The 57,671-nt window shown below is 71.0% G+C and carries 49 protein-coding genes and 1 pseudogene (2 of these 50 only partly in view); 32 read left to right on the top strand and 18 right to left on the bottom strand.

The window, feature by feature from the left end:
• A protein-coding gene (gene aceE, locus ABT352_RS18145; protein WP_350945986.1) for a pyruvate dehydrogenase (acetyl-transferring), homodimeric type crosses the window boundary here: on the top strand, nt 1–1,485 show its 3' portion. 1,263 nt of this gene lie to the left of the window's left edge; 1,485 of the gene's 2,748 nt are visible here — the last part of the coding sequence; the start codon falls outside the window, past its left edge; it ends in the stop codon at nt 1,483–1,485.
• A 93-nt stretch (nt 1,486–1,578) separates the two neighbouring features.
• On the top strand, nt 1,579–3,147 hold the full coding sequence (locus ABT352_RS18140; RefSeq protein ID WP_350945985.1) for an alpha/beta hydrolase: 1,569 nt from the start codon (nt 1,579–1,581) through the stop codon (nt 3,145–3,147).
• 221 nt (nt 3,148–3,368) lie between these two features.
• Here the strand turns inward: ABT352_RS18140 and ABT352_RS18135 are convergent, their stop codons facing one another.
• Nucleotides 3,369–5,249, bottom strand: a complete 1,881-nt coding sequence (locus ABT352_RS18135) for a serine/threonine-protein kinase (protein WP_350945984.1) — start codon at nt 5,247–5,249, stop codon at nt 3,369–3,371.
• Between the two features lie 161 nt (nt 5,250–5,410).
• Here ABT352_RS18135 and ABT352_RS18130 point away from each other — a divergent pair, with 161 nt between their 5' ends.
• The 9 genes from ABT352_RS18130 to ABT352_RS18090 all read left to right on the top strand — a co-directional run bounded on the left by ABT352_RS18130 (nt 5,411) and on the right by ABT352_RS18090 (nt 14,083).
• Nucleotides 5,411–5,839 (top strand): hypothetical protein, encoded by a 429-nt coding sequence (locus ABT352_RS18130; RefSeq protein WP_350945983.1) that lies wholly within the window; start codon nt 5,411–5,413, stop codon nt 5,837–5,839.
• Between the two features lie 55 nt (nt 5,840–5,894).
• The gene (locus tag ABT352_RS18125; protein ID WP_350945982.1) at nt 5,895–7,055 is read left to right on the top strand and encodes a glutathionylspermidine synthase family protein; all 1,161 of its coding nucleotides are present in this window, start codon (nt 5,895–5,897) and stop codon (nt 7,053–7,055) included.
• 22 nt (nt 7,056–7,077) lie between these two features.
• Nucleotides 7,078–7,560 (top strand): DUF350 domain-containing protein, encoded by a 483-nt coding sequence (locus ABT352_RS18120; protein WP_350945981.1) that lies wholly within the window; start codon nt 7,078–7,080, stop codon nt 7,558–7,560.
• Between the two features lie 355 nt (nt 7,561–7,915).
• Nucleotides 7,916–9,025 (top strand): PucR family transcriptional regulator, encoded by a 1,110-nt coding sequence (locus tag ABT352_RS18115; protein ID WP_350946112.1) that lies wholly within the window; start codon nt 7,916–7,918, stop codon nt 9,023–9,025.
• Between the two features lie 117 nt (nt 9,026–9,142).
• Complete coding sequence (locus ABT352_RS18110; protein WP_350945980.1) at nt 9,143–10,054, top strand: ACP S-malonyltransferase; 912 nt, start codon at nt 9,143–9,145, stop codon at nt 10,052–10,054.
• 7 nt (nt 10,055–10,061) lie between these two features.
• Nucleotides 10,062–11,018 carry a beta-ketoacyl-ACP synthase III gene (locus ABT352_RS18105; RefSeq protein ID WP_350945979.1) on the top strand — a complete coding sequence of 319 codons (957 nt, stop codon included), beginning with the start codon at nt 10,062–10,064 and terminating at the stop codon, nt 11,016–11,018.
• A 65-nt stretch (nt 11,019–11,083) separates the two neighbouring features.
• Nucleotides 11,084–11,323 (top strand): acyl carrier protein, encoded by a 240-nt coding sequence (locus ABT352_RS18100; RefSeq protein WP_350945978.1) that lies wholly within the window; start codon nt 11,084–11,086, stop codon nt 11,321–11,323.
• 57 nt (nt 11,324–11,380) lie between these two features.
• On the top strand, nt 11,381–12,613 hold the full coding sequence (gene fabF, locus ABT352_RS18095) for a beta-ketoacyl-ACP synthase II (RefSeq protein WP_350945977.1): 1,233 nt from the start codon (nt 11,381–11,383) through the stop codon (nt 12,611–12,613).
• A 12-nt stretch (nt 12,614–12,625) separates the two neighbouring features.
• The gene (locus ABT352_RS18090; RefSeq protein WP_350945976.1) at nt 12,626–14,083 is read left to right on the top strand and encodes an acyl-CoA carboxylase subunit beta; all 1,458 of its coding nucleotides are present in this window, start codon (nt 12,626–12,628) and stop codon (nt 14,081–14,083) included.
• A gap of 163 nt (nt 14,084–14,246) precedes the next feature.
• Here the strand turns inward: ABT352_RS18090 and ABT352_RS18085 are convergent, their stop codons facing one another.
• Nucleotides 14,247–14,741 (bottom strand): DUF3145 domain-containing protein, encoded by a 495-nt coding sequence (locus ABT352_RS18085; protein ID WP_344918407.1) that lies wholly within the window; start codon nt 14,739–14,741, stop codon nt 14,247–14,249.
• Nucleotides 14,742–14,947: 206 nt separating this feature from the next.
• Between ABT352_RS18085 and ABT352_RS18080 the strand changes: the two genes are divergently transcribed.
• The 5 genes from ABT352_RS18080 (at nt 14,948) to ABT352_RS18060 (ending at nt 20,139) form a co-directional block, all read left to right on the top strand.
• On the top strand, nt 14,948–16,015 hold the full coding sequence (locus ABT352_RS18080) for a S8 family peptidase (protein WP_350945975.1): 1,068 nt from the start codon (nt 14,948–14,950) through the stop codon (nt 16,013–16,015).
• Nucleotides 16,016–16,076: 61 nt separating this feature from the next.
• The gene (locus ABT352_RS18075) at nt 16,077–16,643 is read left to right on the top strand and encodes an RNA polymerase sigma factor (RefSeq protein ID WP_350945974.1); all 567 of its coding nucleotides are present in this window, start codon (nt 16,077–16,079) and stop codon (nt 16,641–16,643) included.
• The gene (locus ABT352_RS18070; protein WP_350945973.1) at nt 16,640–17,104 is read left to right on the top strand and encodes a hypothetical protein; all 465 of its coding nucleotides are present in this window, start codon (nt 16,640–16,642) and stop codon (nt 17,102–17,104) included. The genes ABT352_RS18075 and ABT352_RS18070 overlap by 4 nt, the downstream gene beginning before the upstream one ends.
• Nucleotides 17,105–19,663, top strand: a complete 2,559-nt coding sequence (locus ABT352_RS18065) for a CHAT domain-containing protein (RefSeq protein WP_350945972.1) — start codon at nt 17,105–17,107, stop codon at nt 19,661–19,663.
• 119 nt (nt 19,664–19,782) lie between these two features.
• Nucleotides 19,783–20,139 carry a helix-turn-helix domain-containing protein gene (locus ABT352_RS18060; RefSeq protein ID WP_350945971.1) on the top strand — a complete coding sequence of 119 codons (357 nt, stop codon included), beginning with the start codon at nt 19,783–19,785 and terminating at the stop codon, nt 20,137–20,139.
• Between the two features lie 14 nt (nt 20,140–20,153).
• Here the strand turns inward: ABT352_RS18060 and ABT352_RS18055 are convergent, their stop codons facing one another.
• Nucleotides 20,154–20,756, bottom strand: a complete 603-nt coding sequence (locus tag ABT352_RS18055; RefSeq protein WP_350945970.1) for a ClpP family protease — start codon at nt 20,754–20,756, stop codon at nt 20,154–20,156.
• The gene (locus ABT352_RS18050; protein ID WP_350945969.1) at nt 20,753–21,418 is read right to left on the bottom strand and encodes a ClpP family protease; all 666 of its coding nucleotides are present in this window, start codon (nt 21,416–21,418) and stop codon (nt 20,753–20,755) included. The genes ABT352_RS18055 and ABT352_RS18050 overlap by 4 nt, the downstream gene beginning before the upstream one ends.
• Before the next feature lie 208 nt (nt 21,419–21,626).
• On the opposite strand from ABT352_RS18050, the gene ABT352_RS18045 reads away from it, so the two are divergent.
• Nucleotides 21,627–22,244, top strand: a complete 618-nt coding sequence (locus ABT352_RS18045; protein WP_350945968.1) for a hypothetical protein — start codon at nt 21,627–21,629, stop codon at nt 22,242–22,244.
• Between the two features lie 232 nt (nt 22,245–22,476).
• On the opposite strand, the gene ABT352_RS18040 is transcribed toward ABT352_RS18045, so the two are convergent.
• Genes ABT352_RS18040 through ABT352_RS18030 form a run of 3 tightly spaced genes read right to left on the bottom strand, consistent with a single transcriptional unit; the run spans nt 22,477 to nt 25,074 of the window.
• Nucleotides 22,477–23,322 carry a sulfurtransferase gene (locus ABT352_RS18040; RefSeq protein WP_350945967.1) on the bottom strand — a complete coding sequence of 282 codons (846 nt, stop codon included), beginning with the start codon at nt 23,320–23,322 and terminating at the stop codon, nt 22,477–22,479.
• 49 nt (nt 23,323–23,371) lie between these two features.
• The gene (locus ABT352_RS18035) at nt 23,372–24,487 is read right to left on the bottom strand and encodes an alkaline phosphatase family protein (RefSeq protein WP_350945966.1); all 1,116 of its coding nucleotides are present in this window, start codon (nt 24,485–24,487) and stop codon (nt 23,372–23,374) included.
• Nucleotides 24,484–25,074, bottom strand: coding sequence for a DUF5998 family protein (locus ABT352_RS18030; protein ID WP_350945965.1), 591 nt, complete (start codon nt 25,072–25,074; stop codon nt 24,484–24,486). The genes ABT352_RS18035 and ABT352_RS18030 overlap by 4 nt, the downstream gene beginning before the upstream one ends.
• A gap of 511 nt (nt 25,075–25,585) precedes the next feature.
• Between ABT352_RS18030 and ABT352_RS18025 the strand changes: the two genes are divergently transcribed.
• Nucleotides 25,586–26,161, top strand: a complete 576-nt coding sequence (locus tag ABT352_RS18025; protein ID WP_350945964.1) for a hypothetical protein — start codon at nt 25,586–25,588, stop codon at nt 26,159–26,161.
• Between the two features lie 30 nt (nt 26,162–26,191).
• Here ABT352_RS18025 and ABT352_RS18020 read toward each other — a convergent pair whose 3' ends face one another.
• A complete protein-coding gene (locus ABT352_RS18020; RefSeq protein ID WP_350945963.1) occupies nt 26,192–28,810 on the bottom strand; it encodes a bifunctional acetate--CoA ligase family protein/GNAT family N-acetyltransferase in 2,619 nt (872 codons plus the stop codon).
• A gap of 211 nt (nt 28,811–29,021) precedes the next feature.
• On the opposite strand from ABT352_RS18020, the gene ABT352_RS18015 reads away from it, so the two are divergent.
• Together ABT352_RS18015 and ABT352_RS18010 are read left to right on the top strand one after the other, a co-directional pair.
• Nucleotides 29,022–29,915, top strand: coding sequence for a carbohydrate kinase family protein (locus ABT352_RS18015; protein WP_350945962.1), 894 nt, complete (start codon nt 29,022–29,024; stop codon nt 29,913–29,915).
• Between the two features lie 269 nt (nt 29,916–30,184).
• A complete protein-coding gene (locus tag ABT352_RS18010; protein WP_350945961.1) occupies nt 30,185–31,015 on the top strand; it encodes a formate/nitrite transporter family protein in 831 nt (276 codons plus the stop codon).
• Nucleotides 31,016–31,055: 40 nt separating this feature from the next.
• Here ABT352_RS18010 and ABT352_RS18005 read toward each other — a convergent pair whose 3' ends face one another.
• Nucleotides 31,056–33,125: a RecQ family ATP-dependent DNA helicase gene (locus ABT352_RS18005; RefSeq protein WP_350946111.1), complete on the bottom strand. Its 2,070-nt coding sequence runs from the start codon at nt 33,123–33,125 to the stop codon at nt 31,056–31,058.
• Between the two features lie 135 nt (nt 33,126–33,260).
• Here ABT352_RS18005 and ABT352_RS18000 point away from each other — a divergent pair, with 135 nt between their 5' ends.
• Entirely contained in the window at nt 33,261–33,908 is a 648-nt protein-coding gene (locus ABT352_RS18000) for a GNAT family N-acetyltransferase (RefSeq protein ID WP_350945960.1), read from the top strand.
• Between the two features lie 215 nt (nt 33,909–34,123).
• Complete coding sequence (locus tag ABT352_RS17995; RefSeq protein WP_350945959.1) at nt 34,124–36,616, top strand: DNA gyrase/topoisomerase IV subunit A; 2,493 nt, start codon at nt 34,124–34,126, stop codon at nt 36,614–36,616.
• Between the two features lie 190 nt (nt 36,617–36,806).
• Here ABT352_RS17995 and ABT352_RS17990 read toward each other — a convergent pair whose 3' ends face one another.
• Together ABT352_RS17990 and ABT352_RS17985 are read right to left on the bottom strand one after the other, a co-directional pair.
• Nucleotides 36,807–37,172: a VOC family protein gene (locus tag ABT352_RS17990; RefSeq protein WP_350945958.1), complete on the bottom strand. Its 366-nt coding sequence runs from the start codon at nt 37,170–37,172 to the stop codon at nt 36,807–36,809.
• Between the two features lie 164 nt (nt 37,173–37,336).
• A complete protein-coding gene (locus ABT352_RS17985; RefSeq protein ID WP_350945957.1) occupies nt 37,337–37,654 on the bottom strand; it encodes a hypothetical protein in 318 nt (105 codons plus the stop codon).
• 167 nt (nt 37,655–37,821) lie between these two features.
• Between ABT352_RS17985 and ABT352_RS17980 the strand changes: the two genes are divergently transcribed.
• Nucleotides 37,822–38,316 carry a beta-class carbonic anhydrase gene (locus tag ABT352_RS17980; RefSeq protein ID WP_350945956.1) on the top strand — a complete coding sequence of 165 codons (495 nt, stop codon included), beginning with the start codon at nt 37,822–37,824 and terminating at the stop codon, nt 38,314–38,316.
• Between the two features lie 268 nt (nt 38,317–38,584).
• Here ABT352_RS17980 and ABT352_RS17975 read toward each other — a convergent pair whose 3' ends face one another.
• On the bottom strand, nt 38,585–40,657 hold the full coding sequence (locus ABT352_RS17975) for a DNA gyrase/topoisomerase IV subunit B (RefSeq protein ID WP_350945955.1): 2,073 nt from the start codon (nt 40,655–40,657) through the stop codon (nt 38,585–38,587).
• Between the two features lie 240 nt (nt 40,658–40,897).
• Here ABT352_RS17975 and ABT352_RS17970 point away from each other — a divergent pair, with 240 nt between their 5' ends.
• Nucleotides 40,898–41,128 carry a DUF7455 domain-containing protein gene (locus ABT352_RS17970; protein WP_350945954.1) on the top strand — a complete coding sequence of 77 codons (231 nt, stop codon included), beginning with the start codon at nt 40,898–40,900 and terminating at the stop codon, nt 41,126–41,128.
• Nucleotides 41,129–41,145: 17 nt separating this feature from the next.
• On the opposite strand, the gene ABT352_RS17965 is transcribed toward ABT352_RS17970, so the two are convergent.
• Entirely contained in the window at nt 41,146–41,856 is a 711-nt protein-coding gene (locus ABT352_RS17965; protein ID WP_350945953.1) for a GNAT family N-acetyltransferase, read from the bottom strand.
• A 46-nt stretch (nt 41,857–41,902) separates the two neighbouring features.
• Here ABT352_RS17965 and ABT352_RS17960 point away from each other — a divergent pair, with 46 nt between their 5' ends.
• Entirely contained in the window at nt 41,903–42,643 is a 741-nt protein-coding gene (locus tag ABT352_RS17960; RefSeq protein ID WP_350945952.1) for a YaaA family protein, read from the top strand.
• Between the two features lie 136 nt (nt 42,644–42,779).
• On the opposite strand, the gene ABT352_RS17955 is transcribed toward ABT352_RS17960, so the two are convergent.
• The 3 genes and pseudogenes from ABT352_RS17955 to ABT352_RS17945 form a co-directional block, all read right to left on the bottom strand.
• Nucleotides 42,780–43,700, bottom strand: coding sequence for a hypothetical protein (locus ABT352_RS17955; protein ID WP_350945951.1), 921 nt, complete (start codon nt 43,698–43,700; stop codon nt 42,780–42,782).
• A gap of 155 nt (nt 43,701–43,855) precedes the next feature.
• A complete protein-coding gene (locus ABT352_RS17950) occupies nt 43,856–45,454 on the bottom strand; it encodes an RNA polymerase sigma factor (RefSeq protein ID WP_389983862.1) in 1,599 nt (532 codons plus the stop codon).
• A 310-nt stretch (nt 45,455–45,764) separates the two neighbouring features.
• Nucleotides 45,765–47,859, bottom strand: a pseudogene (locus ABT352_RS17945) (SpoIIE family protein phosphatase).
• Between the two features lie 545 nt (nt 47,860–48,404).
• On the opposite strand from ABT352_RS17945, the gene ABT352_RS17940 reads away from it, so the two are divergent.
• The 7 genes from ABT352_RS17940 to ABT352_RS17910 all read left to right on the top strand — a co-directional run bounded on the left by ABT352_RS17940 (nt 48,405) and on the right by ABT352_RS17910 (nt 54,720).
• A complete protein-coding gene (locus ABT352_RS17940; protein ID WP_350945949.1) occupies nt 48,405–48,698 on the top strand; it encodes a hypothetical protein in 294 nt (97 codons plus the stop codon).
• Between the two features lie 203 nt (nt 48,699–48,901).
• Nucleotides 48,902–50,413 carry a hypothetical protein gene (locus ABT352_RS17935; RefSeq protein WP_350946110.1) on the top strand — a complete coding sequence of 504 codons (1,512 nt, stop codon included), beginning with the start codon at nt 48,902–48,904 and terminating at the stop codon, nt 50,411–50,413.
• A gap of 7 nt (nt 50,414–50,420) precedes the next feature.
• Complete coding sequence (locus ABT352_RS17930; protein WP_350945948.1) at nt 50,421–51,176, top strand: LamB/YcsF family protein; 756 nt, start codon at nt 50,421–50,423, stop codon at nt 51,174–51,176.
• Nucleotides 51,173–51,799: a 5-oxoprolinase subunit B family protein gene (locus ABT352_RS17925; RefSeq protein ID WP_350945947.1), complete on the top strand. Its 627-nt coding sequence runs from the start codon at nt 51,173–51,175 to the stop codon at nt 51,797–51,799. Before ABT352_RS17930 ends, ABT352_RS17925 begins: the two co-directional genes overlap by 4 nt.
• Nucleotides 51,796–52,791 (top strand): 5-oxoprolinase subunit C family protein, encoded by a 996-nt coding sequence (locus ABT352_RS17920; protein ID WP_350945946.1) that lies wholly within the window; start codon nt 51,796–51,798, stop codon nt 52,789–52,791. Before ABT352_RS17925 ends, ABT352_RS17920 begins: the two co-directional genes overlap by 4 nt.
• Before the next feature lie 145 nt (nt 52,792–52,936).
• Nucleotides 52,937–53,611 (top strand): nicotinamide riboside transporter PnuC, encoded by a 675-nt coding sequence (gene pnuC, locus ABT352_RS17915; RefSeq protein ID WP_350945945.1) that lies wholly within the window; start codon nt 52,937–52,939, stop codon nt 53,609–53,611.
• The gene (locus tag ABT352_RS17910; RefSeq protein ID WP_350945944.1) at nt 53,608–54,720 is read left to right on the top strand and encodes an AAA family ATPase; all 1,113 of its coding nucleotides are present in this window, start codon (nt 53,608–53,610) and stop codon (nt 54,718–54,720) included. Before pnuC ends, ABT352_RS17910 begins: the two co-directional genes overlap by 4 nt.
• Nucleotides 54,721–54,789: 69 nt before the next feature.
• On the opposite strand, the gene ABT352_RS17905 is transcribed toward ABT352_RS17910, so the two are convergent.
• On the bottom strand, nt 54,790–55,878 hold the full coding sequence (locus ABT352_RS17905) for a winged helix DNA-binding domain-containing protein (protein ID WP_350945943.1): 1,089 nt from the start codon (nt 55,876–55,878) through the stop codon (nt 54,790–54,792).
• A gap of 167 nt (nt 55,879–56,045) precedes the next feature.
• On the bottom strand, nt 56,046–57,671 hold the 3' portion of the coding sequence (locus ABT352_RS17900; RefSeq protein ID WP_350945942.1) for an ABC transporter family substrate-binding protein. The gene runs 78 nt beyond the window's last position; only the last 1,626 of its 1,704 coding nucleotides appear in the window; its start codon lies beyond the right edge, outside the window — the gene reads right to left on this strand; the stop codon is at nt 56,046–56,048.

Raw genomic sequence — 57,671 nt, 5'->3', positions numbered from 1 at the left:
CAGATGAAGAAGATGTCCAAGAGCGACCTGAAGGAGTTCCGCGACCGGCTCTACCTGCCGATCCCCGACTCCGCTCTCGAGGGCGACCTCCCGCCCTACTTCCACCCGGGCGAGAACGACCCGGAGATCCAGTACATGAAGGAGCGCCGCGCGGCCCTGGGCGGTTTCCTGCCCAAGCGCGTGATGCGCGCCAAGCCGGTCACGCTTCCCGGCGACGCCGCGTACGCGCAGCTGAAGAAGGGCTCCGGCAAGCAGAACGTCGCCACCACCATGGCGTTCGTCCGCCTGCTCAAGGACCTGATGCGCGACAAGGAGATCGGCAACAGGTTCGTGCCGATCATCCCGGACGAGGCGCGCACCTTCGGTCTTGACGCGATCTTCCCGACGGCGAAGATCTACTCACCGCACGGCCAGACGTACGAGGCGGTCGACCGCGAGCTGCTGCTGTCGTACAAGGAGTCGACCGAGGGTCAGATCCTGCACGAGGGCATCAGCGAGTCGGGCTCGATGGCCTCCACGATCGCGGTCGGCTCGTCTTACGCCACGCACGGCGAGCACATGATCCCGATCTACATCTTCTACTCGATGTTCGGCTGGCAGCGCACCGCCGACCAGATGTGGCAGCTCGCCGACCAGATGGGCCGGGGCTTCCTGCTCGGCGCCACCGCCGGCCGCACCACGCTGAACGGCGAGGGCCTGCAGCACGAGGACGGCCACACCCCGCTGATCGCCTCGACGAACCCGGCCGCGGTCTCGTACGACCCCTCGTGGGGATTCGAGGTGGCCCACATCGTCAAGGACGGCCTGCGGAGGATGTACGGCGAGGAGCCGGAGAACGTCTTCTACTACCTCACCGTCTACAACGAGCCCTACCCCCAGCCCGCCGAGCCCTCGGACCTGGACGTGGCGGGCCTGCTCAAGGGTCTGTACAGGTTCGCCCCGGCTCCGGCCGTGTCCGGGCCGAAGGCCAACATCCTCGCGTCCGGCGTGGCCGGGCCGTGGGCGATGGAGGCCCAGCGGATGCTGGCCGAGGACTGGGGCGTGGCGGCCGAGGTCTGGTCGGCCACCTCCTGGGCGGAGCTGCGCCGCGACGCGCTCGCCGCCGAGGAGCACAACCTGCTCAACCCCGACTCCGACAAGCGCGTGCCGTACGTCACGCAGGCGCTGTCGTCGGCGCAGGGGCCGTTCGTGGGCGTGAGCGACTACATGCGGGCGGTCCAGGACCAGATCGCCCAGTGGGTTCCCGGCGACTGGAGCTCGCTCGGCACCGACGGCTTCGGCCTGTCGGACACCCGGTCGGCGCTGCGCCGCCACTTCCACGTGGACGCGGCCTCGATCACCCTGGCCGTGCTCACCCAGCTGGTCAACAGGGGTGAGCTCGACCAGGAGGTGCTGGGCGACGCCATCTCCATGTATCACCTGAAGAACGGCGTGACCGAGGCCGCGGGCGCCGAGAGCAACGACACCCAGTCCATGGGAGTTTGATCGTCCCCGGGCGGGTTCTCCTTTTCCATGGAGGGCCCGCCCGGTTAGTGTTGAACGCTCCCCCCGGCGAACGATTCCAGGGGAGAGCGTTTCATGGCAACAATCCTTAGGGCGGCCGCGACGGTCACGGCCCTGTCAACCGTGCTCTCCGCCTGCGGTGGCGGACCCGGCGGGGACGGTTCCCTCCCGGGCGGACTGGTCGGAGGCGAGGTCGTCTCGGGCACGACCGACCCGACCGCCACCTCCGCCCCCGCGGAGGCGATCACCTGGGGTCCGTGCACCGGGCTCAGGCGGCCCGGCGGTGAGACCCCCCAGCCCAACTCCGCGCAGCAGTGCGGGAAACTCAGGGTCCCGCTCGACTACGCCAACCCGGACGGCGACTCCATCGAGATGGCCGTCATCCGCGTCAAGGCCACCGACCCCGGCAGGCGGATCGGCTCGCTGGTCTTCAACTTCGGCGGCCCCGGCGCCTCGGGCGTCGAGACAATGGCCCAGGCCGCCAAGGCGTTCACCACCCTGAACAGCCGCTTCGACCTGGTCAGCTTCGACCCGCGCGGGGTCGGCCAAAGCTCGGGTGTCCGGTGCGGCGACAGCGCGGTGATGGACAGGTTCACCTCGATGGACACCCTGCCCGCCAACGAGGACGAGCGCGCCAGGAGCCGGGAGATCACCAAGGAGTTCGTGACGGCCTGTCAGCAGACCTCGGGCAGGCTGCTGCCCTACATCGGCACGGTGAACGCCGCCGCGGACATGGACCGCCTCCGCGCGGCCCTGGGCGAGAAGAAACTGGACTACTTCGGCATCTCGTACGGGACGCAGCTCGGCGCGGTCTACGCGACGAAATTCCCGCAGAACGTGGGACGGTTCGTACTGGACGCCCCGCTGGATCCGAGCGTCTCCATGGCGACGCGCACGATGGTCCAGACGAAGGGGTTCCAGCACGCCTATGACGCCTTCCTGAAGGACTGCGTGAAGCAGCCCCGCGAGTGTGAGATCGGCAGCGACGCGACCATAGCGAACAAGAACGTGACGAAGCTCATGGACGAGCTGAACGACAAACCGCTCAAGGTCGGCAAGCGTCTCCTGACCCAGGGGCTGGCGGGCGTCGGCATCGCCGCCGCGCTGTACTCGAAGCTGACCTGGCCGCTGCTGGACCAGGCGCTGGGCCAGGCGATGAAGGGTGACGGGCGGATCCTGCTGGCCCTGGCCGACAGCTACAACGGCCGTCAGCCCGACGGGAGCTACACGACGCTCATGAGCAGCTTCCCCGCGATCAGCTGCGTGGACACCGCAGAACGCCCCACCCCCGAGCAGCTGAACGCGCTGGAGGACGAGACGATGAAGGTCTCCCCGCTGTTCGGCGGCGCGGGGATGGGCCTGATCTGCTCGATGTGGCCGGTTCCCGGCAACGACGAGGCGAGGCGGATCAACGCCACGGGCTCGGCGCCGATCCTGGTGATCGGCGGCACCGGCGACCCCGCCACGCCGTACGAGTGGGCTCCGAAGCTGACGGGGGAGCTTCGGACGGGGGTGCTGGTGACCTACAGGGGCGAGGGGCACGGCGCCTACCTGTCCGGTGACACCTGCGTCAAGAAGCTGACCGACGCCTACCTCATCGACGGGAAGGTTCCTGCCAGGGGGACCGTCTGCGACGGTTCGTGACGCGGCGGGCCCGCGGGCGGGCCGCGCGGTCACGCCTTCCCGCGCGTCGCCCGCCCTCGCGGAGACGTCGCTCGCCCTCGCGGAGACGTCGCTCGCCCTCGCGGAGACGTCGCTCGCCCTCGCGGGAGACAGGGCGGCGGCGAGGAGCGCGGTCGGAGGCGAACGGGCTCGGCGGGGCTCGGGGAGAAGAGCCCGATCGAAGGCGGAAGACTCAACAGGGCTCAACAGGGCTCCGGGCGGGGCCGTTTGGTCTCGAAGCGGAAACCCACCCTGCCCAGGTGCTTTTCGAGCAGGCGCCTCATCGTCCCGTCCTCGTACATCGACGCGATCACTTCGTTGATCTTCCGGCAGGCCACCGGGTCCCCACGCCTGAGCGCGACGCCGTACCTCTCCGAGGTGAGCCTGATCCCGGCGATCTCGACCTTGACGTCGCGCAGGCGGGCACCGAAGCCGGCGATCAGCAGGTCGTCCCCGACCATGGCGTCGGCGCGGCCGTCGGCCAACTGGGACGCGCACTGCGCGGGGTCGTCCGCCCGCACCGCGACGAAGTCGACGCCCCTGTCGCGGATCATCGTGCCCGTGGTCTGGCCAGGTGACAGGCAGATCCTCCTGCCGCGCAGGTCCTTGAGACCGTCGATCCTCGCGCCGGTACGCACCAGCGCGTCGCGGTGGGCGAGATAGTACGGCCCCGCGAAGGCGACGCGGCGGCGGTCGGCGGTGTCGATCGAGAAGTTGGCGATCACGAGGTCGACCCTGCCCTTCTCCACCGCCTCCTCACGACCGTCGTACCCCACCACCGACACGAACTTGAGCCCGCCGTCGGGCACTTTCAGCTCTTTCGCGATGTGGGCGGCCACGTCGGCCTCGAATCCCCGGGGCGGTTTGCCCAGCGAGATCCCCGGCAGGCCCTCTCTGAACCCCACGCGGAGCCTCTCGGTCTCTCTGATCCGGTCGAGCAGGGGCGAGCCGGTGGAGACCTGCGGGGTCGCCGCCGCAGGGCTGGTCGTCGCAGGGCTGGGCACCGTCACCGGTGGGCGGGAGGGCTCGGCCTGCCCGCGCGGCGTGCTCCCGAACGGGAGGCCCAGCAGGGCGCCCACCACGCCGAGTACGGCGACCCCGACGGCGATCGCGCCGAGGACCGCCGGGCGGCGCCGCGTGGGCGCGGCGGGCTCTTCGGGCCGGGTCAGGTCCCCGGTGGCGGCCTGCGCGCCCTCGGCCAGCTCCTCCTCCGATGCCTCCGGGGTCTCCGCCTCGTCCACCGGGTGGCCGAGCAGACGCTTCAGCAGCACGTCCGAGGTGGGTCTGAGCCTTTGATCCTTGTTCAGGCAGGCCGCGACGACGTCGCGCAGCCCGTCGGGCAGGCCGTTCAGGTCGGCCTCGTGGTTGATCACCCGGTTGAGCGTCGCCACGATCGTGTCGCTCCCGAAGGGAGCCTTTCCGGTGGCGGTGAAGACGATGGTCGAGCCCCAGGCGAACACGTCGGCGGGAAAACCCACCCGCTCACCGGCGATCTGCTCGGGGGCCATGTAGGCGGGGGTGCCGACCGCGCGGGTGGTGATCGTCCCGCTCTCGTCGATGATCTTCGCGATGCCGAAGTCGACGACCCTGGGACCGTCGGTGGCGAGCATGACGTTGTCGGGCTTGAAGTCGCGGTGCGCGATGCCCGCGTGGTGGATCGCGGTCAGCGCGGTGGCGGTGCCGATCGCGAGACGTTCGAGAGCCTCCCCGGTCAGCGGTCCCTCGCGTTCGACCACCTGGCGCAGCGAGGGCCCCTCGATCAGCTCGCTCGCGATGTAGGGCGTCTCACCGTCGAGGTCGGCGGCGAGCACCCGGGCGGTGCAGAAGGCGGCCACCCGGCGGGCCGCCGCCAGCTCGCGGGCGAAACGGGAGCGCGCGTGGGCCTCCTCGGTGAAGCGCACGTGCAACAGCTTGACGGCCACCCGCTCACCGTCCTCGGACTCGCCGAGATAGACGACCCCCTGCCCGCCCTCCCCCAGTCTGCCCTTGAGCTCGTACCTGCCCAGTCGCGGCGGATCCCCCGGCCGCAACGGTCTGATCTCCGGCACCGCGCACCCCTCGTCCACCGCGCTTTGCCAGAACACTACACACCCGGGCGGGTGATGATCGGCTGTCTTCCCGGGGTCGGCGCGGCTCACCTCGCCGCTCCGCGCGGGCGTCGGCGATTCCCCCGAAAGATCCAGAGATCGGTTGAACAGACAAAAGCGCATCGATACCCTGTGGCGACGCATCTCATTGGAGCTCGATGGCCGCGCGACCACAACACCCACGGGCCACACCGCCAGGTCCCCATGGCAAGACGCCTTCCAAGCCCTCGGGCTTCAAGGCCTCCAGAGCGATCGCCATCACCGGAATCGGTGTCGTCTCGATGCTTCTCGTCTCCTCCTGCTCCACGTCGGACTACGAGGAGGTGGGCGCCGAGTGCGTCGACCTCAACAACCGCCAGCCGGACGGCAGCTACGCGATCGTGGACGAGGACCTCTGCGACGACGACAGGCGCTACCACGGATCGCGGGGCGCCTACGGCTGGTACTACGGAGGCGTCAGGTCCGGTTCCCACATCCGGCAGGGCACCACCGTGCGTCCCTCGGACGTCCAGATCACCAGCCGCAAGGGCACGGTGATCCAACGGGGTGGCTTCGGCGGCCGAAGCGGATCGGGTGGCGGGAGCTGATCCGGCGCCGATGAGCAGGCCGACGAACCACAGGTGAGCGACAGGTGAGCAGGAGATGAGACGCGAGACCTCCCTCCCTCGCGACGACTGGGAGAGCGTCATCGAGGGCCACGGCCTGGCCTACCACCGCTCGGCCCATCCCGAGGGCCTTGACCGTCCGTACTGGGACGAGACCGTCCAGTACGTCTTCTCCATGGACGAGGTCCTCGACCTGGAGAACCAGGTCGAGGAACTGCACCGGATGTGCCTGAACGCCGTGGAGCACGTCATCGCCAAGGGCCGCTACGCCGAGTTCGCGATCCCACCGTGGGTGGCCCCCGAGATCGCCGCCTCCTGGGAGCGTAACGACCCGCACCTGTTCGGCCGCTTCGACCTGCGCTACGACGGGACCGGTCCCGCCAAGCTGCTGGAGTACAACGCCGACACCCCCACCAGCCTCCTGGAGAGTTCGGTGGTGCAGTGGTTCTGGCTGCGCGACCGCTACCCGGACGACGACCAGTGGAACTCCATCCACGAGCGGCTGATCGCCAGGTGGCAGCAGATCTCGACCGGCCTGCCCACCGGGCCCACGCACTTCGCCTGGACCAACATGGACACCTCGGGCGAGGAGGTGATGACCCTCGCCTATCTGCAGGAGACCGCCGACCAGGCCGGGCTCAAGACCGTCGCGGTCGCGATGGAGGACATCGGCTGGGACGACCTCAACCTCCGCTTCGTCGACATGGAGCGCAGGGTGATCCGCTCGCTCTGCAAGCTGTACCCGTGGGAGTGGGCGGTCGCCGACCCGTTCGGGACGCGGGCTGTGCGCCAGCAGGTCTCGACGACCTGGATCGAACCGCTGTGGAAGATGCTGCTGTCCAACAAGGCGCTGCTCGCGGTGCTCTGGGAGCTGTACCCGGGACACCCGAACCTGCTGCCCGCCTACCTCGACGGCCCCCGCGACATGTCCTCCTACATCGTCAAGCCGCTGCTCGGCCGCGAGGGCGCCAACATGCGGATCGTCACCCCCGGCGAGCACGTCGAGACCCTCGGCGGCTACGGCGCCGAGGGGTACGTCTACCAGGAGTTCCAGGCGCTGCCCGTCTTCGAGGGCTGGCGTCCCGTCCTCGGCGCCTGGGTCGTCCACGACGAGGCGGCGGGTGCCGGCATCCGCGAGACCTCGGGGTTCATCACCGACGACACGTCGTCATTCGTCCCGCACCGCATCGAACTCTGAGTCCCGGAAAGAGAAACCACACATGAGTCCCACCCCCGTGCCAATCGCCCCCGTCGTGCCCGGTGCCGAGGCGCTCTCGCTCGCCGAGGTCCTCGGGCGCGGCGCGCTCGCGATCGTCTCGTACGCCGCGCTCGGCGTGATCCTGCTCATCGTCGGTTTCTACGTGATCGACATGGTCACCCCCGGCAGGCTCGGCAAGCTCATCAAGGAGGGGCGCAACCCCAACGCCACCCTGCTCGCCGGCTCGGGGCTGGCGGCCGTCGGGCTGATCGTGGCGGCCTCCATCTGGTCCTCGGGCGGCGCCCTGCAGGAGGGCCTGCTCGCGACGCTGGTCTTCGGCCTGGTCGGCATCGCCGTACAGACCGTGGCGATGCTCGCGTTCGACAAGGTGGCGGGCATCTCGGTGCGCGAACTGGTCACCGAAGCGGAGCTTCAGCCGGGCGCCCGGCTGCTCGCGGTCACCCACCTCGCCATCGGCCTGATCACCGCCGTCGCGGTCGTCTGAGCCCCCGCCCGACACACCCCACCCTCCGTACGTTCACATCCCGGTGGGCGTACGGGACACGGGCCCGCGGAACGGCAGACGATGACGACGCCCGGCTCCGAGAGGGGGCCACGGGCGCGCGGAACGGGATCGCGGCGTACGCTCGCGCCCTGGTCGTGCGGGACGTACAAGATCGGGGAGCGTACGCTGTCCGGAGCCGCGGCTGGCGCATCTCCCGCGACCTGGCACTCTTAGTGGCGTGAGGGAGCGGAACGAGCGAACGTTCAGGCACAGCGACGTCGTGACCGGACAGGACGAGAGGGATCCCGACTCCGACCGGATCCGGGAGGACACCACGCGTCGGCTGGAGCGGGCCATGGGCACGCTGGGCACGGCCGCCATGTCCCGCATGGACGACCGGCTGATGTGGTTTCGCGCCCTGTCGGCGGAGGACAGGTCCTGGGTCGGGCTGGTCGCCCAGGCCGGGATCGCCGCGTTCGTGGAGTGGTTCCAGCACGCCGGGGAGGGTCGCCCGACGCCCAGCATCGAGTTCTTCGGCACCGCGCCCAGGGAGCTGAAGCGGTCCATCTCGCTGCAGCAGACCGTCGACATCGTGCGGGTCGTGGTCGAGGTGGTCGAGGCGCAGACCGGGGAGCTGGCGGCGCCCGGCGGGGAGCACCAGCTCCAGCAGGCGATGCTCCGCTACACCCGCGACGTCGCCTTCGCCGCCGCGCAGGTGTACGCGCGCGAGGCCGAGGCTCGCGGGGCCTGGGACGCACGGCTGGAGGCGCTGATCGTGGACGCCCTGGTCAGGGGCGAGGTCGACGACGGCCTGCACTCGTGGGCCGCCGCGCTCGGCTGGACCTCCGCCCCCGTCGTGGTGCTGGCCGGGCAGACCCCCGACGACGACCCGCAGGCGGTCATCGACGCGCTGCGCGACCGGGGCCGCCGGTCGGGCCTGGACATGCTGGCCGGGGTGCAGGGCGACCGGTTGATCGTGATCGTGGGCGGGGCGGACAGCGTCGCCGCGGCGGCCAGGCACGTGGTGCCGCGTTTCGGCGCCGGTCCGATCGTGATCGGGCCCGAGGTCGCCGACCTGCACTCGGCCGCGAGTTCGGCGCGGGCGGCGATGGCCGGGCTGCGAGCCGCCGCGGGATGGCCGGACGCGCCCAGGCCTGTTCACGCCGAGGACCTGCTGGCCGAACGGGCCATCGACGGCGACGGCGACGCCAGGGCACAGCTGATCGAGAACGTCTATCTGCCGTTGATCGGCACACCGCTCCTCGACACCCTCGCGACCTACCTGGAACAGGGCACGTCCCTGGAAGCGACGGCCCGCCTGCTTTTCGTCCATCCGAACACGGTGCGCTACCGTCTGCGTAAGATCACGGAACTGACCGGCTATCAGCCGACCGAGGGGCGATCCGCCTTCACCCTCCAGGTGGGGCTGATTCTCGGGCGCCTGTCGGAGACGCCGGTAACCTAGAATCCTTTACTTAATCTCCGCGAAACTCCCGCTGTAGGTTCCCTACAAAGAAGTGGGGACAAAGTTCGTCTGGATCTCCATCCATGTATTGAACCTCTACAGGGCAGGCTGGATTTTGTGCTCGTCATCGTCGCTCCGGGCCAGGGTGCCCAGACTCCAGGCTTTCTCGGTCCATGGCTCGAACTACCGGGCGTGGCCGATCGACTGACCGCTTGGTCGGAGCTGGCCGGCCTCGATTTGATCGCCTACGGGACCACCGCGGACGCGGACGAGATCCGTGACACGGCCGTCGCGCAACCACTCCTCGTAGCCGCCGGGCTCGCCGTCGCCGAGGTGCTGGGGGCCTCCCCCGACATCGTCGCCGGGCACAGCGTGGGCGAGTTCACCGCCGCCGCGCTGGCCGGGGTGATCACCCCCGAGCAGGCCGTCGGCCTCGTCCGCGAGCGCGGCCAGGCCATGGCGAAGGCCGCGACGATCACCGAGACCGGCATGTCCGCCGTCCTCGGCGGCGTCGAGGAGGAGGTCCTCGCCGCCATCGCCGACAAGGGACTCACCCCCGCCAACATCAACGGCGCCGGGCAGATCGTGGTCGGCGGCACGCTGGAGCAGCTGGCGGCCTTCAAGGCCGAGCCGCCCGCGCGGGCGAGAGTGAGGGAACTCTCGGTCGCCGGCGCGTTCCACACCGTCCACATGGCCTCCGCGGTCGGCCGTCTGCGCGAGGCCGCCGCGGACGTCACACCGGCCGATCCCGCCGTCACGCTGCTGTCCAACAGCGACGGGTCGGCGGTCACCAGCGGCGCCGAGTTCATGGAGCGCCTGGTCACCCAGGTCGCCAACCCGGTGCGCTGGGACGCCTGCATGGCCACGATGGCCGAGCTCGGCGTCACCACGATGATCGAGCTCGTCCCCGGCGGCACGCTCACCGGCCTGGCCAAGCGTGCTCTGCACGGGGTGACGACCGTCGCCCTGAAGACCCCCGACGACCTGGAGGCCGCGCGAGCCGCCCTTGAGTCGAACAAGGAGCGGTGACCGAGGAATGAAGACCTCACAGGGCGCGCCCGGCGCGAAGATCCTCGCCTTCGGCCACTACCAGCCTTCCAACGTGGTGACCAACGACGACCTGTCGGCGACCATGGAGACCAACGACGCCTGGATCCAGAGCCGTGTCGGCATCAAGGAGCGCCGGATCGCCCCGGACAACGAGTCCGAGATCGACCTGGCCGTGCAGGCGGGCGGCAAGGCCCTCGCCGCGAGCGGCCTGGCGGCCTCCGACATCGACCTGGTGATCGTCGCCACCTGCACGCTGGAGACGCAGATCCCCAACGCCGCCGGCCGGGTGGCCACCCGGCTGGGCATCGACGCCCCCGGCGCCTTCGACGTCAACACCGCCTGCTCGGGCTTCTGTTACGCGCTCGCGGTCGCCAACGACGCGATCCGCGCGGGCTCGGCGACCCACGTGCTCGTCGTCGGCACCGAGAAGCTCTCCCAGTGGATCGACTGGACCGACCGGGCCACCGCGGTGATCTTCGCCGACGGCGCGGGCGCCGCGGTCGTCGGCCCCTCCGACACCCCGGGCATCGGCCCCGTGGTGTGGGGCAGCGCCGGCGACAAGTTCGACGCGATCATCATCAAGGACCGCGACTCCTTCCTGCACCAGGAGGGCCAGACCGTGTTCCGCTGGGCGACCACCGCGCTTCACCCCGTCGCCAAGGAGATCTGCGAGCGTTCCGGGGTGGACCCGGCCGACCTCGCGGCCTTCGTACCCCATCAGGCCAACCTCCGCATCATCGAGGCGATCGCCCGCAAGCTCGGCGCGGACAACGCCGTCGTCGCCAAGGACATCGTCCTGGCGGGCAACACCTCCGCCGCCTCGATCCCGCTCGCCCTGTCCCGGATGATCGAGCGCGGCGAGGTCCAGGCGGGCGGGCTCGCCCTGCTGCTCGGCTTCGGCGCGGGCCTGACCTACGCGGGCCAGATCATCGAGATCCCCTAGAGCTTCCGCGCGGCCCCGCCGCACGGGAAACCAGAAGAACCACGATTCCAAGGAGAACACGCGACATGGCTCTGACCGAGCAGGAGATCCTCGCCGGCATCGGCAAGATCATCAACGAGATCACCGGGATCCCGGCCACCGAGGTCACCCCGGAGAAGAGCTTCGTCGACGACCTCGACATCGACTCGCTGTCCATGGTCGAGATCGCCGTCGCCGCTCAGGACGAGTTCGGCGTCGAGATCCCGGACGACCAGCTCAAGCACCTCAAGACCGTCAAGGACGTCATCAACTTCATCCAGAACTGAGACGTTCCCGCTTATCCCCCAGCCCAGATTGACCAGCGATTCACAAGGAGCGCAGCAGTGAGTACAGACCAGGTACGTGTCGTCGTCACCGGGCTCGGCGCGACCACGCCCCTCGGTGGAGACGTCGCCTCGACCTGGTCGGCGCTCCTCGCCGGTCAGTCGGGGGTCAGTGATATCACCGCCGACTGGGTGGACTCCGTCCCGGTGAAGTTCGCCGCCTTTTCCGCCGTCGACCCGACCGAGGTTCTGCCCCGGCCGGAGTCGAGGCGGCTGGACCGTGCCGAGCAGTTCGCACTCGTCGCGGCCCGCGAGGCGTGGGCGCACGCCGCGATCGACAAGGTCGACCCCGAGCGGCTCGGCGTCGTCGTGGGCAGCGGCATCGGGGGCATCACCACGATCCTCGCCGCCTACGACACCTTCAAGGAGAAGGGCTGGAAGCGGCTCTCACCGTTCACCGTTCCCATGCTGATGCCGAACGGCTCGGCGGGCTGGATCGGCATCGAGGTCGGCGCGCGCGCCGGCGTCCACGCCACGGTGAGCGCCTGCGCCACCGGCGCCGAGTCGATCGGGTACGCCATCGAGATGATCCGCTCCGGCCGGGCCGACGTGGTCGTGGCCGGCGGCACCGAGGCGGCCATCCACCCGCTGAACATCGGGTCCTTCGCGGCCATGCGCGCCATGTCCACCCGCAACGACGAGCCGCAGCGCGCCTCCAGGCCGTGGGACAAGGGCCGTGACGGCTTCGTCCTCGGCGAGGGCGCCGGCATTCTCGTCCTGGAGTCCGAGGAGCACGCCCTCGCCCGCGGCGCCACGATCTACGCCGTGGCCGCCGGGGTCGGCTACTCGGCCGACGCCCACCACATCGCGCAGCCGGAGCCGACCGGCGCCGGGGTCATGCTGGCCATGCGCCGCGTCCTGGAGGACGCCGGTCTCACCGGCGCCGACATCAAGCACGTGAACGCGCACGCCACCTCCACCCCCGCGGGTGACGTGGTGGAGACGATGGCCATCAAGGAGGTCATCGGCGGTCACCCGCTGGTCAGCGGCACCAAGTCGATGACCGGTCACCTGCTCGGCGGCGCCGGCGGTATCGAGTCCGTTTTCACCGTCCTCGCGCTGCACGAGCGGCGCGCGCCCGGAACCATCAACGTGGACGACCTCGACGACGGCATCGAGGTCGACATCGTGCGCGGAGAGCCGCGCGCCCTGCCGGACGGTCAGATCGCCGCGATCAACAACTCCTTCGGGTTCGGCGGGCACGACGTCGCCGTGGCCTTCACCAGCGTCTGACAGGGGCTCGCGATGACCGTGCTCGACAAGGGACTGGTGAGCGAGGACAGCAAGGACAGCAAGGACGGTGAGAGCCGCGAGGACACGACACCGGAGCCTCTCGATCCCCGTGACCCTCAGGTGCGTCTCTCCGCTCTGCTCGACGAGGGCTCGATCCGGCTGATCTCACCGGTCGACCGCAGCGGCGTGCTCGCCGCGACGGGCCGCGTGGAGGGTGTTCCGGTCGTCGTGTTCGTCAGTGACGCCCGCGTCCAGGGCGGTGCGATGGGCAGCGAGGGGTGCGAGCACATCGTGCACGCCTACGACGTCGCGGTCCGCGAGCGGGTTCCCGTCATCGGCGTCTGGCATTCCGGCGGTGCCCGCCTCGCCGAGGGCGTGGAGTCGCTGCACGCGGTCGGCCGCGTCTTCGCCGCGATGACCCGCGCCTCCGGCGTGGTCCCGCAGCTGTCCGTGGTCGTCGGTCCCGCGGCGGGCGGCGCCGCGTACGGCCCGGCGCTGACCGACATCGTGATCCTGGCCGACGAGGGCCGCATCTTCGTCACCGGTCCCGACGTGGTCCGCAGCGTCACCGGCGAGCAGATCGACATGGCCGCCCTGGGCGGCCCCGAGCCGCACAGCAAGCGCAGCGGTGTCGTCCACGTGGTCACCAAGACCGAGACCGACGCCTACCTGCGGGCCCGCCGCCTGGCGGTGCTGCTCGGCCACCAGGGCCGGGTGCGCACCGGGGTCGAGGAGATCGACTTCTCCGGCCTGCTGCCCGACAACGTGCGCCGCGCCTACGACGTGAAGCCGCTCGTCACGGGCCTGCTGGATGAGCCCGGCGTGGAGCTGCACGCCAAGTGGGCACCCAACATCGTCACCACCCTGGGCCGCCTCGGGGGCCGGACCGTGGGCGTGGTGGCCAACAACCCGATGCGCCTGGGCGGCTGCCTCGACTCCGCCTCCGCGGAGAAGGCGGCCCGGTTCGTTCGCATGTGTGATGCCTTCGGGGTGCCGCTGATCGTCCTGGTGGACGTTCCGGGCTATCTGCCCGGCGTCGGGCAGGAGCACGACGGCGTGGTCCGCCGTGGCGCCAAGCTCCTGCACGCCTTCGCCGAGGCATCCGTGCCGCGGATCACCCTGGTGACCAGGAAGGCCTACGGCGGCGCCTACATCGCGATGAACTCCCGCTCGCTGGGCGCGACCAAGGTGTTCGGCTGGCCGACGACCCAGATCGCGGTCATGGGCGCGATCGCCGCGGTCCGCGTCCTCAAACGCCGCGAGCTCGCCGCCGCCCCCGAGGAGGAGCGCGCCGCCCTGGAGGCCAGGCTCGCCGAGGAGCACGAGATCCTCGCGGGCGGCCTGGACCGGGCCATCGAGCTCGGCGTGATCGACGAGGTGATCAAGCCCGAGGAGACCAGGGGCGCCATCGCCAGGGTCCTGGCCCAGGCGACCCCCGCCAGGGGCGCCCACGGCAACATCCCCCTCTGACGGTCGTTCGACGAGCCCCCGCCGGTCCCGCCGGTGGGGGCTCGCCCGTCCTCCCTGCGCCCTTCCCCGCGCAGGGAGGAGGCGCAGGGCACGTTCCAAACCCGTGTCCGGGACGGTCGTCCGCCGCGAGAGAGCGAACGTGCCCCCGTGGGGGCGTGCCCGCTCAGACGGCGGCGTGCAGCCAGCGGACCGGAGCGCCCTCGCCCGCGTAGCGGAACGACTCGAGCTCGGCGTCCCACTGCTTGCCCAGCAGGCGATCGAGCTCCTCCTCCAGCACCACGCGGCCCTGACGGGCCATCAGCATGGCGGAGCGCAGCCGGTCCTCCGGGATCAGGATGTCGCCGTTGGCCCCGACCACGGCCGTGAAGGCGCCGAGGGAGGGGGTGTAGGCGTGCCGGGTCCCGTCGGCACCCGGTGAGGCGTCCTCGGTGATCTCGAAGCGGATCCGCTGCCAGCCCATCAGCGACGAGGTGATGGCCGCCGCGGTACCGACACGGGCCTCCCACTCGGCCTGCGCGCGCACGTGACCGGGCGCGGCGGGCTGCGGAGTCCAGGTCAGGTCTACGGGCACGCCAAGGACACCTGCGACCGCCCATTCAATATGAGGGCACAGCGCAGGCTGAGCTGAGTGGACGTAAAGCACGCCACGAGCAGACACCGGACCTCCCGTTTCGTACGAGGTGCGCCTTCCCCAACGGCCTCATACCAGGATGATCACAAGTGACTGAAGGAGAGACTACCGTCGGTCGTGACGTCGCACCAGAGGGGGGTCATACCGAGATGTTGTGCCGTGGGCACTTGGCCAGGGCATCCTCGGGAATGAAGAAAACCCCATCACCTGGTGATCGCCCCCCGGAGGACCAGATGAACACCGGCATAGAACGGGTCGAACCCATCCCCGGTTCGCCCGCCCTGATCAGAAAAGGTCAACTGCTGACCGACGCCGCGGGCCTCGCTGCCACCGCCCGCTGGGCCGACGCCGTCACCGAGATCGGGGGAATCCACCGGGTGCGCCTGTCTCCGGGCGTGGACGTCTGCGACCTGGTGGCGTCGGTACGGGCGCGGGGCGTGCGCGCCTCTCCCAACCACATCCTGACGGGCCAGCCGCTCTACTTCGGGGGCCCCGCCTCCCGCCCCTTCCCCAGCGCCGCCCTCCCGGCGCCCGACCCCGCCCCCACCGGGCGCGCGGCGGGCGCCGTGACGGTGGTGCTCGCCGACACCGGCCTGGCCGAGCACCCGTGGTGGCAGGGGAGCCCGTGGTTCCTGGAGCGGGGCCGGGAGGCCGACGAGGTGCCCGACTCCGACGGCGACGGCGAACTGGACCTCCAGGCGGGGCACGGCACGTTCATCGCCGGGCTGATCCTGCGGTCGGCCCCGTCGGCGCGGCTGCGGCCGATCCGGGTGCTGGACGGCCACGGCGTCGGGGACGAGGCCGGGCTGCTGCACCTTTTGGAGCGGCTGCGGGCCGACCCGCCGCAGGTGCTCAACCTGTCCTTCGGCGGGCACACCTTCGACGACCGCCCCTCCCCGCTCGTGGAGGCCGCCCTGGAAGCACTCACCGGTACGGTCACGGTGGCCTGCGCGGGCAACACCGCCTCCGACCGCCCTTTCTGGCCCGCCGCGTCACCCGGGGTGATCGCCGTCGGGGCACTGGACCCGGACGGCGGGGCGAGGGCCCCGTTCTCGGCGTACGGAGCGTGGGTGGACGCGTGTGCCCGCGGTGAGTGGCTGTCCAGCACCTTCCTCGAACACGGGGCGTTCAACGGCTACGCGCGCTGGAGCGGGACCTCCTTCGCCACCGCCCTGGTGAGCGGGGCGATCGCCGCCGCGTGCGCGGACCGGTCCGCGCAGGAGGCCGTCAAACACGTCCTCGACCCGGCGAAGACCAGGCGGATCCCCGATTTGGGAGTCGCGGTGCCCACGCCTGGCTAAAGTCTCACCCAGAGCATTCACTCGGACACGTAAAGTGTTCTCCGCGATTCCGGAGGTGCCGGTGAGCGACCAGCGCGCGATCGACGCCGTGCCGGTGGACGACCAGGCGGCCTGGGACGCGCTGGTCACCCGTTTCACGGGCCTGCTGTGGTCGGCCGTGCGCGCCTACGACCTCAGCCCGGCGGACGCCGCCGACGCGGTGCAGGGCACCTGGCTGCGGCTGCTGGAGAGCCTGCACACCATCCGTGACCCCGACAGGATCGGCTCCTGGCTGTTCACCACGGCCAAGCGTGAGGCGTCCCTCCTGAGCCGCCGGCACCGGGGCGAGCGGCTGGTCGCCGACCTCTCCGACGGCGAGCACGCGTGGTCCGCCCCGGCGGGCGCCGCCCACGCCGATCCGGCGCTCGCCGTGCTGAGCGCCGACGAGGGCCGCCGTCTGTGGCAGGCCGTCGACGAGATGCACGAGCCGTGCCGGTCGCTGTTCCGGCTGATGGCGACGGCCCCCGACGCGGGCGTCCACCAGCTGGCCGGGCGTCTGGGCATGCCCAGCGGCAGCTACGGCCCCACCAGGGGCCGCTGCCTGAACCGACTCCGCACCATGCTCATCGCCCGGGAGGCGACATCGTGACGCGACATCCGGCGGCGATCGACGACGAGTCCCTGATAGCCGCGCTGCGCCTGGCGTCGGGAAGTGACCCGGTGCCCGCGCGGGTGACGGCCGCGGCCCACGCGGCCTTCGGCCTGCGGCTGCCCGGCGCCGTCCACGCCCGTCCCGTGGTCACACCCGTGCCGCGAGGCGTCCGGTCCACCGAGGAAACACGGCTGCTGAGGTTCACCGCGACCGAACTCACGGTGGAGCTGGAGGTCACCTCCCTGGACGGCCTGGTCGACCTCGCGGGCCAGATCTCCCCCTGCCCCGAGGCTGGCACGCTGGTCGAGATCCGTACCCTGCACCTCACGGAGTCGCGTGTGCTGTCCCCGACGGGCCAGTTCGCCGTCACCGGCCTGCCGCCGGGCTGGTTCAGCGTGGTGTGCCACCGGCCCGAGTGCTCCCCCGTGGTCACCACCTGGACCCGGATCCGCCCGTAGGTGACCTTCCAGGAAGCGCTCACCGACGCCGAGCACGCACTCGACCTCTCGGGCAGCGACCCGGCCCGCGCCCTCGCTCTCGCCCGCAGTGTGCTCGCCTCGCTTGCCGCGTCCTGCCGGGCGGATGCCCCGGCCGGCGGCGCGGCGAGGAGCGGAGAGCCGGAGATCGGCGCGTCACAGGACGAGGGGCCGGAGGGCGGCGGGCCCGCGGAGCGCCTCGCGGGGTGCGGGCACTGCGAGACGGAGGCGGTGGCGCACAGGGCGGCGGCGGTGGCGGCGCGCGAGCTGGGCGACCTGCCGTTCGCCGAGGAGCACCTGCGCCGGGCGGTCCGGATCGCGCTCTCGGCGGGGCTGCCGCACCGGGCGGCCCAGGCGCGGCTGTCACTGGTCCACGTCCGTACCGAGCTGGGTCATCCGGAGCAGGCCCTCGCCCTCGCCGCCGACGCCGAGCCCGGGCTCACCCCGGCGGAGGTGGGCAAGCTCGACGTGCACCGGGCCGTGGCCCTGGCGCGGCTCGGCCGCTACCGCGAGGCCGTCGACCACTGCGACCGGGCCGTGCGGGTCCTCGGCGGCGATGTCAGGTTCCTGGCCGGGGCGATGCTGAACCGCGGGCTCGCCCGGGTGTTCCTCGGAGAGCTGGGGGCGGCGGAGGCCGACCTGAGCCGGTGCGCGGAGCTGGCGAGGAGCGCGGGCCTGGAACACGTTCTCGCGCTCGCCGAGGGCAACCTGCCGTTCCTGGCCGCACGGCGCGGCGACCTGCCCGCCGCGTTCGGCGCCTACCGGCGCGCGGAGAGCGTCCTGGTCGGCTACCCGGAGCGGCTGGCGACGGTGCGCTGCGACCTGGCCGAGGCCCTGATCTCCGCCCATCTGCCCGGCGAGGCACGGGTCCTGCTGGAGGCGGCGGTTCCAGAACTCGCCGCGGCGGGCGCCGGGACGGCGCTGGCCGAGGCCCTCCTGCTGCTCGCCAGGGTCGAGCTGCGCACCGGTGACCCGCATCGTGCGAGGGAGAGCGCGGACCTGGCCGCCCGCGAGCTGACCGCGCAGGGGCGGACGATCCTGGTGCCGGTCGCCGAGGAGATCCTCCTGCGGACCCGGCTCGCGCTGGAGTCGCCCACGGCGGAACTGGCGGCGACGATGCTCTCGTGTGCCGACGCCCTCGGCGCCGCCGGGCACCGAGACACCTCGGAGGCGCTCAGGCTCACCGTCGCCGAGGTCTCCCTCGGACTGGGCGACCGGCCCTCCGCCGAGCACCAGCTCGCCCTGCTCTCCCGCCCGGGCCGCGGAATGGTCGCCCTGCACGCGGCGGCGCTGCTACGTGCCCTGGCGGGAGACCGGCGGGGAGCGTTCGCCGCGGTGCTGGCCGGTCTGGCGGAGGTGGGCACCGAGACGAGGACGTTCGAGGATCCGGTGGTACGCGCGCACGCCGCCAGGGCGGGTGAGCCGCTGGCCCGCTTCGGGCTCGCCCTCGCCATGCGGACCGGGCGGGGCCACGCGGTCCTGGCCTGGGCCGAACGGTGGCGGGCGGTCACCGGGGGCGCCGGCCGGCCGCTCGCACCCCGACCGGCCGCGCTGCGGGCCGCGCTCGGGGAGTCGGTCCTGGTGGAGTTCGTCCGCCACGAGAGCGACCTGGCCGCCGTCGTGGTCACCCGGGACCGGATGACGCTGCGCCGCCTCGGCCCGTTCTCCGCCGTCGCCGAGGCCACCGTCCGCCTCCGGTACGGGCTGCGCAGGACACACCTGCTCGACGGGAGTGCCCCCGAGCCCGGCGCGGAGGCCACGGAGCTGGAGCGGCTCCTCTTCGGCCCGCTGCGTGATCGGCTGGCCGACCGGCCACTGGTGGTCGTGCCGACGGGGACGCTGCACACCCTGCCCTGGCCGCTGCTGCCGATGAACGCCGATCGGCCGGTGACCGTGGCGGCCAGCGCCGCCGCCTGGCTGGCAGGGCGGCGTGTGCCGTCCGTACGGGACGGGAGGGAGGAGGCGGTGCCGATGGCGGTGGCCGGACCGGGACTGCGGTACGCGGAGGCCGAGGCCCGCATGGTCGTCGAGTGCCATCGAGGCACGGAGCGGGTGGCGGCGCGGCGGGCGGAGGTGATGGCGGCGCTGGAACGGGCCGACGTGGCCCACCTGGCAGCGCACGGGATGTTCTCCCCGCGCAGCCCGCTGCTGTCGAGCATCGACCTCGACGACGGCCCGCTGATGGCGTACGACCTGCTGCGGCTGCGCACCCCGCCCGCTCTGGTGGTGCTGTCGGCGTGTGACGCGGGAATGGCGCACGCCCCCGCGGACGGGGCGCCCCTGGGGCTCGCGGGTACGTTCCTGTCGCTGGGGACGCGGTGCGTGGTGGCGAGCCTGGTGCCGGTGCGCGACGAGGAGACGCTCGCGCTGATGACCGCCTTCCACGAGGCGCTCGCCGCCGGCGACCCGCCCGCGCGGGCGCTGGCCGTCGCGGGAGGGAGGACCGGTGTGGCGGGCTTCGTCTGCTTCGGCCGCGGGGATGAGCCGCCTTGGCCTGTCGGGAGGGATCGCCCGTCCGCGACGATCGGCGAAGAGCTGTAGGTCTTCCCGTGGGGAGCGGCAGGCAGAGGACGGCAAAACCAGACGGGTCACGGTTTTCACCCGTTCCGCTCTGCGCGAAGCCGGCAGAACTCGAACGCGTCGTCTATTTATGGTGAGACATGGCCTCCTCTGTCCCGCCGCCGTCTCCGGCGATCGATCGGACCGATCCCAAGCCGTCTCCGGCTCGCGAACCGCTGTGGCGGCACGCGCTCGGCGAGCGTCTCAGAGATCTTCGTCACGAGCGGGGCGAGAAGTTGAGCGAGACGGCGCATCGCGCCGGCGTCTCACCGCAGTATCTCTCCGAGATGGAACGGGGCGTCAAGGAGCCGTCGAGCGAAATGATCGCCGCGGTCGCCGGCGCGCTGGACGTCACCCTGTTCGATCTGACCCTTGCCGTCGCCGAGAGCCTGCGGCCCGCTCAGAGCAGCACACCGAGAGGTGCCACCTGCTCGGCGGCGTACGCCCTGGCCGCCTGACGTGGCCTCCGGAATCACGCACGACCCGGTGAATGCTCCTCGATGATCTGATCGAGGAGCCCGTATTCCAGGGCCGCCGTCGCGGTGAACACCCGGTCATGATCGGTGTCGGCACGCAGGGTCTCGATGGTCTGGCCCGTGTGCCGCGACAGTATGCGCTCGATGTCCGCCCGCACACGTACGACCTCGTCGGCCTGCAGGATGAGATCGGGGATCGTTCCGCGCCCCTGAGCTGCCGGTTGATGCAAGATCACCCGTGCGTGCGGGAGGGCGGCACGTTTTCCTTCGGCGCCCGCAGCGAGAAGGACGGCGCCCACCGCGATGGCCTGCCCAATGCATGTCGTCTCGACCCGCGGGCGGATATAGCGCATGGTGTCGTATATCGCGAGCATCGCGCTCGGATCCCCGCCCTCACAGTTGATATAGAACTGTATGGGGGAGTCAGGGTTGTCCGACTCCAGGAAAATGAGCTGCGCGATGAGCGCGTTCGCGACACCCGCGTCGATCGCGGTTCCCAGATAGACGATTCGCTCGGTGAGCAGGTGCGAGTAGACATCCATGATCCGCTCGCCGCGAGAATCCCGGGCGATGACGTTGGGGATCGTGTACGTGGTCACCGGGCGGCTCCTTCGGTGACGCCGAATCCGAGCCGAGGGCGATCGTGCGGCGCGATTTCCTCGAAGCTCTGGACGATCGTGTCTATGAAGCCGTAGTCCAGCGCTTCTTGCGCCGTGTACCAGCGATCATGCAGTGAGTCCTCGAATACGCGCTCCACAGGCTGGCCCGTGTCCTCGGCGATGAGACCGAGCACCGTGTCGCGGGTGTGCCGCAGGTCGCCTGCCTGCAGCTCGATGTCGACCGCGGTGCCGCCGATCCCGGCCGAACCCTGGTGCATCAGGACACGTGAGTGCGGCAGGGCGCGGCGCTTCCCTCGGGCGCCCGAGGACAGCAGGAACTGCCCGGCGCTGTAGGCGATGCCCAGCACGAGGGTCGACACGTCACAGGGGATGAGCCGGATGACGTCACGGATCGCGAGCATCGACGGAACCGAACCGCCCGGGGAGTGGATCCACAGTGCGATATCGGTCGACGCGTCCTGCGTGGCGAGTGCTATCAACTGCGTGGCGAGCAACGTGCCGTTGTCGTCGTCGAGAGGCCCGTCGAGAACGAGAACACGCCGCTCGTAAAGCTGGCCTCTCACCCGCGCGTCGAACAGCGGGGGTTTCGATTGTTCACTCATGCGCCCATCATGTGGCGCCGCCAGGATCGGCGTCGACACGATCTGCCCGGAGCAGATCCGCTCTGAGCAGCGCGGACCCGCTTCCCCGACCGGCCGAGAGCACCACCACAGGAACAAGATCTTCAGCAGCCCTCCAAACGTCGTGCGGTGTCGTGATCGATCAGGACACGCGGCCTCGCCCCCGGCCATGATGGTGAGGCCCGACCGGTATGCCGGACTCTCACGGGCTCTGGTGAAAGGACACCACGTGGCGCCTTCCTGTAACCGGGTCACCCCCATGGGGGACATCGTGGCGATCTCGCTGCGCGGCGCCTGGACGGGTAACCGCGGCATCGTCCATTCGGGCGAGCGCATCGTCCGCTTCCACGCGGGTGACCTGTGGATCACCTGTGCGCTCAGCTTCAAGGGGCGGCGGCAGGAGCAGTGGCGCCCCGATCACTACACCTTTCTGTATTTCCATGACGAGGCCGTCTCGTTGGCGGCCGGGCATCGCCCGTGCGCGGAATGCCGCAGGGACAGCTACAACGCCTACCGCTTCGCCTGGGCCGAGGGTGCGGGGGGCGACGTGCCGTCCGCCCGGGCGATGAATCGGCGGTTGCACGACGAGCGGCTCGTCCGGGGCACGCGCCAGAGGCGTGTCCACGAGGTGCCCTGGGCCTGCCTGCCCGACGGCACCTTCGTCCGGTTCGGCACCACCCCCGCCGTTGTCGTCGGCCCCCGGTTGGTCGAATGGACGTTCGAGGGCTACCGGACCCGCCACCCACGGCCCGTACGGGGACCGGCCGACGTCATCACCCCGCCCTCGACCGTCGCCGCGTTGAACGCCGGATACCCGGTGCAGATCGACGACTCCGCACGTGAGTGACATCGCCCTCGTCTCACTGCGCCTGGGTGGAGACAACCGGCGTGGACCACCTGTTCGCGACGAGGGCGAACACGACCGAGATGTCCAAAACCGACGATCATCGTTGACACCTGGGTCTCCGATCAGGAACCGGATCTTGCTCAGCGTGACCACGTCACGATCTTTATGCCAGCGCCTCAAGGTGCCCGCAGTGGTCACCCGGTGATGACAGGCCCCGCAAGGCCGGTGACGGTCAGCCGGTGGCGACCGGCCGGGAGGGGTCGGTCACCCAGTCCGACCACGACCCGACGTAGAGCGCGGCCGGGACGCCGGCCACCTCCAGGGCCAGCACCTCGTGCGCCGCCGTCACGCCGGACCCGCAGTAGGCGCCGACCGCGACCCCGGGGACCGCGCCCAGGGTGTTGAAGCGTTCGCGCAGGAATTCCGGCAGGTGGAAGCGTCCGGAGGCGTCGACGTTCTCACCGGTGGGGGCGCTGACCGCGCCCGGGATGTGCCCGGCGACCGGGTCGATCGGCTCGACCTCGCCCCGGTAGCGCTCGGCGGCACGGGCGTCGAGCAGCACCCCGTCGGCGGCGAGTGCGCCGGCCTCCGTGGCGTCGAGCAGCGGCATCCCGCCCGGCCGCGCCTCGAAGTCGCCGGTTTCGGGACCGCTCTCCTCGGTGGAGACCGGCAGGCCCTCGGAGATCCAGGCGCGCAGGCCGCCGTCGAGGACCCGCACGTCGGGGTGGCCGAAGTAGCGCAGGAGCCACCAGGCGCGGGCGGCGGCCGCGGTGGAGTCGGCTCCGTCGTAGACGACGACGGTACGGGAGCCGGACACGCCGAGCCGGCGCATCGCCTCCTGGAAGTCCTCGGCGGAGGGCAGCGGATGACGGCCACCCCCCCATGCCGGACCCTCCTGCCCGGGATGGGCCGTCAGGTCGGTCTCCAGGTCGCAGAAGACGGCGCCGGGGATGTGCCCCTCGCGGTAGGAGTCGATCCCGGCCGGCCCGGTGGGCGAGACGGCGAGCTTCCAGCGCACGTCGAGGACGCTCACCTCGGCCAGGTCCGCCAGCTCGGCGGTGGTGATCAACGGATTCATCGAAAATGCCTCCAGCGTGCGGACCCCGAATTCAGCCGCGGGGCGGATGTCAGCGGGTGCTCGTCTCCAGAAGGGGAACGTACTGCTCGGCGGGGGTCAGCGAGCCGTGACAGCCGAGGAAGTTCGCCTCGTGCGGCTCCGCGACCGAGGCGACGATGGCGCAGTCGGTGTAGGGAACGGCGAGGACGTCACCGATCCTGGGCAGCCATTCGCGGCGGACGTCGGGCCCGAACCAGCCGGACTCGACCGCCTCCTGCCGGGAGGCCACCCATGCCTTTCCCGCGAGGACCTCGCGCCAGGTGTCGAGGACCGCCGCCGAGGCGCCGGGGTCGGTGTAGAGATGGCGGGCCCTGCTCTCCCCGCCGAGCATGGCGACGCCCTCGCGCAGCGCGGGAAGGGTGTCGACGTCGACGCGATCGGTGACGTTGATCATGCCGTGGTCGGCGGTGACGTACATCGCCGAGCCCGGCGGGAGCGTTTCCGCCAGCCGCTCGGCCATCCGGTCGACCCGGGCGAGCTGGTCGAGCCAGGCCGGGGAGCCCCAGCCGGCGACGTGGCCGGTGGAGTCGAGATCGCCGTAGTAGACCGAGACGTGGGCCCGGGGCTCGGCCAGCGCGTGGCGGACCCCGGCGATCCGGTCGTCGACCTCGTCGGCCCCGACGAAGCGTACGCCCCGATAGACGGCCCTGTTGAAACCGGTGGTCTCGAACCTGGCAGGCCCGACATAGCTGACCCGGACGCCGGCCGCCGCCGCGCGCTCGTAGACGGTGGGGGCCGGCTGCCACGCGCCGGGCTCGACGAGAGGGCCGGGGGCGGTCCAGCGCAGGCAGTTGAGCAGGTAACCGGCGCCGGGAACGGCGAGCTGGTAGCCGAGCATGCCGTGCCCGCCCGGCGGCAGGCCGGTGCCGAGGGTGCTCAGGCTGGTCACGGTGGTGGCGGGGAAGCCCGCGGTGAGCACCCCGCCGGACATGGACGACAGGAACGGCGCGACGCCGGGATGGGCGCGGAGCAGCTCGGCGCCCATCCCGTCGACGAGGAACAGCAGGACCCGCTCGGCGGGGGCGAGGTCCAGCGGGTTGTCGCCGCCCACCCCGACCGCGGCGAGCAGCGAGGCGGACAGGTCCGCGAGCGAGGCCGTCCCGTACGCGGGGACCAGGGGGTTCACGAGGCGGTGCGAGCGGTGGCCTCCGACAGTGCCTTGGCGAAGGCCAGCACGTGGGAGACGGCCTCCGGTCCGTCCGCCGCCTCGCTCACCCGCAGGGAGAGATCGTCGGCCGTGATGGCGCCGGTGTATCCGTGGTCGGACTCGCAGTTCTCGTCGCCGCAGGTGGCCGGCTCCAGATCGACGTGGGAGATGGCTCCCCAGCCGATGGTGAGCGTGACCTCCGTGGGCGGCACCCCCGGCACGTAGGAGGCGGGGTCGGGGACGACCCGGGTGACCGCGACCGACTGGATTCGGCTGAGGCGCACGGCCTCGGTGGTCGTGGAGGCGTGGGAGGCCGAGACCCCCTCCACCGCGGGATGCTCGTCGGTGTGGCAGACGAGCAGCCGGGTGGGCGAGAGCACCAGCACGGTGACATGCCTGCGCACCTCCATGGCCGGGTCGAAGGTGGCCTCGTGGTGCACGACGTAGGCGCCCACCTGCTCCTTGCCGAGCGCGGACTCGACCGCGTCGGCGACCAGGTCGGGATAGTAGCCACTGCGGTCGATGGCGTCGCGCAGGCCGGCGGACGAGAGTCGGGTTTCCCTCATGGGTCCATCCTGCCCTGTCCGGGGCGGCGCTTTCACCGGGAGTACGTGAGCTTCGGCCCGCGGTGCAAATCGTGATGCGATTCGCCCTCACCTTTTCCGGCCGTGAAAGCGGCATCGGGGGGTGATCCCGGAGCCGCCGGGTCTCCGTTGCCGGCCGCGACTTTCCCCTCCGCCCGGTTTGACGCGACCCTTTCCGGGTTACCGGGAGCGGTAGCGGGCGGGGGTGTGCGGCGTCCTGAGCAGCAACAATGGGCGATTCTGCACATTTCCCACTTTGTTCATATATCTGGGATTTTTCATCACTCCGGAATGGGAAACGGTGAATCCCTACCGGAACAGGGGGCGAGAGAACATGGCCGGAGAAGATCAGGACTCAGCAGGACGGTCCGTCCCGGCGCCGCCCGACCCGCCGAGCCGGCCCCGGCCGCGCCGGCCGACCTCGCGGGGCCTGACCCGGCCGGCATGGCGTAGCGGCCTCTCGCGCCTCGTCGCGGCCGTCCCGGTGACCGTCGTGACGGCCGTCATGACGACCGCGGCGGCGACCACCGTCGGCCCGTCCCTCTCCGGGGCGGGCTTCCCCGGCGACCTGATCCTCACCACGGTCCACGACGGCCCGTTCGAGGCGGGTGACAGCGGCACCTTCTCCATCGACGTCACCGCGAGACCCGACTCCGCCGGGATCACCCGGCCGACCAGGGTCACCTACTACTTCCCCACGGGCCTGACCCCGGTGCGCGCCTCGGGTGCGGGCTGGAGATGCCGGATCACGGCGGGAATCGTCGACTGCGACACGCGCGACCTGGTGGCACCCGGATTCCAGCTCCCCCGGATCACGGTCGGCGTGGCCGTGTCGCGGAACGCCTCGGGAACGCTCACCGCGTCCGGCAGAGCCGCCCATGCCGCCAATGCCGCCCAGGACGGCATGGACATGGTCGATCCCGGCACGGGCAACGTCATGGAGACCGGTCCCGCGCCCGCCACCGTCGCCAGCACGGTCCAGATCATCCCCGCGACCCGGCGGACGGGTCAGCCCCGCGTTCCGTACGTGCCCCGGAGTGCCCCGGCCCTCGCGCCGGATCGGATGTGACCGCCGAGCGGCGACGAAGCGGCAGGTGCGCTAGCCGAGGCGCCGGGGACCGCCGTCCGGGCGCGGGCCCTCGTGACTGCGGAGCACGGCACGGGCACCCAGCACGATCACCTCCGACTCTCCCACCAGCACCGGGTCCAGGGTGAGCCGCGCCACCTCGGGAAGATCGTCCGCCAGCCGCCCGAGCCGGACCAGCAGGTCCTCCAGTGCCTCGACGGCGACCGGCGGGTAGCCGTACTCGCCCAGAAGAAGGGGCGCGGCGCGCGGCGACCTCACCAGCGCCGCGGCGTCCTCCCCGGTCAGCGGGGCCAGACGGTAGGCCTCGTCGCGCAGCAACCGCGCGGTGATCTCGCCGAGCCCGAAGGAGACCACCGCGCCGAAGGCGGGGTCGTCCATCACGCCGGCCACGGTCGGCACCGCGGGCTGCGGGGCCATACGCTGCACCGCGAGCACGGCACCGGGTTCGAGCTGGCGCTTCAGGTCGGCGTAGGCGTCACGCACCCCGTCGGGACCGGACAGCCCGAGGCGTACGGTCCCGGCACGCTTGGCCGCCTCGGGACCCGCGGCCTTCAGCACGACCGGCCAGCCGAGCTTCGACGCCACCTTGACCGCCTCCCGCGGCGACCCCACCGTCTGCGACGGCCAGACCTCCACCCCGTAGCAGGCGAGCAGTTCCGACGCGTCGATCTCGGCACGGGCGTCCGCGAGCGTCGCGAGCACGAGGTCCCGCGCGGCGCCGGAGTCGATGCCCTCGATCTCCTCGGGCAGTCCCGCGGGCTGCTCCAGCCAGCGCGCGTGCCGCACGACGTGGGCGAGCGCTCGGACCGCCTCCTCCGGTGCGGCGTACGAGGGGATGGAGCCCCTGCCGGGTGCGGTGCCGACCCGCAGCTCGTCGAGCATGCCGATCCTGCCCTCGAAGGTGGCGAGCACCGGTTTGCCGCAGTCGCGGGAGGCGCGCAGCAACTCGGCGGCGACCTCCGCCCCGTCGCCGGGGATGGGCGGCATGTAGATCGCGACCACGGCGTCCACGTCCGGGATCACCGAGGTGAGCGCCGTGCCGAACTCCTCCGCGCAGGCCCGCGCGCCGAGGTTGACCGGCGGGCGGGGCTCCAGGCCCACCCGCACGCAGGCGTCGGCCGCGAGGAGCGCCATCGCGTCGGAGTTGCTGACCAGTCCCACCCTGGGCCCGGCGGGCAGCGGCTGGTAGGCGAGCAGCTGCGCCACGTCGAACTGCTGGATCAGGTCGTCGACCCTGATCACCCCCGCCTGCTCGAACAGCGCGCTGAGCGCGGTGTCCGGCAGGCCGAGCACGGGTGCCGCGTGGCCGGTGGGCACGTTCTGGGTGGTACCACCGCTTTTGACGACCACGATCGGCTTGCGGCGCGAGATGCGCCGCGCGAGGCGGGCGAACTTGCGCGGATTTCCCAGCGACTCCAGGTAGAGCAGGATCACGTCGGTCCGCGGGTCCTCCTCCCAGTACTGCAGCAGGTCGTTGCCCGACACGTCGGCGCGGTTGCCCGCCGAGACGAACGAGGAGATGCCCATGCCGCGCTGGGCCACCCGCTGCAGCAGCGCGGTGCCCAGGGCGCCCGACTGGCTGAAGAACCCGACCCGCCCGAGGCCGGGGAGGGTGGCGGCGAGCGTGGCGTTCAGCCGTATCGCGGGGTCGGTGTTGGCGATGCCGAGGCAGTTGGGACCGACGACCCGCAGGCCGTACGCGCGGGCGATGCGCGCCAGCTCGTCCTGCCTCGCCCGGCCCTCCCGACCGGTCTCCCCGAATCCGGAGGAGACCACGATCAGCCCGCGTACGCCCTTCTCAGCACACTCCTTGACCACGTCGATCACCCCGTCGGCGGGCACCGCGAGCACGGCGAGGTCCACCTCGCCGTCGATGGCCGTCACGCTCGGATAGGCCCGCACCCCCGCGACGGCCCGCGCCTCGCGGTGCACGGGGTAGACCGGGCCGGTGAAGTCGGCGCCGAGCAGGTTGCGCAACACGGTCTGGCCGACGCCGCCCGGTTCCCGGCCCGCTCCCACGACCGCCACCGAACCGGGTGAGAGCAACCGCTCGATGGAACGGGACTCGGCACGGTGCTCGCGGGAGGCGGTCACCTCCTGGGCGGTCTCGGTCGGGGTGAGGTCGAGGGTCATCCTCACCACGCCGTCGGCGAAGCGGCTCTGCGCGGTGTAGCCGACCTGCTTGAGCACCGCCATCATCTTCTGGTTGGCGGGCAGCACGTCGGCGACGAAGCGGGCGATCCCCTTCTCCCTCGCGGTGGCGGCCAGGTGTTCCAGGAGCACGGAGGCGACTCCTCGGCCCTGGTGGGCGTCCTCGACGAGGAAGGCGACCTCCGCCTCACCGGGCTCGATCCGGTCGTAGCGGATGACCGCCACCATCTCGGTGCCGATCGTGGCGATCAACGCCACCCGGCTGTCGTAGTCGACGTTGGTGAACCAGGTGATCTCCCGCTCCGACAGCCGCGGCCGGGGGCCGAAGAAGCGGAAGTAGATCGACTCGTCGGACAACCGACCGTAGAAGGAACGCAACCGGTCGGCGTCGGCGGGCCGAATCGGGCGTACGTGGGCGGTTCCACCGTCCGACAGAACGACGTCCGCCTCCCAGTGAGCGGGATACTGAGCAGCCTCCACAGTCCCGAGAGTAGACGTGAATCTCACATAACAGACCACTCGGGCGAATTCGCGCAACGCTTGTGCATCGACTGTGGTGCGGTGTCCGGTCAAGGCCCCATACGCTGGCCGGAAGCTGTTAAGTTTTTCGCGGTTACAGGCACAGCCAGAGGTATGGCTTGAAGCATGTCTAGAGGCAGGTCGGCATCGAAGGCAGCAAGGTGGTGACATCATGACGCGGGTGGTCGTGGTGGGCGATCTCATGACCGACGCGGTCGCGCGGGCTCGCTACCCGCTGGCCCGGGCCAGTGACACACCGGCGATCGTCACCATGCACGGCGGTGGTTCGGGTGCCAACATCGCCTCCTGGCTCGCCGTCGAGGGCACCGAGGTCGCCTTCATCGGGCGGCGCGGCGCCGACATCACGGGCCGTAACCGCGACATGGAGCTGATGGGGTACGGCGTCGACGCCCGTCTCGTCATGGATCCCGAGCGCCCGACCGGCACCTGCGTGGTGCTCGTCACCCACAAGGGCGAGCGCACCATGCTGTCCGACCCCGGCGCGAACGCGGCGCTGTCGCCCGAGGACCTGCCCCGCGACCTGTTCTCCCAGGGCGGGCACCTGCACCTGTCCGGCTACACCCTGATCAACGAGGGCTCCCGCGACGCGGGCAGGGCCGCCCTGGAGATGGCCCGCCGTGCGGGGATGTCCGTCTCGGTCGACTGCTCCTCCTCCGCTCCCCTGGAGCGCACCGGTGCCGAGCCCTTCCTGGAGTGGACGCAGAGCGCCAAGCTGCTGTTCGCCAACGCCGACCAGGCGAAGGTCCTGACCGGCCGCGACGACCCCTCCGCGGCCGCCAAGGTCCTCACCGCCTGGTTCCCGCAGGTCGTCGTCAAGCTCCGCGACGAGGGCGCGCTCTGGTACGCCAACAACCGCCCCGAACCGATCCAGGTCCCCGCCGAGGCCATCGAGCGCGTGGTCGACGGCACCGGCGCCGGTGACGCCTTCACCGCGGGCTTCCTCCCGGCATGGCTGGGCGGCAAGCCCCCGGCCGAGGCCCTCGCCTCCGGCTGCCACCTCGCCTCCCGGGCCATCTCGCACCTCGGCGCCCGCCCTCGCCTCTGACCCGTCCCGCGCGGGTTCACCGATCTCGGACGTGCGGCGGACCCGGTCCCGCGTTCCGCATATGCCCCGGCCCACCCCGAGTCGACCGTCAGCCGCACCGATCGGACATCGCCGCCGAAGCGCGACGACGCGGCACGCGCTCACCATCACGGATCGGAACGTCGGGTTCGAAGGGTCCTTGGCCGGGCTCACGACCACCCGCCGTTATTGGCTGTTCCATTGTTCTCCGAGGTCGGAGTGGCGACTGGCGCACGGGGCATGCCGTCTCGGTGAGCGAGCCTTCGGAGTCCGGTCATCGCCATGACGACGGGCTGACGCAGCCTCCGGTGGAGCCGGAGCCCGAGCTTGAGGACGCCTTCGACCGTCTGGTCAACGAGGGTTCCGCGCGGCTGGCCCGGCCGTGGCCGACACTGGTGGTGACCGGCCTGCTGGGCGGGATCGACGTCGGTACCGGGGTGCTGGCGTACCTGCTGGTCAAGGAGGCGACCGGGTCGGCGATTCTGGCCGGGTCGGCGTTCAGCATCGGTTTCGTCGCGCTGTTGCTGGCCCGTAGCGAGTTGTTCACCGAAAACTTCCTGGTACCGGTGGCCGCGGTCGCGGCCCGCCACGGATCTTTGAGTGGACTGGCCAGGTTGTGGGCGGTGTCACTGGTGGCCAACCTGGCCGGCGGGTGGGGAATCGCCTGGTTGATCATGCAGGCCTTTCCCGGGCTGCATCCGACCGCCGTGGAGGCCGGCACCCACTTCGCGGCTCTGGGGACGAACCTGCGTTCGTTCTCTCTCGCGGTGCTGGCCGGCATGGTGATCACGTTGATGACCCGGATGCAGCACGCCACCGACGATCTCGGGGTCCGGTTGGTGCCCGCCGTGTTGTTCGGCGCTCTGCTGGCCGGCGGTCAGCTGTTCCACAGCGTGCTGGACTCGATCCTGATGTTCACCGCCCTGATCACCGGCCGGGCTCCGTTCGGTTACCTGGACTGGCTGGCGGCGTTGGGCTGGGCCGTCATGGGCAACCTCGTCGGCGGTGTCGGGCTGGTGACCTTCCTGCGGCTGGCGCGGGTGCCGCACCGCCTCGCCGAGGAACGCGGCCACCACGGCTGACAGCGTGACACGGCAGTCCACCGGACCGGACTCACTCCTCCTAGCTGGTGACCGCGAGGGCGAGGGGCAGCACGGCGGGGGCTCCGGCGTGACGGAGCATCGCGGCTCCCAGCGTCATCGTCCATCCGGTGTCGACCAGGTCGTCGACGAGCAGGATCGGGCCTCCGGCCCCGGCGACGGCCGCGCCCAGGGCGGCGGGCATGGCGAGGGTGCCCCGGATCGCCTGGACGCGCTGCGCGCTGTTGAACTGCCGTCCGGGCGAGCCCGACCGATAACCGAGGTCGCCCAGGTAGGACAGGCGCCCCACCTGGGCGAGCCGCTCGGCCAGGCCGCGGACGAGCTGGGGACGGCTTCCCGAGGGCACCGCGACGACGCCGACCGGTCGCTGTGCCCACTCCCAGGACGAGAGCACCTTGATCACGGCGGCGAAGACGTCGTCGGGGATCGGCCCGTCGGGGGCGCCGTCGGCGAGGAGACCGCGCAGGCGGTTGCCCCAGCCGATGTCGGTGAGCCTGCCCAGCACCCTGCCCGGCTCGGCACCCAGCTCCGGCTTGATCCTGCCCTTGAGGTCGGCCAGCCCGGTCGGCCACTGCCTGCGGGCCTCGATGTCCACTCCGGGCCGCTGGAGCCGGTCGGCGGCCGACCGTACGGCCCGCTCGTCCACCTCTGGCGAGCGGTGGCCGCCGGTGCAGTTGTCGCAGCGTCCGCAGGCTGAGGCGGTGTCGTCGTCGAGACGGCGGCGCAGGAACTCCTCACGGCAGCCGGTGGTGTCGAGGTAGTCGAGCATGGCCCGCTGCTCGGCCTCCCGCTCGGCGGCGACCCTGGCGTAGCGGGGGGCGTCGTACGCCCAGGGCTCGCCGGTGGACTCCCAGCCGCCCTTGACCCGGCGCACCGCGCCGTCGACGTCGAGGACCTTCAGCATCGTCTCCAGGCGGCTCCTGCTGAGGTCCACCCGGTTCTCCAGGGCGGCCGTGGACATCACGCCGCCCTCCTCGAGCGCGGCCAGCACGGCGCGCACCACGGGCTCGGGAGGGAAGGCCAGCGAGGCGAAATACGCCCAGATGTCGCGGTCCTCCGCGCCGGGCAGCAGGATCACCTCGGCACGCTCGACCCCTCGGCCCGCACGGCCGACCTGCTGGTAGTAGGCCACCGGGGACTGCGGTGCGCCGACGTGCACGACGAAGCCGAGGTCGGGCTTGTCGTAGCCCATACCGAGCGCGGAGGTCGCGACCAGCGCCTTGATCTTGTTGTCCAGCAACGCCTGCTCGGCGGCGAGCCGCTCGGCCTGCTCGGTCTGCCCCGAATAGGCGATCACCTCATGGCCCTGCTCACGCAGGTAGGCGGCGATCTCCTGGGCCGCGGCCACGGTGAGCGTGTAGACGATGCCGGAGCCCGGGAGCTCGTGCAGCGTCTGGGCGAGCCAGGCCAGACGCTGCTCGGCGCCGCGCAGGCGCACCACCCCCAGGTGGAGGCTGTCGCGCTCCAGCGCGCCGCGCAGCACGAGCGTCTCCTCGCCCATCTGCTCCGCGACGTCGCGGGTGACCCTGGCGTTGGCCGTGGCGGTGGTCGCGAGGATCGGCACGCCCTCGGTGAGCTCCTCGAACAGCGTGCGCAACCGCCGGTAGTCGGGACGGAAGTCGTGACCCCAGTCGGAGATGCAGTGGGCCTCGTCGACCACGATCAGGCCCGCGCTCTCGGCCAGCTCGGGCAGCACGTGGTCGCGGAAGTCGGGGTTGTTGAGCCGCTCGGGACTGACGAGCAGCACGTCGACCGCCCCCTCGGCGACCTGGTTGTAGACCTGCTCCCACTCCTCGGGGTTGGCGGAGTTGACCGTGACCGCGGTGATTCCGGCGCGCTCGGCGGCGGCGATCTGGTTGCGCATCAGGGCCAGCAACGGTGAGACGATGACGGTCGGCCCCTCGCCCAGCTCGCGCAGGAGCGCGGTGGCGATGAAGTAGACCGCCGACTTGCCCCAGCCGGTGCGCTGCACCACGAGCACCCGGCGCCGGTCCATCACCAGCGCCTTGATCGCCGCCCACTGGTCCTCGCGCAGCCGGGCATGCTCCCCGGCGAGCGCCCGCAGCCGCTCCTCGGCCTCTTCCCGCAGCATCAGCTCTTCGCTCACCCGGTCATTCGTACCAGGTCTCGCCGACTGTTTTCCCCCGGTACGACACACGCGTGCCGTCGCGCGAGGTCGGGAGCTGGGGACCTGACGGGCTCCGCGCCGTGATTTGATGCATCCACTATGGACGTCACCACCTGGTATCTCGAACAGACCTCCCGCTCGGACCTGCTGCCCGCCAAACCTCCGTCGGTCGAGGTCGACATCGTCCGCGCCGAGCTGCCCTCGCCCGAGTTCAGCCGGTTCCTCACCACGGCCGTCGGCGGAGACTGGCACTGGACCAACAAGCTTCCGTGGACCTGGGACGAGTGGGCCGACTGGCTAGCCGGGGGCGTGGAGACCTGGGTGGCCTACCATCGCGGCACCCCCGCGGGCTTCGTCGAACTCGCCCCCCAGGACGACGCGGCGGTCGAGATCACCTCCTTCGGCCTCCTGGCGTGGGCGATCGGCCAGGGCATCGGCGGTCACCTGCTGGAGGTCGGCACGGCCAGGGCCTGGGACCTGGCCGACCGGCAGCCGGAGCGGGAGCCGACCCGGCGGGTGTGGCTGCACACCTGCTCACTTGACAGCCCGGTGGCTCTCGCGAACTATCGGGCGCGCGGTTTCAGGGTCTACGACACCAGGGTGAACGTGCCCGGCGACGAACACGAGGGCGAGACCCCCGGTCCCTGGCCGGGAGCCGGTCCTCGGACCCGCGTTCTTCCCGCCGCCCTCGGCAACCCGCCGGGACGGCCCCAGCACCTACGGGCGGACCGGCCGGAACGGCTCTGACACCCGCGGGCAGGCCGCAAGGCCCGGAAGTGTCGGATGGGCTGGGTATCGTATCGAGTCCCGGTACGATACCCGGTCGCCCCCGTCACCGGTCTCCCGCCGGACATCCCGGTCAAGGCTCCCCGGGGAGCCGGCGCCAACGGTTGGACCACGAAGACAGAAGGAGGATGCGCCTCCCCCCGCCTGACGGCCGGGGCGCGCGCGCAGGAAATCAGATGGCTCGACGGACGACCACACCCCCGACAGACGAGGGCTTCGAGGAGCGGATCGTCGACATCGACGTTTCCACCGAGATGCGCACCAGCTTCCTCGAATACGCATACTCGGTCATCTACCAGCGTGCGCTGCCGGACGCCAGAGACGGCCTCAAGCCGGTCCAGCGCCGCATCCTCTACTCGATGAGCGAGATGGGCCTGCGGCCCGACCGGGGCCACGTCAAGTCCTCGCGCGTCGTCGGCGACGTGATGGGCAAGCTGCACCCGCACGGCGACACCGCCATCTACGACGCGCTGGTCCGCATGGCCCAGCCGTTCTCGATGCGCCTGCCCCTCATCGACGGGCACGGCAACTTCGGCTCCCCCGACGACCTGCCCGCCGCGATGCGCTACACCGAGGCACGGCTCGCCTCGGCGGCGATGGCCGTGGTCCAGTCGATCGACGAGGACACGGTCGATTTCAAGCCCAACTACGACGGCCAGGAGACCGAGCCCACGGTCATGCCGTCGGCCTTCCCCAACCTGCTGGTCAACGGTGCCACCGGCATCGCGGTCGGCATGGCCACCAACATGGCTCCGCACAACCTCGTGGAGGTCGTCGCCGCCGCCCGCCACCTGATCAAGAAGCCGGACGCGACGCTCGACGACCTGATGCGGTTCGTCCCCGGCCCCGACCTGCCCACCGGCGGCACGATCATCGGTCTCGACGGCATCCGCGACGCGTACGCCAAGGGCAGGGGCACCTTCCGGATGCGCGCCAAGTGCGCCATCGAGCAGGTCAGCCCCCGCCGCAAGGGCATCGTCGTCACCGAGTTGCCCTTCAACGTCGGTCCCGAGCGGGTGGTCACCAAGATCAGGGAGCTGGTCACCGCCAAGAAGCTCCAGGGCATCTCCGATCTCAAGGACCTCAGCGACCGGCACAAGGGCCTCAGCCTGGTCATCGAGATCAAGAACGGCTTCATTCCCGAGGCCGTGCTGGAGGAGCTCTACCGGCTCACGCCGATGGAGGAGACCTTCGGCATCAACAACGTCGCCCTCGTCGACGGTGAGCCGCGCACGCTGGGCCTGCGCGAGCTGCTCCAGGTCTACGTCGACCACCGCATCGACGTGGTCCGCCGGCGCTCGCTGCACCGCCGGCGCAAGCGCGAGGAGCGCCTGCACCTCGTCGAGGGCCTCATCGTCGCCCTGCTCAACATCGACGAGGTCATCCAGGTCATCCGCTCCTCCGACAACTCCGCCCAGGCCCGCGAGCGCCTGATGGAGATCTTCGAGCTGTCGGAGATCCAGGCCAACTACATCCTCGACACCCCGCTGCGCCGCCTGACCCGCTACGACAAGCTGGAGCTCGACCGCGAGAGCCAGACCCTGCGCGACGAGATCGCCGAGCTGACCGCGATCCTGTCCTCCGACGACAGGCTCCGCAAGGTCGTCTCCGACGAGCTCGCCCAGGTCTCCAAGACCTTCGGCACCCCGCGCCGCACGGTGCTGCTGGAGTCCTCGGGGATCGCGAGAAACGTCTCGGTCCCCCTGGAGGTGGCCGACGACCCCTGCCTGGTGCTGTTCTCCTCCACCGGCCTGCTGGCCCGCACGTCCGACGCCTCGCCGCTGGCCGGTGACGGCGACCGCTCGGCCCACGACGTGCTGGTCTCCGTCGTGCGGAGCACGGTCAGAGGCGAGGTGGGCGTGGTCACCAACCAGGGGCGGATGATCCGGGTCCAGGTGGTCGACCTGCCCACACTGCCCCGTTCGAACAACCCGCCGTCGCTGTCGGGCGGCCACCCGGTCGCGGAGTACGTCACCTTCAATCCGGGCGAGACGGTCGTCGGCATCGGCTCGCTCGATCCCGAGGGGCCCGGCCTGGCCCTGGGCACGGCGCAGGGGGTGGTCAAGCGGGTCGTCCCCGACTACCCGGCCAATCGCGACGACTTCGAGGTGATCACCCTCAAGGAGGGTGACACCGTGGTGGGCGCGGTGGAGCTGGAGAGCGAGAACCACGATCTCGTCTTCATCACCTCCGAGGCCCAGCTGTTGCGCTACTCCGCCTCCGTCGTCCGCCCGCAGGGCCGCCCCGCGGGCGGCATGGCCGGTGTACGGCTGGACGGCGACGCCGTGGTGATCTGGTTCGGCGCGGTCGATCCCGCCCGCGAGTCACAGGTCGTGACGATCGCCGGTTCCTCCACGGCGCTTCCGGGCACCCAGATCGGCGGCGCCAAGATCTCCGACTTCGCCGAATACCCGCCGAAGGGCAGAGGCACCGGCGGGGTCCGCGTCCAGCGCTTCCTCAAGGGCGAAGACATCCTGCTGCTCGCCTGGGCCGGTCCCGGCCCGGCCCGCGCGGTCTCGGCCGTCGGCAAGCCCGTGCCGCTCCCCGAGGAGCTGGGCCGCCGTGACGGCTCCGGCGTACGGCTCACCCACACCGTGTCGGCCGTGGGCGGCGCTCTCGGCTCCGCAGGCGGCGAGGAGGGCTCCGGGACGACTCCCCCGCAGGAGTGACCCCCGCCCGCGAAAAGGCCCCGGAGCCCCCGCCTGACGGAGGGCTCCGGGGTTTCCGCGTGATCCCACGAGGCGGCCGGCGAGGTCTCCCCCGCGAAAAGCCCCCCGCGTCACGCGAGAGCAGTGGCGCGGAGTCCTTCCGCAGGAGGAGACACGATCGGCGCGGAGGCCCTGAGATCGCTCAGGACGGTCAGTCGACGCACAGGCAGAACGGGTGCCCGGCGGGGTCGAGAAAGACCCGGAAACCCTCGTCCTCGCCCGGCTGGTAGGGGTGTTTGGACGCGCCGAGCGCCAGCACCCCCTTTTCCGCCTCGTCGAAGTCCTCGACCGTCACATCGATGTGAAACTGCTGGGGCCGTTCTGCGGTGGGCCACTCCGGTGGCCGATAGTCGGGGACCCGCTGGAAGCAGAGCCGTCCCGGCCCGTCCCCGGTGACCACCACCCAGTCGTCCTCGACCCCGGTGACCTTCCAGCCCAGAAGGGCACTGTAGAAGTCGGCCAGCCGCCTGGGATCTGGACAGTCGAGAACGATCGACCTCAGCCGCGCGATTCCCATGATTCCTCCCGATCTTGACACCGGTGAAGACCTTATGGCGGTCTCATCGGAGGCTTCAAGTGCGTTTCGTGCCGACCTGGCCCGAGGGGCGGGACGCCGGCCCGGCGTCCCGCCCCTCGGGCCCGTTCCGTCTTTCCTCCACAGGCGGACCGAAACCCGGCACCTCAGATGAGCGCTCCCTGGAGCGCGAACCGGATCGCCATCAGCAACTGCCAGGGTTCACCGGACTCCCAGAAGCGGACGACCTTGGCCACCCGATCCGTCGGCTCGAACTCACCGGTCCCCTCCGGGCCGAAACACCCCGCCTCCACCAGGACGGCCACGAACGGGTCGTCGTCCTTCAGTGATCGGGCGTAAACCGCCGCGTCGAGCAGGGACAACGCCGAGCGCGCGTTGCGCCCCCCGTCCCTCGCCTCGACCCGGTCCAGCTTTCGCCTGCCCTGGTCACGAAGATAGTCGGCCAGGGATTCGATCCTGCTCATTCGCCCTCCCCACACATCCGGACTTCGGGTGACGACATCATGACCGAGTGTGAGCGACAGTGGTGGGATCTTGGTGAAGTCCTCACCCGGTGCGGCCCCGGCAACGCTCAGGAAACGGGCATGAAGCATCATTAGTCCGTTGACTGCGCCGACCGAGGGGTGCGTACGTGAGTGCTTTTGACGACCTGCTGACCGCCAACGAGGAGTTCTCCGCCGCCTTTACCGACACCGAGCTGACCGGTAGGGCCGCCCGCGGTCTCGCCGTGGTCACCTGCATGGACTCGCGGATCGATCCGCTGGGGCTCTTCGGCCTGAAGCCGGGGGACGCCAAGATCCTCCGCAACGCCGGGGCGAGGGTGACCGACGACGTCCTGCGCACGCTCGTCCTGGCGGTCAACCTGCTGGGGGTGGAGCGGGTGCTGGTCATGCCGCACACCGACTGCGGCATGACCAAGGTCACCGACGACGAGGTGCACGCGATCGCCGCCCGGCGCGGCGTCGACACCCGCAGCCTGGACTTCCACACCGTCCCCGACCAGGACGCGGCGCTCCGCCATGATCTCGTACGGATCAGGACGAGTCCGTTCCTGCCCGTGGGGATGCCGGTCGGCGGAGCCGTCTACGACGTGCGCACCGGCAAGTTGATGCCGGTCGACATCTGAGGGCCGGGGTCAGGCCCTCCTGATCCGGCCCCGGCGCGGGAAGCCGTCGCCGGCCCGGATCGACGCGTCGGCATCAGGCCCCGGCACGGGAACCGGCCGGGGCCTGATGCCGGTTTCGCGATTCCGCCCCGTCCGCGGCCTCTCGAAGACCCGGGGCACGATCGGCCTACCGCCGGCGCGTCCTGCCGACGGGGGACCGATCACCCGACCGGTGTGGATCCGGGCCCCCGCCCGGACATTCCCCCTGAAAATCACCCCTCGGCGATGATCACGCGTCGATGTGGTCGCGGTCGATCTCGGCCGCGCTGCTCACGATGAACTCCCGGCGCGGTGCCACGTCGCTGCCCATCAGGAGGGCGAAGATGCGCTCGGCCTCCTCGATGTCCTCGATGCGGACCCGGCGCAGGGTGCGGTGGCGGGGCTCCATCGTCGTCTCGGCCAGCTGGTCGGCGTCCATCTCACCCAGGCCCTTGTAGCGCTGGACCGGGTCCTTCCAGCGCTTGCCCCGGCGCTCCAGGTCGCGCAGCACCCGGTGCAACTCGGCGTCGGAGTAGCAGTAGACGTACTTGCCGTGACCGCGCGTGGGGTTGATGACCTCGATGCGATGCAACGGCGGCACGGCGGCGAAGACGCGCCCGGCCTCGACCATCGGCTTCATGTAGCGGTGGAACAGCGTCAGCAGGAGGCAGCGGATGTGCGCCCCGTCGACGTCGGCGTCGGCCATCAGGATGACCTTGCCGTAGCGGGCGGCCTCGATGTCGAAGGATCGGCCGGAACCCGCGCCGATGACCTGGATGATCGCTGCGCACTCGGCGTTCTTGAGCATGTCGGCGACGGACGCCTTCTGCACGTTCAAGATCTTGCCCCGGATCGGCAGCAGCGCCTGGAACTCCGAGTTTCTGGCCGCGCGGGCGGTGCCCAGCGCCGAGTCGCCCTCGACGATGAACAGCTCGCTGCGGTCGACCTCGTCACTGCGGCAGTCGACCAGCTTGGCGGGGAGCGCCGAGTTCTCCAGGGCGGTCTTGCGGCGCTGGTTGTCGCGGTGCTCCCGAGCGGCGATGCGGGCCTTGGCCGCCGCGACGATCTTCTCCAGGACCGCGCGGAGCTGCGCCTTGGCGTTGCGCGGCGGGTTGGCGAGCAGTTCCTTGAGCTCTCGTGAGACGACGTGGGCGACGATCCTGGAGGCCGCCGAGGTGCCCAGGACCTCCTTGGTCTGCCCCTCGAACTGCGGCTCGGGCACCCGGACGGTCACCACGGCGGTGAGCCCCTCCATGATGTCCTCGCGGGTCACGGGGGCGTCGCCGTTCTTGAGCAGGCGGGTCTCGCGCAGCTGCTCGTTCAGGGTGCGGACGAGAGCGCGCTCGAAGCCGTTGACGTGGGTGCCGCCCTTGGGGGTGGCGATCACGTTGACGAAGGAACGGACGGTGCTGTCGTAGCCCTTGCCCCAGCGCACCGCCACGTCGACGGTGAGCTCCCGCTGGACCTCGGTCGGGGTCATGTGCCCCAGGTCGTCGAGGACCGGGACGGTCTCGCGGAAGTGACCGGCGCCCTGCAGGCGCAGCACGTCGCAGACGGCCTCGTCGCGGGCGAGGAACTCGGTGAACTCCGAGATGCCGCCGTCGAAGTGGAACTCCTCCTCGGCGACCTCCTCTCCGCGGCTGTCGCGCACGGCCAGGGTCAGGCCGGGGACCAGGAACGCGGTCTGGCGGAGGCGGACGTGGATCTCGTCGAGGGAGACCTCGGCCTCGGGGAGGAAGATCTGGTGGTCGACCCAGAAGCGCACGCGGGTGCCGGTGACCTTCTTCGCCACGCTGCCGCCGTCGCGCAGCCCGGACTTCTTCTTGAACTTGGCCTTGGGGCCGTCGCCGTCGAAGACGCCAGGGACGCCCCTGCGGAAGCTGATCTCGTGGATCCGGCCCTCGCGGTCGACCTCCACGTCCAGCCGCGAGGACAGGGCGTTGACGACGGAGGCACCGACGCCGTGCAGACCGCCCGAGGCGCCGTAGGAGCCGCCGCCGAACTTCCCGCCCGCGTGGAGCTTGGTGTAGACGAGCTCCACGCCCGCCAGGCCGCTCTTGGGCTCGATGTCGACCGGGATGCCCCGGCCGTTGTCGCGGACCTCGATGGAGCCGTCGGGGTGAAGCTCGACCTCGATGCGATCGCAGTAACCGGCCAGGGCCTCGTCGACCCCGTTGTCCACGATCTCCCAGAGGCAGTGCATGAGACCGCGACTGTCGGTCGACCCGATATACATGCCTGGACGCTTGCGGACGGCTTCGAGACCCTCCAGCACCGACAGGTGGCGGGCCGTATAGCCCGTCTCCGCGCTAACTGCGGTCACGCCCACTCCCACTCTGTCGAACACGTGTGCGCAGCTTACCGTTCTTCCCACCGCGACGGGTACAAGCTTGCCATCCGGTGGGTTCGTACGTTACATCCGGTGTGATCATCGTTACTTTCGGACACTTTCCGCTCTGGGCGTAGCAGGGGGTCGGTTGGGAACGTTCGTATCGGGTTAGATGTTCTCTCAAGTGACTGACGCCAGATCCTCCACCTCAGGGGATGACCTGAAAGGCGATACGTGACTGGAACCCTCGCCCCCGCCAAGCAGCTCACAGCTGCTGACCGCTGTGACCGGTGCGGCGCCCAGGCTTACATCCGCGCGACCCTGCCCGTGGGCGGGGAGCTGCTGTTCTGCGCCCATCACGGGCGGCAGCACGTGGCCGTGCTGAGAGACAAGGGCGCCATCATCCAGGACGAGTCCGCTCGTCTCAGCGACACCCCGGCAACGGCAGGCAACGACGAACGATAACCAGACGAATGGAGCCATCATCGGACCCGATAGTGATATCGGGCCGCCACCGTGAAGCCCTGCCGCTCGTAGAGCGTCCTGGCAGCGGTGTTCGACTCCACGACGACTAAATATGCCCGCTGTGTGCCCTGCGCCCGCGCATGCGAGAGCAGGGCACGCAACACCCTCCGTCCATGGCCCCTGCGCCGCGCGTGCGGCATCACAGCCATGGAGTAGATCCCGAACCACTCCCCCTGGACCACACCCCGCCCGACGGCATCTCCGCCGAGCGAGGCGTATACCGCGGGCACGCCGGTGAGGATTCGCGCGGCCGTCGGCAGACCGTCGCCACCGAACCTCCCGTCCACGCTCCACCAGGCGTCCAACCACGCCTGTGAGGGCATCTCAGCGAGCTCGACCCCCTCTTCGGACCCTCCCCCGGGCCCGAGGCGCGCCGTCATGACCAGTGTGGGATCCACCACCCCGTAGCCGCGCGCCTCCAGCGACGCGTCCAGACCCGGCGTGGCCCCGCCTCCCACGGAGAAGACGCAGGGCAGCCCTCGGTCGGCATAGAACTTCTCGGCCCCCTCGATGGCCGCCTCCAGGTCCCCGGGCTCGCCCAGCGGCAGCACGGAGTTGGCCCGCTTGGTCACCCCGTTCGCGGCGCGCAGCGTCCAGCACCCGGCCTCCACCCGTTGGAGCGCCGGCCATGCCTGGTCGACCAGCCGGTCGAAGGCCTCATCGATCATGCTGAAGGATCCTAACTCCCCGATCGCCCCACTACGCTCGGCGACTGTGCTGATTCTGCTGCCTCCATCCGAGGGAAAGGCCGCGCGGGGCGACGGCCCCGCCCTCGACCTGTCCCGGTTGAGTTTTCCCGCCCTCGGCCCGCCCAGGGAACTCGTCCTGGAAGCGCTCATCGCGCTGTGCCGGGGACCGGCCGCGCGGGATGTGCTCGGCCTGTCGCCGGGACAGGCCGGTGAGGTCGGCGGAAACCTGCTTCTGCGGACCGCGCCGGCACTGGCCGCGGCCGACCTGTACACCGGCGTGCTCTACGACAACCTCGGCCTGGCCTCGCTCTCCCCTCAGGCGGCGGCGCGGGCCTCGGAGAGCCTGCTGATCTTCTCCGGCCTCTGGGGCCTGCTGCGGGTCGGCGACCGCGTGCCGCCCTACCGGCTGTCGATGGGGGTGCGGCTGCCGCCGCTCGGCGGCCTGGGCGCCTTCTGGCGCCGGTCGGTCACCCCCCTGCTCGACACCGAACCCGGCCTCGTCGTGGACCTGCGCTCCAGCACGTACGCGGCCGCGTGGCGGCCAGGCGGCCGGGCGGTGGCGGTACGGGTGCTCAGGGACGGGAAGGTGGTCAGCCACATGGCCAAGGCCACCCGCGGCATGATCGCCCGCTCCCTGCTGGAAAGCGGAGCCGATCCGGAGAGCCCCGAGGAGCTCGTCAAGGTTCTGGATCACCTCGGCCACTCCGTCGTCCTCCACGCCCCGCCCACGGGGAACCGTTCGTGGACACTCGACATCGTGACATGACGCGCCGCGGGCTCCTTTCCCCGGGCCGTGACGAGGACGTGGCGGGCGGGCACCCCGCGCGGGAGGGCACCGGGACGACCAGCCGGTGATCGAGCCGGTGGACGGGCGGGAGCCCCGCGCGGGAGGGGCCCCGGGTTCACGCCGCGACGAGGTGCAGCCGCCCGCAGGCCCGCTGAAACTGCTGGGCGGGATCTCCGAGATAGGACCAGGGCAGTGTGCTCCCCCTGCCTTTCGTCCGCATCAGGTGCCCGCGCGCGGGCCGCCGAAGGTCTGCCAGATAGAAGGCGGCCCCGAACAGGTTGTGCGCCTCGATCGATCGGGGATGGCTGTCATTTCCCAGCCAGCGCCCCGAATGCGAGACGACCTCCCGCAGCGCCCCGTCGGAGAACCAGCCGCCGCGCGACATCGGCGACCGCCCCGCGGCCACCTGCTCGAAGTGGGCCAGCGGCACCAGGGACGCCATCGGATCCCCGTCGGGTGCCCGCGAGACGGCCTGCCTGGCGAACTCCAGCATCTCCTGGGCACTGCCGCCCCAGGCGGGGGACAACGTCATGAGCCGGGCCACGTGGGCCGGGAACAGCGTCGGATAACGCCGAACGGCCTCGTACCAGACCGCGTCCTTCTCCTGACGCGGCCGGTCGAGACCGAGATAGAGCCAAATGATCGATTCCCAGGGCACCGGATCGGACGGCGCGAGCGAGACCGCGGCGAAAAGCGGCATCCTGGCCGACTCCATCGCTCCCTGGAACGCCTGTGTGCGCTGCGCCTGCACGGCCCGCGCCTTGACATCCGGCTTGATCGTCCAGGCTTCCTCGATGCGGGTGCGCCCGAGCCAGAGCCAGAGGTCGGGGTTGGCCCGGTCACGGGCCGCCAACGCCTCTATGGCACGGCTGTGACCGACGGCCGCCTTGGCCAGCGCCTCGATCCTCAGCGCACGGCCCTCCGGATCGCCGCGGGCCGCGCCGATCGCGACCGTACCGGCTTCGAAGATCTTCCGGCGCACCGCGACGACCGCCTCATCGAGCATCGCGTCCGCCCACGGACGATCGACGATCAACCGCAGTCCTCGTGCGCGAACTCTGTCGACTTCGGCCACACCCATGAGGCGGCAGCCTAGGAGGCTGCTTCACATGACGTGCTACCGATCTGTTACGCCCTCGTTAACGACAGGAGGGGCCGCACCATATGGCGCGGCCCCCCTGTCAGGAAGTCTCAGTCGAGGTAGTCGCGCAGGACCTGGGACCGGGACGGGTGGCGGAGCTTGGACATCGTCTTGGACTCGATCTGCCGGATGCGCTCGCGCGTCACCCCGTAGACCTTGCCGATCTCGTCCAGCGTCTTCGGCTGACCGTCGGTCAGGCCGAAGCGCATCGAGACCACGCCCGCCTCGCGCTCGGACAGCGTGTCCAGAACGGAGTGGAGCTGCTCCTGCAGAAGCGTGAAACTGACCGCGTCCGCAGGAACGATGGCCTCGGAGTCCTCGATGAGGTCACCGAACTCGCTGTCTCCCTCCTCACCCAGCGGGGTGTGCAGGGAGATCGGCTCGCGACCGTACTTCTGGACCTCGACGACCTTCTCGGGGGTCATGTCGAGCTCGCGGGCCAGTTCCTCCGGGGTGGGCTCGCGCCCGAGGTCCTGGAGCATCTGCCGCTGGACACGGGCCAGCTTGTTGATCACTTCGACCATGTGGACCGGGATGCGGATGGTCCGCGCCTGGTCGGCCATGGCTCGGGTGATCGCCTGCCGGATCCACCACGTGGCGTAGGTGGAGAACTTGTAGCCCTTGGTGTAGTCGAACTTCTCGACCGCGCGGATCAGGCCCAGGTTGCCCTCCTGGATCAGGTCCAGGAAGAGCATTCCGCGTCCCGTGTAGCGCTTGGCCAGCGAGACCACGAGGCGGAGGTTCGCCTCCAGCAGGTGGTTCTTGGCCCGGCGGCCGTCCTCGGCGATCCACTCCAGCTCGGCGCGGACGTCGACCGGGAGCTTCTCGCCGTCGCTGCCGAGCTGCTCCTCGGCGAACAGACCGGCCTCGATGCGCTTGGCGAGCTCGACCTCCTGCTCGGCGTTGAGCAGGGGGACCTTACCGATCTGCTTGAGGTAGTCCTTGACCGGGTCGGCGGTGGCACCGGCGGCGGCGACCTGAGGCACCGGGGCGTCATCGTCGTCGTCGGTGAGGATGAGGACCTCGTCCTCGTTCACCTCGACGACCTCGACCTTGGGCTCCTCCTCGGTCTCGGCCTCGGCTTCCACCTCGACTTCGACCTCGACCTCGACCTCGGCCACGGCCTCCAGGTCGAAGTCCTCGATCTCGACGTCCTCGAGGTCGATGACCTCGTCGTCGTCACCGGTGACCGGCTTCGGCGCGGACGCTGGAGCCGGGACCGCGGCTGCGGGACCGGCCTTCTTCGGCGGCGGGGCGGGAACCGGCTTCTTGGCGGCCGGGGCGACCTTCTTGGCCGGAGCCGTCTTGGCCGAAGCCGCCTTCACCGGGGCCGCCGGCTTCTTGGCCGCGGCCGCGGCGGGCTCGGAGCCGCTGACGACCGCGGTGACGGTCTCCGGCTGCTCCTTGGCCGCCGCCGCGGTCTTGGTCTTCTTGACGGCGGCGGGCGTGGCCGGGGCGGTGCGGCGTTTGGCGGGAGTGCGGGGCTTCTTGGGAGCCGCGGAGTCCTCGGCGGTCAGCCGTACTGTGATGCCCTCTTTGCTAAGGCTTCGCAGGATTCCAGCGACCTGCGCCATCGGAATGTCCGCTTCCTCGACGGCCTTGCGGACATCCTCGGACTCGAGGAACCCCTGCGAGCGCCCCCGCTCCATCAGCTGCTGAATGACGGGCTCGTTCAGCTCGGATGGCTTCGAGCGAGTCGAACTTGCAGGCGACACGAACACCTCTCGAAGGAAAGCGTGACGAGAATGGACCCAGATGCCCAACCAGGGGCAGTTATGCCTCTAGTTGTGATTAGCGAGGCCGCGCTAACCGCGACGCACCTGTCCAGCATTGTGGCATGACACCGTGATCCATACGGCCGCCTCCTGGCGGTTGCCCTCCACCCTAGGCCGACCAAGAGAGTAGTGCGTACGGAAGCGAGGCACCGATACCCGAAAGCAACCGTTATGACTGTTTCATTCAGTCACTCTTCGTGGCGAGGGGAACGTGGATCGCGAGCACCGTGACGTCGTCATCCTGCTCATATCCGGACAGCATGCGATCGACAAGAAAATCTAGCAACATGTGCGGGCTTCCCACCACTTCGGCGGGCGCTTCGTTCACAACAGAACAAAGATCGGCAAGTCCGGCATCGAGGCCACGCTTGCGATTCTCCACCAGACCGTCCGAATACAGGACAGCGGTGTGGCCCGGCGGGACACAGAACCTGAACTGCCGGCGGCTCGTGGGCCAGCCCAGCGGGGTGCCCGGCTCGCCGTCGCACAGCAGCGGCACGCCCTGCGGGGAGACCAGCAGCGGAGGCGGGTGACCGGCGAGCGCGAGCGTGCCCTCCCCGGTGCCCGGCTCGACGACCATGTAGGCGAGAGTCGTGACCTGCTCCTCCTCCTCGGTGGCCTCGAAGACCCTGTCGAGCCCTGTGAGCACCGCGGCGGGCGGCGGGTTGGTCAGCGCCAGGGCCCGCATGGCGTTGCGGATGCGCCCCATTCCCGCCGCGGCCTTGACGCCCTTGCCCATGACGTCGCCGACCACCGCCGCGACTCGGCCGTCCTGGAGGACGAACGCGTCGTACCAGTCGCCGCCGACCTGCACGTGGCGGCTTCCCGAGCGGAACCGCTGGGCGAGGACCAGGCCCCGGACCACCGGCAGACGGTCGGGCAGCAGGCTGCGCTGGAGCGTCTCCGCCGTGCGGTGCTCGCGCTCGAACAGGGTGGCCCGCTCGACGGCGAGGGCGCACTGACCCGCGAGCGCCTCCAGGAACACCCCGTCCTCCTGGGAGATCTTCTGCGGGCGGGTGAAGGAGAACCTCAGCGCGCCGAGCGCCCGCCCTGCGGCCAGCAGCGGCAGGCCCACCCAGGCCCGCTCGTCGCTGTGGTCGATGAACCCGGTGATCTCCTCGCTGTCGCCACCCGCGTCGACCAGCTGGGCCCTCAGGCTCTCCGGCGACTCGGCGAAGACCGGGCGCCGGCTGTTGACCGCCATGGTCATCACGCTGGAGTGCGAAAGCGGGATCTCCTCGCCGGGCGCGCCGGGGACGTCGGGGATGCCTCCGCTGTTGACCAGCTTCAGCGCGGCCCGGTCGACATCGAGCAGCGCCACGGCCGAGCGGTCGGCCGCCAGGGCCGTACGACCCACGTCGATGATCACCTGGACCACCTGCTCGACGGTGAGCGCCTCGGCGAGTATCGCCGTGGCGCCCTGCAGGCGCGCGGTCCGCAGAGCCGCGGCGCCGAGCTGGTCGGTCAGGCGGCCGCGCATCTCCTCGGCCTCGCGCTGCGGGGTGACGTCGGTGTTGGCGCCCACCCACTCGACGACCCGGTTGTGCCGAATGATCGGGACGGCGCGCACCTCGAAGTGCCGGTAGCCGCTGGCCCGGGTGCGGACCCGGTAACTCCACTCGAACATGGTCCGGCCGCGCAACGCCTCACGCCACGCCTCCTCGGTGTGCGGGCGGTCGTCGGGGTGGACGGCCTCCAGCCAGCCGTGGGCGAGGTATTCATCGATCCTCTGACCGGTGATGGCCCGCCACTGCGGCGCGTCCTCCTCCACGACGCCGGTGGGCGCGGTGATCCACACGAGCTGGGACCTGGGCCTCGACCAGCGAGCGATAGCGCTCCTCGCTGCGCCTGAGCTTCTCCTCGACCTGTCTGCTGTCGGTGATGTCGACGCCGACCAGGCAGATCGCCTGGAGCGTGCCCTTGTCGTCGTGGATCGGGGAGAAGGTCAGCGACCAGTGGTGGGTCGCGCCGTCGGCGGTGCGCACCCGGATCCGCTGGTCGCCCTCGACCTCGGCCCCCGCCACGATGCCGCGGACCGAGCCCTGGATCAGGGCGGTCAGGTCGGCGGAGAGCAGATCACCGGGGAGGCGGCCGACCAGGCGCTCGGCGGGCAGGCCGACCACGTCGGCGAAGACCTCGTCGACACGCTCGAAACGGCCGTCGGGGTCGAAGAACGCGAAGGCGAACGGCGACTGCGACAGCAGGCCCTGCAGCAGGCCGGAGTCTGAGATGTCCACACCCGACTCCCGGGGACGGGGCACGGAGGTTTCGGCGCTCATGGTCGGCACCTCCGTCGCGTGCCAGGGTCTCCCACGAGGCACATCTCCAAACTTGCGAATTGGCGTAGCGCGGCTCCGGGGGACCGGATCCTGGAGTACATCATCGGCGATGGGCAGGTGTGGACGGAAGCCCCGCCCAGGATGCGGTCAGCGCACCCTGGGAACGCCGCCGCTCCGACGACCGGAACCCTCGCGCCGATGCGAGGGGGCTTCCACACGGGCGCCGACCGGGCGGCACCGCGTCTCCGAACGTTTGCGGCCAGGACCATAGCAGGATCGGGCCGGACCGTCCCGGCAACTGCCCACCTCATCTCCGTAGGGCTTGCAGGCGAGATCAGGCTACTGACTCGCCGTCAATTCGGCTCCCTGTTCGGTAACACTCGCTTACTCGACTGTTGCAGGATTCAGTCAAGACACGGGTTCAGCTTTCCATATCACGGCGCCAAGGGTTGACAGTCCCGAGATAAGTTGTGAAATGAAAACGCACGTCCTCGCCGACACATCCGGGGGATGCCCCCGGGAAACTCCGGAGGAATGCGACTTCCATGCCCGTTCTTGCCACCCGCCTCGGCGGGCCTTCCGTGACGACCCTCGCTGCGTCCCCGGCGTCCCCGGCGTCCTCTGTGCCCGAGGCGGCCCTCCACGAGCCGGTCTCCTCTCACCTGGCCGCCGAGTTCCCGACGATCTCCCTCGACACCGTCGACAGGTGCGTGGCCGAGGTCCGCGCCTGCGCCGAGCATCTCGGCATCGAGCCGACGGCCGAGATCGTCGAGCGCGTCGCCCGCGAGCATCTGCTCGCCCTTGTCAACTCCGCGCCGCCATCCCGCGGTCCCCGGTAACATCGGGAGCACCCGGCCGTCTTCTACGCACCGTTTGGCCCGGGAATGCGAGAAGGTTGGGACGTGAGCGAGGGAAGCGAGCGGGCCGATCGACGCGGCGGCGCCCGTGATGGGCTGAATCGCCCGACGGGGGAGGCTGCTTGAGCCGGCGACATCGTCGAGACCTCAGGGAGAGCCAGTCCCCCGAGGCGGTCTTCGCCGAGATGTTGCTCGCCGCTCGCGAGCTACTGGCCGTACGCAGCCCGCTGGACGCCGAGCTCATGGTCTCCGACATGATCGGAGCCTGGTGGGGGCGCCGGCTGCGCCGAGGGGACGCCGAGCAGGTTCTCGGCGAGGGCCTGGTCGACTACGCGGCCAAGGCGGGCTCGCCCGCCGCGCTCACCCTGCTGATCGCGCTCGCCTACCTCGGCACGGCCCGCCAGGCCGCCAAGGCCGAGGGCGCCGCGCTGGCGCTCATGGAGCGCGACGTGGCCAGGCCGCGCTGGGCCGACCGGCTGGGCGTGGTCAAGACGACCGGCTGCTTCGTCTCCCGCGACGCGTACGGCGACCAGGACACCGTGGTGTGCACCTTCGGCTACCGAGGCGCCGACAGCGTCGAGGAGCGGCACGCGCTGGTGGTGATCGTCGACTACAACATGCGCGGCATCGCCCGTGACGCCTGGGTCTCCTCGCACGTCGACAAGCTGCTGGAGCAGGCCAGGGCCGAAGCCGAGGGCAACCCGATGCTCAGGTTCGGGGAGATCGAACCTCAGCAGGCCAGGGCGCTGCTCGAATCGGCCATGAAGGCCACCGCCGAGTACGGCCAGCGCAGGACGACCGTACCGGTCAGCGACAGCTACAGCGCCTACCACGCCTTCGCCAGGTCCCGGATCAAGGCTCTGCCGCCAGGCAGGAAGCGGCCGGCCCCGCTGCACAGCGAGGCCCCCTACAGCCGCGACCGCCGGGCGATGCTGGCGGCCGAGTTCCTCTCCTCGGACGCGGCCGAGCACCTGTCCGACCCCTCGGCGGCCTCCCGGTGCGCCGACCACATCATCGACTACGGCTGCGACCAGGATTTCGGCCGCCCGCTCCGGGTGAGCCCGACCAAGTGCGAGACGTTCCTCCTCGACTGGCTGCCGCGCAAGGTGATGCTCAGCACCACCGAGCAGGAGGCGGTGCCGCACGTGCTGGGCGCGTGGGCGCGGTTCGCCGCCGGCAGGACCGGACTGCCCGACGAGGGGCTGCGGGCCACGCTCGACGCGATCTGGGAGGCGACGGGCAAGTTCGCGGAGTCCTACCGCGACCCGACGACCTTCGGGCTCGACCGCGACCTGCTCGACCGGCTGCTGCCGGACGGCGACCTGTCGGCGCTGGCCAGGCGGGTGTTCGCGTTCCCCTTCCTGCAGGGTACGCACGGTGAGATCAAGCTCAGCCTGCTCAACCCCGCCGACGACACCGACCGGCGGATCCTGCTGGGCATCGACCACGCGGGAGAGCTCGACCGGCGCGACTACGACGAGCACCTCGCCTGGCACGAGGAGATCGCCGCCAGGCTCTGGGAGGGCGATCCTCCGCAGCTGTGGGAGGCGGCGCAGCGGCTGCTCGACCTGGGTCACGACCGGCACGACGTGCTGCACGTGCTGATCGAGATCGCCGAGCGCATCGGGGACGACCCCGAGGAACTGGCCATCGCCCTCGATGACATCGCGGACATTCCCGACGAACCTCCGGTGTAGGTGAGCCATGGTGATCGATCTCAACGCCGATCTGGGTGAGAGCTTCGGGATCTGGAGGCTGGGCGACGACGAGGCCCTCCTCGACGTCGTGACCAGCGCCAACATCGCCTGCGGGTTTCACGCGGGCGACCCGTTGAACATCCGGCGCACGTGCGCGGCGGCGGTCGACCGCGGAGTGACGATCGGTGCCCAGGTCTCCTACCGGGACCTGGCCGGGTTCGGCCGCCGCGAGATGGACGTCGATCCCGAGGAGCTCTGCGCCGAGGTGCTCTACCAGCTGGGAGCGGTGGACGGCATCGCGAGGGCGATGGGCGGCCGGGTCTCCTACGTCAAACCGCACGGCGCGCTGTACAACCGGATCTGCCGCGATCCCGAGCAGGCCGGGGCCGTCGTGGCGGCGGTCGCCGACTACGACCGGGATCTGCCCCTGCTCACCCTGCCCGGCTCCGTGGTTCACGAGATCGCCGCCGGGGAGGGGGTCACCACCGTCGTCGAGGCCTTCGCCGACCGCGCGTACACCGGCACGGGAGCGCTGGTCTCCCGCCGCTCCCCCGGCGCGGTGCTGCACGACCCGGGCACGGTCGCGGACCGGGCCGTGCGGATGGCGACCGAGTGGGTGGTCGAGGCGGTGGACGGTTCGCGGGTGCCCGTCGAGGCGCGCTCGATCTGCGTGCACGGCGACACCCCCGGCGCCGTGCTGATGGCCCGTGCCGTGCGCGACGGCCTGGTGGAGGCGGGAGTGACGCTGAGGTCCTTCGCGTGAGCGTCCGGCGGGCCGGGGAGCACGCGCTGCTGGTGGAGACCGGCTCGCTGGAGATCTCCCACCGGCTGGACGCGCTGCTGCGGGCCGACCGGCCCCGAGGGGTGGTCGAGATCGTGCCCGGCCCCGTCACGGTCCTCGTCACCGCACCGGGGGCCGATCCCGCTCGCCTGCGGGACGAGCTCCTCCGCCTGCTCGCCGCGGTGGCCGCCGCGGACGCCGCGGTGGCCGCGGGCACGCAGGAGGTGACCCTCCCCGTCGTGTACGACGGCGCCGACCTCCACGAGGTCGCCGCGCTGAGCGGCCTCTCCCCGCAGGAGGTGGTCGAGCGGCACACCGGGCGGGAGCTGGTGGTGGGCTGGCTGGGCTTCGCCCCCGGTTTCGCCTACCTCACGGGGCTGGACCCGGCTCTGCACGTCCCCCGGCTGGACACCCCGCGGACCTCGGTGCCCGCCGGGGCGGTGGCCGTCGCCGGCCCCTACTCGGCGGTCTATCCCTCGGCCTCACCCGGTGGCTGGCGGCTGCTCGGCCGCTCGGCGACCGCGGTGTGGGACGTGGCCGCCGACCCGCCCGCCCTGCTCACGCCGGGGACGCGGGTGCGCTTCCTCGCGGTCGGCGAGTCATGATCGAGGTGATCGCGCCCGGCCCTTACGCCACCGTGCAGGACCTCGGCCGTCCGGGGTACGCCCACCTCGGGGTGCCCCGCTCGGGTGCGGCGGACGAGCCGAGCCTGCGACTGGCCAACCGCCTGGTCGGCAACCCGCAGAACGCCGCCGGGATCGAGCTGACCTTCGGCGGGGCCCGGCTTCGCTTCACCACCGGGGCCTGGACCGCCGTCGCCGGCGCCGCCTGCCCACTGGACCTCGTGCGACCGTACGAGACGGCGCCCGGCGGGACGGGCCCGGTCTCTCCGGGCGGAGCTCCTGCGTCCACGGGCCGATCCTCCCCCGCGGGGACGCCCACGAGCGGGATCTCCGCCGGCGAGGCCTCTCCGCAAGGGAGGATCCGGCGAGTGACGGTGCCGCAGGCGATGTGCGCGCCCTTCTGGGTTCCCCCGGGGGGCGAACTGCGCCTGGGGACGCCCAGGGCCGGTCTGCGCACCTACGTCGCCGTCCGGGGCGGCGTCGACGTTCCCATCACGATGGGAAGCCGGTCCGCCGACTCCCTGTCCGGGCTGGGGCCTCCCCCGCTGCGCACCGGGACGATACTGCCCGTGGGGCCGACCGGAGACCTGCCGCCGATCACCGTGGACGCGGCGCCCTCGCCGGAGCTCGGGAGGGGCGTCCTGCGGGTTCTTCCCGGTCCTCGCGACGACTGGTTCGTCCCCGGAGCCCTCGCCACCCTGTGCGCGGGGCCGTACGAGGTCAGCCAGGACAGCAACCGGGTGGGCGTGCGAATGCGCGGCGCCCACCTGGAACGAGCCAGGAGCGGGGAACTGCCGAGTGAGGGCATGGTGGCGGGGGCCGTCCAGGTGCCGCCCGGCGGCCAGCCGATCGTGTTCCTCGCCGACCACCCGCCGACCGGCGGCTACCCGGTCATCGCCGTCCTGACCTCGGCGAGCCTCGCCCGGGCCGCCCAGCTCCGCCCCGGCGACCGGGTACGATTCCGCCGCGACTGACCCGCCCACGGCGGTCCGGCCGGTCACAGGCCGCGGCGAGCGTACGTGTCACCGGAGCGGAGGCGGTCGGGCCTCGTGCGGGGTGCCCCCGTGTGACCGGACCGGGGCGACCGATTATCGTCATCGCGACGATTGAGGAGACCGCATGTCGCTCGCCGAGATACTGGCCCCCCTCCTGCGGCCGGCGTTCACCGTCGCGGGGACCCCGACCAGCTGGGCGGAACTTCTGGGATTCGCCACCGGCGTCCTCACGGTCTGGCTGGTGGTCCGCCGGAACGTCTGGAACTGGCCGATCGGGATCGCCAACGTGACCCTGCTCGGAGCGGTCTTCCTGACCGTCGGGCTCTACGCGGACGCGGCGCTGCAGATCGTCTACATCGCACTGGGTCTGTACGGGTGGTGGCAATGGCTGTACGGCGGGGTGGGGCGGACCCCGCTGGTGATCCGTCGCACGGGACGCGCCGAGTGGGCCGCGCTGGCGGGTTTCGGGGTCGCGGCCACCGCCGGCCTCTCCTTCGCCCTCGCCACCTGGACCGACTCGACCGTACCGGTCTGGGACGCCCTGACGACCGCCCTGTCCCTGGCGGCGACCTACGGGCAGAGCCGGAAGCTGGTCGAGTCGTGGTGGCTGTGGATCGCGGCCGACGTGGTCTACATACCTCTCTACGCCTACAAGGGCCTCCATCTGACAGCCGTCCTGTACGTGGTCTTCCTGGCGCTGTGCGTCGCCGGTCTGCGGGCCTGGCGCGCGGAGCTCGCGTCCCGCTCCGTCCCGGGTGCGCCGAGGACGGGCGTCCCGGGCGGGAGGGCGCGCCGATGAGCGACGGGACCTTCGCCCACGGGCTGGTGATCGGCAAGTTCTATCCGCCGCACGCGGGACACCACCACCTGATCGACACCGCCGCCTCGCGATGCGCCCGGGTGAGCGTCGTGATCGCCGCGTCGACCGTGGAGAGCATCCCGCCGGCACTGCGCGCCGCCTGGCTGCGCGAGGCGCACCCGCAGGCCCACGTGACGATCGCCCCCGTGGTCGACGACGTCGAGATCGACTACGACGACCCGGAGATCTGGTCGGCGCACGTCGAGGTGTTCCGGCACGGTCTCTCCCAGGCGTACGGCCACGTCCCGGAGATCGACGCCGTGTTCTCCTCCGAGGCGTACGGACCCGAGCTGGCCCGCCGGTTCGGCGCCGCCCATGTCGGCGTCGACCCGGACCGGCAACGGTTCCCGGTCAGCGGGAGGATGGTGAGAGACGACCCGGTGTCGTGCTGGGACCGTCTCTCCCCCGCCGTACGCGGCCATCTGGCCCGACGCGTGGTGGTCGTCGGCGCGGAGTCCAGCGGCACGACCACGCTGGCCAGATCGCTGGCCGCCCACTACGCGGCTCGCGGCGGACCGTGGGCGGCGACGCGCTGGGTGCCCGAGTACGGCAGGACGTACTGCGAGGAGAAGCTCGCCCTGGCCCGGCGGCACGCCAAGCTCGGCGGGCTGCCCGAGCCGTGGCTGGACGACCTGGGGTGGGAGTCGGCGGAGTTCGGCGTGATCGCCGAGCGCCAGCTCGCGTGGGAGGACGCCGCAGCCAGGACGGGATCGCCGCTGCTGGTGTGCGACACCGACGCCTTCACCACCTCCCTGTGGCACGAGCGCTATCTCGGCGAGCCCTCCGAGGAGGTCACCGCCGTGCATCGCCGTGCCCGGCACGACCTGTGGATCCACACCTCGGTGCGGGATGTGCCCTTCGAGCAGGACGGCTGGCGCGACGGGGAGGCGATCCGGCACCGGATGGACGCCCGCCTGCGCGAGAGGCTGATCGCGGACAGGCTGCCCCACCTGGTCGTCACCGGCCCGCCCGAGGTCCGGCTGGCGCGGACCGTACGGGCGGTGGACGCCCTGCTGGAGCAGGGCTGGGAGTTCGCGAAACCCCTGTAGGGCTCTACTCCGGGGCGGTCAGACGATGAGCCCGACCTCACCGGGAGGCGTTCGTCCACCTCCCCGTGGTCAGCGAAGGAGAGCGGAGACCCGTTCGATCTCGGCGGCGAGGGCGGCGGCGGGGACCTCCTCCAGGAGGTCGACGGTGATCTTCCCGTCCTTCGCCTCCCAGACCCCGGCCACCCGGCCCTGGTGGACGACGACCGGGGAGATCCAGCCGGCGGCCCGGCTCACCTTCGACTTCGCCTCGGCGGGCAGGAGGGGCTCCAGGTCGCGGGGCGCTCCCAAGATGTACTGGTCGAAGCCGGGCAGGAGGTGAACCCCGGTCGCGGGCCGGGTCGTGGCCAGGTCGCCGAGGTGCTCGGCGAGCACGACCATCGGCCGGCCCTCCACCTCGATCTCGGCCAGCTCGGGCGTGAGGTCGCGGAACCAGCCGCGCAGCGTCGCCTTGCGGGCGGCTCCCCGGTAGAGCCAGCCGTCGAACGTCTCGGGGGCGCCGGGGCCGTGGGCACCGAGGAAGGAACGGAGCAGGCGCACCCCGGCCTCCTCCGCGGAGGGGAGCACGTCGGGCCAGCCGGGCACCTGGTCGCGAGGGCGGGCGAAGGTCACCCGGCCGCCGCGCGGCGGACCGTGGCAGAGCTCGCCGAGGAAGCTCAGCGGCTTGAGCAGGGCGCCCCAGCCGGAGGTGAGGGCCTCCCTCAGATGTGCGTCGCCGGTGACCTCGATCACGCCGTCGACCAGCTCCTCGCGGGTGAGGACGCGCCCCGCGAGCGCCTTGGGGACGGCGTCGAGGATGGCGGCGACCTCGGCGGCGGTGACGCCGTGACCGCGCTGCCAGGAGCCTTTGTCCCAGTTGCGGAACGAGCCGAGGACCGCGGCGTAGGAGGCGAGCTCGTCGCCGGGGACGAGGTGGAGGGTGCCGCGCGCCGTCCAGGTCTTGACCAGGGTGCGATCTCGCCACAGGGCGCGGTCGATCTCACCGCGATCGGGCCGCGCGCTGCGCACGGCCACCGCCAGCTCGGCCGAGGAGGCCACCTGCGCCTGCACCCCGGTGAGCCTGCGCACGACGGACACCGCGTCGGGTCCGTCCGCCGGATCGACGAACTGCCGCTTCAGCCGCCAGGCGAGCACCTGGGGCCAGGTCACCGAGATAGCCATGACCGACTTCTACACGTCCTCCCCGACAGAACGCGACCCGCCCGTGGTCACGGGAACGAGCGCCGACGCTCCGGCCTTCGTGACTCCGTCGTCCGATCGCCGTACCCGGGCGTCTCCGTCCTGCGGGGCGAGACGGGCGTCGACCGGCCTTCGGGGTGGAACGAGCGTCAACGAACAAAGCCGATGTCCTGATATTTCAGGTCATAGAAGCCTCGGGCCCCGAAGTTGGCGAGATCGCTCTTGACCGCGACGATCTGCGGTCGCTGGTAGAGCGTCACCACGTTGACCGCCTGCCAGATGAGCTTGTCCGCGGTGTTGGTGTCGGCGACGGCCCTCGCGTGGTCGAGGTCGGCGGTCGCCTTGTTCATGGCGGCGTCGATCCGCCGGGACCCGATGCGGCCGAGGTTGGCGTTCCACTGCCTGGTGCCGTCGGGGAGCCTGACGGCGTCGGCGTACTGGCCGTAGGAGCTGGAGACGGGAAAGGGCGTGCCCACGTACGCGAACGCGGTGATGTCGTAATTGCCGGGAATTATGTATTTGGTGAAGTAGTCGTCCGTCGGTACCGACTGCAGGGTGACCCCGACCCCGATACGGCCGAGCATGTCCTGGACGAGCTCGGCCTCGGATTTGGCGAGCTGCAGGCCCGACGGCAGGACGAAACGCAGGTTCAGCTCCCTCCCCGCCTTCCTGCGGGTCCGGCCCTCCAGTTTCCAGCCCGCGGCGTCCAGCTCCCTCCCCGCCCTGCCCGGGTCGTACGTGCCGATCTCACCGGCGTTGTCCTGGTATCCCTCCTGGGTGTTCATGAAGAAGTGGTTGTTGAGCAGCACGATCGGCCAGTCGAGGCCCTGGAGGTCCGACTGGGCGATGACCTGACGGTCGATGCCCATCGCGACGGCCCTGCGGACCTTCTGGTCGGACAGCAGGGCACTCTCGCCGTTCATCGTGATGTGCCGGAAGTCGGGGCCCGCCGCCTGCCGCACGATCGCGTCCGGGGTGCTCCTGGCCCGCGCGTAGTCGGGCGCGGACGGGCCGACGTCGAAGGTGTCGAGCTCGCCGTTGCTGAAGGCCCCGACCAGCGCGTCGCTCTCCAGGGATCGGTAGATGATCCGGTCGAGCTTGGCCCGATCACCCCACCAGCGCTCGTCCCGCGCGATCGTGACGGTCTTGGCGGTCGGGTCGAACGCCACGAATTCGAACGGGCCCGCGGTCACCGGGACGCGGTTCAGCCATGCGGTGTTGAACGCCTCGGGGGTGGCGTTCGTGCTCCGGGGATACAGCGGCGCGAACAGCGACTGCCAGTCGCCGAAGGGTTTGGCGAAGGTCACCACGACCTGGTGGTCGTCCCTGCCCCTGTCGACCTTCTCGATGTTCCGGTAACCGGTGGTGCTCGCCACCCGGTAGCCGGCGTCGCGGCCGCTCAAAGCCTGCCACTGGGCGCGGTAGTCCTCCCAGGTGATCGGGGTGCCGTCGGACCACCTGGCACGCGGGTTGAGGGTCAGCGTGACCACCTGCTCCGGCTCGTGCGCGGTGACCCTGCCCTCGGACAGGTAGTCGGTGTTCGGGGAGATCGTCCCCTTGGCGTCGGAGCGGAAGGGGGCGGGCATGAGGGCGTCCATGACCCTCTTGACCGTCGCCAGGTTGCCGTCGATGTGGTTGAGGTTCCAGTTGGACGGATACTCGTTGATCCCCCACCGGAGCACACCCCCGTCCGCGACCCGCTCGCGAGGCACCGGGTTGACGTCGTAGGCCTTGATCACGGAGACCGGCCCGCCCGGCCTCCCCCCTCCCCCGCA

Source organism: Streptosporangium sp. NPDC000563, assembly GCF_040299985.1.
GTDB lineage: Bacteria > Actinomycetota > Actinomycetes > Streptosporangiales > Streptosporangiaceae > Streptosporangium.
The sequence above is the reverse complement of the archived record's forward strand: the minus strand, read 5'-3'. Positions and strand labels throughout refer to the sequence as shown.

What these genes read in the sequence shown, in the direction of transcription:
- ABT352_RS18140 (WP_350945985.1), top strand. Translation starts at nt 1,579, where the DNA reads ATGGCAACAATCCTTAGGGCGGCCGCGACGGTCACGGCCCTGTCAACC.
- ABT352_RS18130 (WP_350945983.1), top strand. Translation starts at nt 5,411, where the DNA reads ATGGCCGCGCGACCACAACACCCACGGGCCACACCGCCAGGTCCCCAT.
- ABT352_RS18125 (WP_350945982.1), top strand. Translation starts at nt 5,895, where the DNA reads ATGAGACGCGAGACCTCCCTCCCTCGCGACGACTGGGAGAGCGTCATC.
- ABT352_RS18120 (WP_350945981.1), top strand. Translation starts at nt 7,078, where the DNA reads ATGAGTCCCACCCCCGTGCCAATCGCCCCCGTCGTGCCCGGTGCCGAG.
- ABT352_RS18115 (WP_350946112.1), top strand. Translation starts at nt 7,916, where the DNA reads ATGGGCACGCTGGGCACGGCCGCCATGTCCCGCATGGACGACCGGCTG.
- ABT352_RS18105 (WP_350945979.1), top strand. Translation starts at nt 10,062, where the DNA reads ATGAAGACCTCACAGGGCGCGCCCGGCGCGAAGATCCTCGCCTTCGGC.
- ABT352_RS18100 (WP_350945978.1), top strand. Translation starts at nt 11,084, where the DNA reads ATGGCTCTGACCGAGCAGGAGATCCTCGCCGGCATCGGCAAGATCATC.
- ABT352_RS18090 (WP_350945976.1), top strand. Translation starts at nt 12,626, where the DNA reads ATGACCGTGCTCGACAAGGGACTGGTGAGCGAGGACAGCAAGGACAGC.
- ABT352_RS18080 (WP_350945975.1), top strand. Translation starts at nt 14,948, where the DNA reads ATGAACACCGGCATAGAACGGGTCGAACCCATCCCCGGTTCGCCCGCC.
- ABT352_RS18060 (WP_350945971.1), top strand. Translation starts at nt 19,783, where the DNA reads ATGGCCTCCTCTGTCCCGCCGCCGTCTCCGGCGATCGATCGGACCGAT.
- ABT352_RS18040 (WP_350945967.1), bottom strand. Translation starts at nt 23,322, where the DNA reads ATGAATCCGTTGATCACCACCGCCGAGCTGGCGGACCTGGCCGAGGTG.
- ABT352_RS18030 (WP_350945965.1), bottom strand. Translation starts at nt 25,074, where the DNA reads ATGAGGGAAACCCGACTCTCGTCCGCCGGCCTGCGCGACGCCATCGAC.
- ABT352_RS18015 (WP_350945962.1), top strand. Translation starts at nt 29,022, where the DNA reads ATGACGCGGGTGGTCGTGGTGGGCGATCTCATGACCGACGCGGTCGCG.
- ABT352_RS18005 (WP_350946111.1), bottom strand. Translation starts at nt 33,125, where the DNA reads ATGCTGCGGGAAGAGGCCGAGGAGCGGCTGCGGGCGCTCGCCGGGGAG.
- ABT352_RS18000 (WP_350945960.1), top strand. Translation starts at nt 33,261, where the DNA reads ATGGACGTCACCACCTGGTATCTCGAACAGACCTCCCGCTCGGACCTG.
- ABT352_RS17995 (WP_350945959.1), top strand. Translation starts at nt 34,124, where the DNA reads ATGGCTCGACGGACGACCACACCCCCGACAGACGAGGGCTTCGAGGAG.
- ABT352_RS17990 (WP_350945958.1), bottom strand. Translation starts at nt 37,172, where the DNA reads ATGGGAATCGCGCGGCTGAGGTCGATCGTTCTCGACTGTCCAGATCCC.
- ABT352_RS17985 (WP_350945957.1), bottom strand. Translation starts at nt 37,654, where the DNA reads ATGAGCAGGATCGAATCCCTGGCCGACTATCTTCGTGACCAGGGCAGG.
- ABT352_RS17965 (WP_350945953.1), bottom strand. Translation starts at nt 41,856, where the DNA reads ATGATCGATGAGGCCTTCGACCGGCTGGTCGACCAGGCATGGCCGGCG.
- ABT352_RS17950 (WP_389983862.1), bottom strand. Translation starts at nt 45,454, where the DNA reads ATGGAGCGGGGGCGCTCGCAGGGGTTCCTCGAGTCCGAGGATGTCCGC.
- ABT352_RS17940 (WP_350945949.1), top strand. Translation starts at nt 48,405, where the DNA reads ATGCCCGTTCTTGCCACCCGCCTCGGCGGGCCTTCCGTGACGACCCTC.
- ABT352_RS17935 (WP_350946110.1), top strand. Translation starts at nt 48,902, where the DNA reads ATGTTGCTCGCCGCTCGCGAGCTACTGGCCGTACGCAGCCCGCTGGAC.
- ABT352_RS17930 (WP_350945948.1), top strand. Translation starts at nt 50,421, where the DNA reads ATGGTGATCGATCTCAACGCCGATCTGGGTGAGAGCTTCGGGATCTGG.
- ABT352_RS17920 (WP_350945946.1), top strand. Translation starts at nt 51,796, where the DNA reads ATGATCGAGGTGATCGCGCCCGGCCCTTACGCCACCGTGCAGGACCTC.
- pnuC (WP_350945945.1), top strand. Translation starts at nt 52,937, where the DNA reads ATGTCGCTCGCCGAGATACTGGCCCCCCTCCTGCGGCCGGCGTTCACC.
- ABT352_RS17910 (WP_350945944.1), top strand. Translation starts at nt 53,608, where the DNA reads ATGAGCGACGGGACCTTCGCCCACGGGCTGGTGATCGGCAAGTTCTAT.
- ABT352_RS17905 (WP_350945943.1), bottom strand. Translation starts at nt 55,878, where the DNA reads ATGGCTATCTCGGTGACCTGGCCCCAGGTGCTCGCCTGGCGGCTGAAG.